At 46.5% G+C, this 44,100-nt stretch carries 19 protein-coding genes; 5 read left to right on the top strand and 14 right to left on the bottom strand.

The annotated features are described in order from the left end of the window. From QUB16_RS21570 to ppsA, 4 genes are all read right to left on the bottom strand, one after another. The coding region (locus tag QUB16_RS21570; RefSeq protein ID WP_333319242.1) for a DUF4347 domain-containing protein at window positions 1-7,124 on the bottom strand (7,124 nt) is incomplete at its 3' end. A gap of 710 nt (window positions 7,125-7,834) precedes the next feature. Then, on the bottom strand, window positions 7,835-8,203 hold the full coding sequence (locus QUB16_RS21565) for a hypothetical protein (RefSeq protein ID WP_333319240.1): 369 nt from the start codon (window positions 8,201-8,203) through the stop codon (window positions 7,835-7,837). A gap of 226 nt (window positions 8,204-8,429) precedes the next feature. Next, window positions 8,430-8,750: a DUF6464 family protein gene (locus QUB16_RS21560; RefSeq protein ID WP_333319239.1), complete on the bottom strand. Its 321-nt coding sequence runs from the start codon at window positions 8,748-8,750 to the stop codon at window positions 8,430-8,432. 281 nt (window positions 8,751-9,031) lie between these two features. Then, a complete protein-coding gene (ppsA, locus tag QUB16_RS21555; RefSeq protein WP_333319237.1) occupies window positions 9,032-11,509 on the bottom strand; it encodes a phosphoenolpyruvate synthase in 2,478 nt (825 codons plus the stop codon). A 274-nt stretch (window positions 11,510-11,783) separates the two neighbouring features. Between ppsA and QUB16_RS21550 the strand changes: the two genes are divergently transcribed. The 4 genes from QUB16_RS21550 to QUB16_RS21535 all read left to right on the top strand — a co-directional run bounded on the left by QUB16_RS21550 (window position 11,784) and on the right by QUB16_RS21535 (window position 26,336). Beyond that, window positions 11,784-11,915 carry a hypothetical protein gene (locus QUB16_RS21550; protein WP_333319235.1) on the top strand — a complete coding sequence of 44 codons (132 nt, stop codon included), beginning with the start codon at window positions 11,784-11,786 and terminating at the stop codon, window positions 11,913-11,915. 624 nt (window positions 11,916-12,539) lie between these two features. Next, window positions 12,540-19,031: a PAS domain S-box protein gene (locus QUB16_RS21545; RefSeq protein ID WP_333319233.1), complete on the top strand. Its 6,492-nt coding sequence runs from the start codon at window positions 12,540-12,542 to the stop codon at window positions 19,029-19,031. A 266-nt stretch (window positions 19,032-19,297) separates the two neighbouring features. Beyond that, window positions 19,298-20,503 carry a hybrid sensor histidine kinase/response regulator gene (locus QUB16_RS21540; RefSeq protein WP_333319231.1) on the top strand — a complete coding sequence of 402 codons (1,206 nt, stop codon included), beginning with the start codon at window positions 19,298-19,300 and terminating at the stop codon, window positions 20,501-20,503. 811 nt (window positions 20,504-21,314) lie between these two features. Beyond that, window positions 21,315-26,336 (top strand): PAS domain S-box protein, encoded by a 5,022-nt coding sequence (locus QUB16_RS21535; protein ID WP_333319229.1) that lies wholly within the window; start codon window positions 21,315-21,317, stop codon window positions 26,334-26,336. Between the two features lie 511 nt (window positions 26,337-26,847). On the opposite strand, the gene QUB16_RS21530 is transcribed toward QUB16_RS21535, so the two are convergent. The 9 genes from QUB16_RS21530 to QUB16_RS21490 form a co-directional block, all read right to left on the bottom strand. Continuing rightward, complete coding sequence (locus QUB16_RS21530) at window positions 26,848-28,509, bottom strand: diguanylate cyclase domain-containing protein (protein WP_333319227.1); 1,662 nt, start codon at window positions 28,507-28,509, stop codon at window positions 26,848-26,850. A gap of 128 nt (window positions 28,510-28,637) precedes the next feature. Continuing rightward, window positions 28,638-29,090, bottom strand: coding sequence for a response regulator (locus tag QUB16_RS21525; RefSeq protein ID WP_333319225.1), 453 nt, complete (start codon window positions 29,088-29,090; stop codon window positions 28,638-28,640). Beyond that, a complete protein-coding gene (locus QUB16_RS21520; protein ID WP_333319223.1) occupies window positions 29,087-29,257 on the bottom strand; it encodes a hypothetical protein in 171 nt (56 codons plus the stop codon). The genes QUB16_RS21525 and QUB16_RS21520 overlap by 4 nt, the downstream gene beginning before the upstream one ends. A gap of 413 nt (window positions 29,258-29,670) precedes the next feature. Continuing rightward, window positions 29,671-31,578: a PAS domain S-box protein gene (locus QUB16_RS21515; protein ID WP_333319222.1), complete on the bottom strand. Its 1,908-nt coding sequence runs from the start codon at window positions 31,576-31,578 to the stop codon at window positions 29,671-29,673. Further along, window positions 31,579-33,519 (bottom strand): response regulator, encoded by a 1,941-nt coding sequence (locus QUB16_RS21510; RefSeq protein WP_333319219.1) that lies wholly within the window; start codon window positions 33,517-33,519, stop codon window positions 31,579-31,581. Between the two features lie 339 nt (window positions 33,520-33,858). Beyond that, a complete protein-coding gene (locus tag QUB16_RS21505; protein WP_333319217.1) occupies window positions 33,859-37,017 on the bottom strand; it encodes a PAS domain S-box protein in 3,159 nt (1,052 codons plus the stop codon). Then, complete coding sequence (locus tag QUB16_RS21500; RefSeq protein ID WP_333071745.1) at window positions 37,014-37,412, bottom strand: response regulator; 399 nt, start codon at window positions 37,410-37,412, stop codon at window positions 37,014-37,016. The genes QUB16_RS21505 and QUB16_RS21500 overlap by 4 nt, the downstream gene beginning before the upstream one ends. A gap of 60 nt (window positions 37,413-37,472) precedes the next feature. Beyond that, window positions 37,473-40,013, bottom strand: a complete 2,541-nt coding sequence (locus tag QUB16_RS21495) for a CBS domain-containing protein (RefSeq protein WP_333319215.1) — start codon at window positions 40,011-40,013, stop codon at window positions 37,473-37,475. Between the two features lie 108 nt (window positions 40,014-40,121). Continuing rightward, window positions 40,122-40,460 (bottom strand): ATP-binding protein, encoded by a 339-nt coding sequence (locus QUB16_RS21490; protein ID WP_333319213.1) that lies wholly within the window; start codon window positions 40,458-40,460, stop codon window positions 40,122-40,124. Between the two features lie 1,679 nt (window positions 40,461-42,139). Between QUB16_RS21490 and sds the strand changes: the two genes are divergently transcribed. After that, window positions 42,140-43,111, top strand: coding sequence for a solanesyl diphosphate synthase (sds, locus tag QUB16_RS21485; protein ID WP_333056988.1), 972 nt, complete (start codon window positions 42,140-42,142; stop codon window positions 43,109-43,111). A 97-nt stretch (window positions 43,112-43,208) separates the two neighbouring features. Here sds and QUB16_RS21480 read toward each other — a convergent pair whose 3' ends face one another. Next, entirely contained in the window at window positions 43,209-43,673 is a 465-nt protein-coding gene (locus QUB16_RS21480) for a hypothetical protein (protein WP_333319211.1), read from the bottom strand. Window positions 43,674-44,100 lie beyond the last annotated feature (427 nt).

The raw sequence follows: 44,100 nt of genomic DNA, 5'->3' as shown, positions 1-44,100 counted from the left end.
AGGGAGTTGAGCACGCCACCAAACACAGAGTCGTCTCCGTTGTCGCCCCAAAGGGTGTCGGGGCCTTTGTCACCCCAAATCAGGTCGTTGTCGATGCCACCATAGGCGATGTCAGGGCCTTTGCCGGAGTAAATGGTGTCATTGCCTTGAGTGCCGGCAATGGCGTCGCCTGAAGAACCGCCAAAAATCAGGTCGCCGTCGTTGTCGGTTAAGTCGATGTTGTTGCCGTTGTCGCCGACTATGGTGTCGCCACCGCGATCGCCGTACAATGTGTCTCCATTGCGATCACCAAAAATGCGATCGTTGTCTTTGCCGCCAAATACGGCATCGGTTTCTTTGCCGGAGTAAACGATGTCGTTGTCCTTACCTGCTGCGATGAAGTCTCGCTGTTGTTCGCCGAAGATGATATCGCTGCCGCCTTCACCTAACACTGTGTCGTCGCCGCGGAGGGAGAGAAACAGTTGGTTAGTGTCGTTTCCTGTTAAGGAATCGTTTCCGGGAGTCCCGATGCTGGTGTTTTGGATGCCGATGAGTTGGGCGGCGTTTGAGTCGAAGTTAAGTATTTGCGAAGGCTGGGGTTGGATAAATGTTATCGGGGGCAGCAAGGGCAAGGGGTCGCAACCGCAACCGGTATCCGGTTCGGGTACTGGGTTGAATATAGGGGTTGGTTCCGCCGCGGGTGTTGGTGTGGGTGTTGGTTGCGGGGCTGGGGTTGGTGTTGGTGTTGGTGTTGGTGGTGTTGGTGTTGCAGTTGGAGTTGCAGTTGGTTCCGGTTCCGGCGTGGGTATGGGCGTCGGCGCGGGTATGGGCGTCGGGGCTGGTTCCGCTGCGGGTGTGGGTGTTGGTGCCGGTGTGGGTGTTGGTGTTGGAGTGGGTGCCGATGTTGGAGTTGGTTCCGCTGCGGGTGTTGGTGTTGGAGTGGGTGCCGATGTTGGTTCCGGCGCGGGTGTTGGTGTTGGAGTTGGTGCCGGAGTTGGTTCCGGTGCGAGTGTTGGAGTTGGTGCCGGTGTGGGTGTTGGTTCCGGCGCGGAAGTTGGAGTTGGCGTGGGTGTTGGTGGTGTGGGTGTTGGTTCCGGCGCAGGTGTTGGTTCCGGCGCGGGCGCGGGTGTTGGTATCGGCGCGGGTGTTGGTGGAGTTGGTATCGGCGCGGGTGTCGCCGTCGGTATCGGTTCCTTAAGGGGAAGGAGAGAGACCGTGGCGACTGCCGCACTGGTAGCGCCGAGGTTATCTGTAGCGCTGTAAGTGAAATTTGCCCCTATGAAATTGTCAGACGCCTGAAAGAACAACTGCGTAATTTGCTCCGGCGTCAGAGTTTGACCTGCCGTGACCCGCACCCCCTGGCTGGGATCGCCCAAGAACAGCGTACCTTCAGTGGCTGGCGGCAAAGTGTTGATAGTAAAGGAAACCACCGTGCCGTCGGCGTCAGTTCCTCCCAGTCCGGGAATCTTCGCAGTTCTTCCCAGCAACACAGCCAGAAGAGAGTTGTTAGCCACGGGTGGCTCGTCATTAGGAGGTAATAGTGCTAGGAGAGAAGCCGTAGCCGGGGCTCCACTAATCGCGCCGCGGCTGTCTGTCGCGCTGTAGGTAAAATTGGTTTCTGTGAAATTGCCAGAGGCTTGGAAGAATAACTGGCTGATTTGACTTGTGCTAAGTCTTTGGCCTGCCGTCACCCGGATTCCCTGGCTGGGGTCGCCCAAGAACAGGACGCCTTGATTTGCAGCAGGCAGGGTGTTGATAGTGAAGAATTCGATCGAGTCGTCGGGGTCTTTTGCCGTGAGCCCTGCGAGGTTGACGGTGTTGTGTGGCGCCAGTGTCTTGCTGAAGTTTGTGGGTACCGGCAGGTAGTTGAACGCCGGGGACACCAGAGAAACTGTGGCGGCAGGACTGCTGCCACCGAGATTGTCCTTGCTGCTGTAGGTAAAGTTAGCTCCTGTGAAATTGCCGACAGACTGGAAGAATAACTGCGTCATTTGCTCGGCCCTCAGGGTTTGACCTGCCGTGACGGCGACTCCCCCGGTTGCGCGGTCGCCCAAGAACAGGATGCCTTGATTTGCCGGCGGCAGGGTGCTGATAGTGAATGCAACCACCGTGCCGTCTGAGTCTCTGCCTCCGAGCCCGCCGAGTCGGACAACGCTGTTGGGCGCGATCGCCACATTGCTGCTGTCGGCTGAGGGAAGCTTGTTGGGTGAAGGCGGAGCGAGTAAAATGGCCGTGGTGACAGTGGCTCTGGACTCGGAACCGTTGTTATTGCTGGGGTCGGGGTCAAAAGTAGTCGATCGACTCCCGGAAGTATTGCTAATGGTGCCGGTCGCTGGAGCGACTACTGTTACCTCGCGGTTGACTTTGCTCCCCCTAGTCAAACTGCGAATTGTTGGGAAGGTGACAACCCCTGTCAGGGGGTCGTAAGTGCCGCCGTCCGATGCGGTGACTCCCGTTAAACCGGGAATGATGCTGTCTGTAATCACTACATTTTCAGCAGCATTCGGCCCATTGTTGGCGGTAGTTATAGTATAAGTCACGGAACTACCAGCAGGAGCAGATGTGAGACCGCTCTTGGACGTAACCAGGTCGGCGCGGGCTGCACCGATCGAAGTCACAACTCGCCCCCCAGGCTGACCGGGCACTGCGACTGTCGAGCCGTCGTTATTCGTCAAGTCCGGGTCACTCGTGGACGATCGACTCAATACAATATTCGTGATACTCGTCAGGCTAGCCGGCGGTACAAACATCAGGGTGCGGGTGACGCTGCTGCCGCTGGCTAAAGTCTCGATCGCTGGGAACTCGATCGCCCCTGTGGCAGCATTGTAGGTTCCGCCATCGGACACGCTGACATTAGTTAAGCCGGGAATCAGGCTGTCGGTGATGACTACGTTGGCTGCGGGACTCGGCCCGAAGTTGGTAGTAGTGATTGTATAAAGTAGCGTGTCACCCACCTTGATGGTGGCCGGAGCCGTTTTTTGCGTGACAACATCCGCCACAGCACCGATCGAAGTAATGACTCGCCCCCCCGCCTGACCGGGCACTGCCACTGTCGAGCCGTCGTTGTTGGTTAAGTCCGGGTCACTCGTGGACGATCGACTCAATACAATATTCGTGATACTCGTCAGAGTCGGCGGCGGTACAAACATCAGGGTGCGGGTGACGCTGCTGCCGCTGGGTAAAGTCTCGATCGCTGGGAACTCGATCGCCCCTGTGGCAGCATTGTAGGTGCCGCCATCGGACACGCTGACATTAGTTAAGCCGGGAATCAGGCTGTCGGTGATGACTACGTTGGCTGCGGGACTGGGCCCGAAGTTGGTAGTAGTGATTGTATAAAGTAGCGTGTCGCCCACCTTGATGGTGGCCGGAGCCGTTTTTTGCGTGACAACATCCGCCACAGCACCGATCGAAGTAACGACTCGCCCCCCAGGCTGACCGGGCACTGCGACTGTCGAGCCGTCGTTATTCGTCAAGTCCGGGTCACTCGTGGACGATCGACTCAATACAATATTCGTGATACTCGTCAGGCTAGCCGGCGGTACAAACATCAGGGTGCGGGTGACGCTGCTGCCGCTGGCTAAAGTCTCGATCGCTGGGAACTCGATCGCCCCTGTGGCAGCATTGTAGGTTCCGCCATCGGACACGCTGACATTAGTTAAGCCGGGAATCAGGCTGTCGGTGATGACTACGTTGGCTGCGGGACTGGGCCCGAAGTTGGTAGTAGTGATTGTATAAAGTAGCGTGTCACCCACCTTGATGGTGGCCGGAGCCGTTTTTTGGGTGACAACATCGGCCACAGCCTCGATCGAGGTAACAACTCGCCCCCCAGGCTGACCGGGCACTGCGACTGTCGAGCCGTCGTTATTCGTCAAGTCCGGGTCACTCGTGGACGATCGACTCAATACAATATTCGTGATACTCGTCAGAGTCGGCGGCGGTACAAAGCTGATGGTGCGGCTCTGGTTGCTGCCACTGGCTAAAGTTTCGATCGCTGGGAACTCGATCGCCCCTGTGGCAGCATTGTAGGTTCCGCCATCGGACACGCTGACATTAGTTAAGCCGGGAATCAGGCTGTCGGTGATGACTACGTTGGTCGCGGGACTCGGCCCGTTGTTGGTAGTAGTGATTGTATAAAGTAGCGTGTCACCCACCTTGATGGTGGCCGGAGCCGTTTTTTGCGTGACAACATCGGCCACACCATCGATCGAGGTAGTGACGGTGGCGTTGGGGTTTGTACCGTTGTTGTTGGCCGGAGTGGAGTCGGGAGTGATGGAGGTACTTCTTGCCGTGTTGCTGATGGAAGTTAGAGTCGGCGGTACTGTGAAGCCGATCGTCCGCGTGAGTGTCTCCCCATTGGCGATTGCCACGGGCCCGAAGGTGACAATGCCAGTCACCGGATCGTAAACCCCACCATTAGATGCCGTCACCCCCGTTAACCCCGGAACTATGCTGTCAGTGATGGTTACAGCTTCTGCAGGACTTGGGCCTAAGTTGACGGTGGCGATCGTATAGCTGACCGAACTACCAGCCGGAGCATCCGTAGATCCGGTTTTCGTGGTAACAAGATCGGCGTTGGGCGCAATACTTGTCGTAACCGTAGAGTTAGTGGGAGTGCCGTCTTTGTTGGTTGCCGAGCCGTTGTTGTTAGTAGCGATCGGATCGAAAGTCGCCGAGCTGCTCCGGGCCGTGTTGCTGATGTCGGTACGGGTGGCTGGGGCGATGAAACTGACGGTGTGGGTCGCAGTAGCCGCATTGGCCAGCACCGTCAGTGCTGGGAAGGTGACAATGCCCGAAACTGGGTCGTAACTCCCCCCGTCCGATAGGCTGACTCCTGTTAAACCCGGAATAATGCTGTCGGTGATGGTCACATCGGCAGCGGGGTCTGGCCCCATGTTAGTCGTAGTCAATGTGTAGGCGACGCTTGACCCGGCCAAAGTAGTCACAGGGCCACTTTTGGTAGTAACTAAATCCGCCACTGTACCGACAACTGTGGTATAGACTACACCCGGCCCCTCGATTTGACCGGGCGCGAGTACACCGCTGTTGTTGCTGAGGTCGGGGTCGAAAGTCGAGCTAGTGCTGAATGCAACGTTGGCAAAACTGCTACCGCTGGTTAAACCCGACGGCAGATTAATTGTCAGAGTGTAAGTCAGAGTCTCACCCGCATTGAGAACCGGAATTAACGGCCAAGTCACAGCCTTCGTGTGGTTCACGTAAGTGCCGTTGTTGGAGGCAGTGAGAACCGGCGACAATCCCCTCGGACCCAGCAGTTCAAAAGGTATTTCGTCTTGAATCAGGACATTTCTAGCGGGCGCTGGCCCCCTGTTTACAGTAGTAATCGTGTAGGTAATGCTGCTTCCGGGCTTGACGAACTGCGGGCCAGTCTTGATAGTGGCAACCTCAGCGGCGATACTGGGAGGATTGATAGTTTCAACTACCACGTTTTGAAGTTCGTGAATGTTGTTGGCGCCTCCTGTGGAACTGCCAAAACCAAATTTGAAAATTGGCGGTACTGGGCCGTTTGCGGTTGCCAAGTTGCGGATGTCGATCAATGTAGTTTCGTAGATGTCGTCGAAGTTTTTATCGAAGGCAACGGTGAGGCGAGAGGGATTCACCGGATCGTTAGATGGATTCAGCGTAATTTGAACGGATCTTTTGGCTAAATTGCGATCGCTCGTGAACGTATTGCTGAAGTTAAAACTGGTGCCGGGAGGGCCGATAAAGTTAATACTCGTAGGAATGTTATCGATGCCGAAGGGAACGATCGCATTTGTTAAAAACTGATAACCGTCTGCTTGATTTCCTCTAACAGTTACTGAATCAGGTCTGAAAGAACCAATAGAAGAGCCGGGAATCGGAGTTGGATCAGGGCCAGAGCGCCCTTCTGTGGATGTTGAAAAATTGCCAAACTCGTCAAGCCCAATGCCTAAATAACCTCCTTCAATACCGGGTATACCCGTTCGTGGAGCGTAAGCCAGAGAACCGCCATAACCCCCAGTCCTGGTTGGGCTGGCAGTGCCGTCAATCAAGAAGAAACCCAGCCCGTCCCCTGGCTGAGGGCTAATAAATGGGCCCTGAGCGTTATATTGCTGGCTTGAACCGTAAGAATAAAAATCAAACTGGACTCTGAGACCGTCGGTTGAAGGAATGGGGTTGTTGTAGATGACAAAGGCTTCCCTATCACCTGCTGCTGGAGTTAATCGCAGAGCGCCATCGCCGGGACTTGAACCGCCCAAAGCCGGAAGTACGCCGGATACTGTGCCTCCGGTAATGCCGGGGATACGTTGATTGGCTGCTGGAACCCCGCTGCTCGGATTGAACAGTGCCCCGCCATTTCCCCCGTAAATCCACGGCCCCCTAACTGTGGAGTTTTTGAAAGTTTCGTTAACCAACGTGCCGAGGGCGTAAGGGTAGGCTTCGAGCACTTCTTTTTCAATGGCGATACTCGCCTTTATTTCCCCGATCACAAATTTTAATTCCCAGTCGCCGCCGAGTGCCGCACTCCCCGTCAAGTTGTCGGAAGCTGCAATATCTGCACCCACCATCAAGTTAAGCCGCCGCACGAAGGCCTCGCCGCTTTCCCCCGCTGCGACGCTGCACCCGAATAACAAGATATTTCCTCTCTCGCTGAGGGCTTTTCCCCACTGCTGCAACAAATGGCTGTAGGTTTCTAAGTTGTCGTTGCAGAGTTCGATCGATCCTAGCTGCACGCCCCCTTCTCGACCGTGAGAAACTATCTGAAGGCTATCTAAATCGCTGCAAACCGCCAAAATTCTAGTAATTTGCTCGACTCCATCCCGCGTCGAGTCCAGTACAAATACTTCTGTATCGCCTGTTGCTCCTCTTGCCAAGCTGTCGCAGTTATCTACTCTGGCATCGAGGAACAGTACATTTTTTATAGTCCGAGAAGGCAACCACGGGAAGTTGGCCCCTACAGTCGATCGCAAAAATTCTCTGTGGGGATGCCCAATTATCGTGCCGCCACGAAGTTTCTGGGACAGGAAACACTCCTCTGGTTTTACTTGTTTTATTTGTTTTTTCTGATGATAAGTTGCTGTTGTTTGGGATTTTGCGCCCCCAATCCTTGCGGGGGAGTCACATATTTTTGGAGTGATAAAAATTGGTTTGTTGCAGATGCTTTGCATGGTCAAATTGGCTCACGGATTGTAGATGATGTACCCACTTCAAGATGATAATTATCACCTATTGACAAGGTTTAATTGCAGAGTAAGAGAAGCTGCCACTTGACTTGGAGCAATGGCAAAAAGCTAATTTTACTCAGCACAAAGCAGTGCTATATTGATATTTGATAGCATTGCAAATATCGCCGGCAGAAGCGCTGAGAATTGGGGGTTTAAATCCCAAGAACCTCTCTATCGGGTGATATTTGGCCTTCGGCTTTTTTCTTTTCTGTTAGCGAGTGTATCTGTTACACGAATATCTCTTACATGGCGCAGTAGATAATAACAGGAGTTCTCAAAAATTTACTTGATGAGGTTTTCTGCAGATCGTCTAATGCACTTTAATTTCCCGATAAAATTCACTATCTCTGGACGCATAAACCGGGTTTGATGAACCAAAAGACTGGGTTGCAGCCGTCGCTCACGGTAAAAAACTCGGTTACTTTGGTTTGGGTGTGCAAGCCCTATTCACAATAGCAACTAGACATTAATTAGGGAGTGATAGCCGTCACATAATTATGCTGACCGTGCCCGAAGTGTCATTCAACTGATATCTTTTACCATTCTCAATAATCCTTCTATGGGCGGACTCTCCTGCCCAGCCCATAAGAAAATGCACTTGTTGTGGAACAGGCCAGAAAGCCTATTCTTGAAAATGGTGCAACATATGAGATTCAATTGAAATTGGCATACCCTGTATCGACGAAGCGTCTTAAAAATTCATGACTTGGAGTCGGGAGATAGCAATCTAGGTTTGAGACTGTTTCGCTACGATCGCAAAAACAGATTAGTGCCCGCCACAAGCAACTTCTCAAACTGTCAACTAGCGAGTCTTCGAGCTGGTTGACAGTTTGAGATAAATGATCGGGACAATGTTTCGTGCAGAATTTTTCATGATGTTTTGGAGCAACTGATTGGGAGATTTGCCCATCAGCTACTTGGAATTTTTGTTCGCTAATTTTCTTAACTGCAGGAGTTAAGCCGAGGAGACTAGAAACCCAATTTCTGTCTAGATTTCTCGTCGCCCAACCAAAATTCATCATCTAAACCTGGTTTCTGATCGTAAGTCCTCAACTAGAAAAACACCGATCGCAATCCGCGTGTTATGGCAACTGTAACCAAGCAATAATGCTCGATTAGGTTTTAATTGCTGAGTTGGGGCGTGGGTCGTCCCAAACAAGCTTCACCAATAATCATTACACGTAAGTACATACTAACTCATTGATTACTACATCCGCAAATAGACGTAGATACAAGCACCAATATAAGCTATATCTTTTCACCGCGAGCGTCAAGAGTTCTGGCTTGGTAGTACCGACAATCTTGACAGGGCCCAGAAGGATTGACAGCGCAGCGAATGTAATTAGAGCGGGCGTTATACTCGCAAGTGATATCCCCGATCGAATAACCGAGGCTTTGTATGTAAGTGCGATCGGCAGTTGGTAGTTGAGTTCGCAGGGCTCTATTGGCTACCGCAAGTCTGGCCGCTGCAATTCTGTCGCGGGCTTGGCTCTGGGCAGAGCGCATCACCCACAAAGACAGCAGCGACGGAGCTAAACCTATGAAAATAATCAGGAGAGCGGTTAGCACATTTTCAGAGCTTATGTGGAGAATATGTTTTTTGATTTAGGCGAGGGCAACAGAAAATCCTCGTCGAAAAGACGGTTTTAAATAAGAAAAGTTCCCGCTCAAGTCTCAAACTAGGCCGCCCCTGTGTTAACCGTTAGCTGGGGAGTGAGGAGGGCGAATTAAATAACTTACAATTTCAATTGTTATTGTGGGATGGGCGTCCCGCCCGTCCAAAAAAGACGGGCGGGACGCCCATCCCACAAACTTTTTGAGAAATCGGTTGCTCTCCCAAACCAAAACGGTTAAACCTTAGCAACATCCCCCGCTAAATCCATCAACGAACCCGCACCTTCCACCTTAGCAACATCTAACAAAGTCTTCAAAACCGAATCGGGATTCAAACTAATCGAATCAATTCCCAACTCAACCAAGAAACGAGCAAACTCAGGATAATCGCTGGGCGCTTGGCCGCAAATCCCAATCTTGCGATCGTACTTCTTGGCGGCTTTAATGGCAATTGCTACCATGCGCTTGACAGCTTCATTCCGTTCGTCAAAAATGTGTGCGACTAAAGCAGAATCCCGGTCTAATCCTAATGTTAGCTGAGTTAAATCGTTAGAGCCGATCGAGAATCCGTCAAAAACTTGGGCAAATTCGTCAGCAAATATGACATTGCTCGGCAATTCGCACATCACATACACTTGCAAGCCGTTCTCGCCCTTAACTAAACCGTGTTTTGCCATTTCGGCTAACACTTTTCGACCTTCCTCTGGGGTGCGGCAAAATGGAATCATCGGAATCACATTTGTCAAGCCCATTTCGTCGCGAACTCGCTTTAATGCTTTGCATTCCAAAGCGTAAGCTTCGCGGTAATTCGGGTCGTAATAGCGAGAGGCGCCGCGCCACCCGATCATCGGGTTTTCTTCCTTGGGTTCAAACTGCCGCCCTCCCAAAAGGTTAGCATATTCGTTGCTCTTGAAATCGCTCATCCGCACGATAACTGGATTTGGATAAAATGCGGCGGCAATTGTGGCAATTCCGTGGGCTAGTTTGTCGGTGAAGAAATCGGGTTTGTTTGGGTAAAGTGCTGTCAGGTTGGCAATTTCTTCTTTGACTGATTCATCTACCAATTCGTCAAAGTGAATCAGTGCCAGCGGGTGTGCTTTAATGTGATTGGCAATGATGAATTCCAACCGCGCTAAGCCTACGCCGTCGCAAGGAATGGCTGATAAACCAAAGGCTTCTTCTGGGTTCCCGACATTCATTAAAATTTTAGTGCGGGTGCGGGGCAAATTCTCGATCGCAGTTTCTTGAATTTCAAAAGGAAGCAAACCGGAATAAACTTTGCCTTCCTCTCCTTCGGAACAAGAAACAGTGATTTCTTGCCCGTTTTTCAAGATTTGGGTGGCGTCGCCGGTGCCGACAATGGCGGGAATTCCCATTTCTCTGGCGATGATGGCGGCGTGACAAGTGCGGCCGCCGGAATTGGTGACGATCGCACTTGCTTTTTTCATAATCGGTTCCCAATCCGGGTCGGTTTTGTTGGTAACTAAAACTTCTCCTGATTGAAATTCAGCGATTCTGTGCACATCTAAAATCACGCGGGCTTTGCCTTGTCCGATTGATTCGCCAACGGCGCGTCCTTTTGCTAAAACTGCACTGCTGCCTTGCAATTTGTAGTTTCGCAAAACTTTAGCAGACTTTTGAGATTGTACTGTTTCGGGTCGCGCTTGGACAATAAACAATTCGCCCGTATTGCCGTCTTTTGCCCACTCAATGTCCATCGGGGTATAAGTCCCGCGCACTTTAGAGTAGTGTTCTTCGATGACTACTGCCCATTTTGCTAGTTGCAGAATTTCATCATCTTGGATGGCAAATTTATTTTTTTCGGCTGCGATGACGGAGACGTTTTTGGTGTATTTAGAACCGCCGATATCGTACACCATTTTCAGGGTTTTGCTGCCGAGTCGTTTCTCTAAAATTGGGCGAAAACCTTGTTTTAAGGTTGGTTTAAAGACGAAGTATTCGTCGGGGTTGACGGTTCCTTGGACGACGTTTTCGCCTAATCCGTAGGCGGCGGTGACTAATACGGCGTTTTTGAATCCGGTTTCGGTGTCGATGCTGAACATGACGCCGGAGGATGCTAAGTCCGATCGCACCATTTTTTGCACGCCGACTGATAGGGCGACTTCAAAGTGGTCGAAACCCCGCTGTTGGCGGTAGGAAATCGCGCGATCGGTGAATATGGAAGCAAAGCATTTGTGACAGCATTCGAGGACACCAGCGCAAGCTTGGACGTTGAGGTAGGTTTCTTGTTGTCCCGCGAAACTGGCGTCGGGTAAGTCTTCGGCGGTGGCGGAGGAACGCACTGCTACGTCTGTACTGTCGCCGTAGCGATCGCACAATTTTTCGTAAGCATCCGCGATCGCCGCTTGGAGTTCTCGCGGAAATGGTGTGTCGAGAATCAGTGCCCGCGCTTGCTTGCCTTTTTGTCGCAGGTTCTGCATATCTTCTACGTCTAAATCGGCAAAAATTTCGCGCAATTTAGCTTCTAAGCCCGCTGACTGGATGAAGTATCGGTAAGCGTATGCTGTAGTTGCAAATCCGTTGGGAACTCTGACTCCTTGGGCGGTTAACTGTTGAATCATTTCGCCCAAAGAAGCATTTTTACCGCCTACTAATGGGATGTCGGCGATGCCGACTTCATCAAACAACAATACTAAGGCTTTTTCTTTGGGAATTAAACCGGGTTTTTGTTCAATTGCTAAATTGTCGAGCATTGCTTTTTTCCTCTCAACTTCAGCTCATTTCGGTCAAAGTTTCGGTCAAAGTACAGTCAACAAAAGACAGTTTATTGGGAATTTTAATTTGGTTACAAAAATTCTCAATTTTTTTTCTAGGCTGTATCAACCGATTTTTCGATTGCCTCTATTTCAACATTATCACTTTTTTGCTAAATAGCAAGGCCTGTGGAGATATTTTATTTGATTGCAAAAAGTAAAGAAATCGCAGTAATGAGTTTATGTAAGGTATTATAAAAGAAGTGGTAAAAATATGAATAGCGAAGATAGTTCTCACCGCTTTTTTTGCGTTGAGCGCTTATTGGTGCGGGGATATGGCTCGGATTGTGTTGGTAGCGGAATCCAAGGGCAACAAAGGGTGGGGTTCGATCGCGCGATCGGCTGAACCCGCCCAAAAACGGATACTTACTTTCCGACAGGAGTCGTGAGTCGCCCAAAATTTGAGATTCTAGTTCAACCTGCGCGATTCATCTGTGGACTAAATCTAAAATCTAAAATCGGATCGCAGGGGCGATCGCCCAAACAAACAACAACACCCAGCAGCTTAGTTTCCTCCTGAAACCGATCTTCTAAAAACCTTAAAAAATTTTCCCTCTGATTGCGTTGACCTATTTAGAGCAAAAACACAGACGCATAGATATTAGATATTGCACCATCAATAAGCCTTTTACGGGGGGGGTTAAAAGAACCCATCCCAAGAAAAGTTACTCTTTGTGAAACTGGCAAAAAATCCCGTTTTTGAGAATAGTCCAACCTCTGAGATAGAGTGCATTGTAATTGGGAGGATCTCACTTTGGCAGCAAGCTAGAAATAGGAGTTATGAGGCAGGAGGCCGAAGGAAAGAGTCAGAAGGAAGGAGGGAAAAAAAGTGTTTTTACCAATATGAGATGCTCCCTTGTAATTGTGGAACCAAAGGGTTTTTAACGGCGAACGGCGGGATTTGTGGCTATACAATTCTTTATATGCTATAATAGTTTGCTACACTGCCTTATGACAAAAAACAAGGTATATGATATCAGTTTTGAGCCCACCCGCCAAGCGAAACGGCTTTAAAGTTCTTCTGGTCGAAGACAATCAAGCAGAAGCCGATCTGATCGAAGAATTATTATTAGAAACAAATGTCAGTAGAGCCGAACCCCAAAGGCTATCAGTAAGTTGTACAGACCGTCTCAGCAAAGCGCAGGAACTTTTGGTCGGCGAACATTTTGATGTGATTTTACTAGATCTTTCGCTGCCCGACAGCCAAGACTTAAATACAATTGTCAAAATACAAGAATATAGCCTAAATACTCCGATTGTCGTACTGACGGGCCGCAACGATGAAGAGCTTGCCGTGCAGTCAATCCAAGCCGGAGCTCAAGATTATCTAGTCAAGCGAAAAATCGACAGCGAAGTGTTGATTAGATCGCTTCGCTACGCAGTCGAGCGACAGCACAACCAAGAAGCTTTGCGAAAAAGCGAAGAAAAATATCGCTCGGTAGTCGAGAATTCTCTCGTCGGAATTGCCATTCTTGCTCCTGGGAGTTCCCCCTCAGCACCAGAAAAATGCGAGTGGTTGGAAGTAAACGATGCTTTGTGTGATTTGCTGGGATACGATCGCCAAGATTTTTTGCATGATAATTGGGAGAAGTGGGGTTTTCCTGAAGACTTGCAGGCCAGTATAGAGCAGTTAAAAAAAATTTTTGCAGGGGAGAGCGAAGGCTATGTTCTAGACAAAAGGTGGCGCCGAAAAGACGGAAAAACACTTTACACTAGAGTTTCCCTGCGCTGTATTCGCGCGCTAGACGGCTCGATCGACCACCTGATTAAAGTAGTCTTGGACGTGAGCGATCGCTACCGTTACGAAGCTCAATTAAAAGCATCAGAAGAGTTTTTAAATCACACGATTAATTCTACTCCTGACCCGATTTTTGTCAAAGATGAGCAGCACAAATGGATACTATTAAACGATGCTTTTTGCAATTTGATAGGAAAAAGGCGATCGGAACTGATTGGCAAGTCAGGATACGATTTTTTGCCCCCAGCACAAGCGGCTTTTTTTGGGCAACAAGACGAGGAAGTATTGCAAAGAAGTCTTTCTCAGGAAACAGAAGAAATTTTTACCGATGGCGGCGGTCAAGAACGCATTATCTCTACAAAAAAAACAGTTTTTAACAACGCCGATGGTCGTAAAATGTTGGTCGGAACAATGCGAGATGTGACCGAATACAAACGCCAGCAAGTTGCGTTGCAGGAAAGCGAAGCTCGATTTCAAATAATGACCGACAACGTGCCGGGAATGATTTATCAATATCGGCTTTATGTAGATGGTAAAACATCTTTTACTTACGTTTCTTCCGGCAGTTGGCAGATATACAATTTAAAGCCAGAACAAATAGAAGAAAATGCCACTTTGGCTTTTGCAACAGTTCACCCAGACGACATCTCAGACTTGCAGCGCTCGATGGCAACTTCAGCGGCGACTCAGCAAGCTTGGCAACACCAGTGGCGGCAAATTATGGGAGATCGAGTGAAATGGCTGCAAGGCGCGTCGAAGCCAGAAAAGCAAGCCAACGGCGATATAGTTTGGGACGGTTTGGTGATGGATGTTACCGAATTGAAACAAACCCAGCAAGACCGCGATCGATTTTTTAATCTGTCGCTGGATTTACTTTGCATTGCAGGTTTTGATGGCTATTTCAAACGCTTAAACCCCGCTTGGTCAAATGTATTGGGTTATAGCAGTGATGAAATCTTAGCCAAACCTTTGATAGAATTCGTCCATCCACAAGACCTAGAAATTACTGTAGCGGAATTAGAAAAACTTAAAAAAAGCCACCCCGTTATTAGCTTAGAAAACCGCTATCTTTGCCAAGATGGTTCTTATAAATGGCTGTCGTGGACAGCATCGCCGTTTGCAGAAGAAGGTTTGATTTATGCAGTGGCTCGCGACGTTACATTTAGCAAGCAAGCTGAAGCTGAATTGCGTAAGAGCGCAGCCACCAACCGCGCTCTTTTAAATGCGATACCAGACATGATATTTCGCTGTCGGGCAGACGGCACTTTTGTAGACTTCAAACCGGCCAAAGATTTCGAGAATATCCTACCACAAAAATCACTAATTGGCAAAAAAGCACAAGACATCTTGCCGGCTGCTTTTGCTGACACAATCTTGTCGGGCCATCAACAAGCGATCGACACTGGCGAGATTCAAGTCGTAGAATATCAAATGCCAGTTAATGGTGAACTCTACGATTTTGAAGCGAGAATTGTCTTCTGCACGGAGGACGAAATTATGGCGATCGTCCGCGACATCACCAATCGCAAACGTTTCGAGTCAAAACTCCACAGGCAAGCAGCAGCAATGGCGGCTGCTTCCGAAGGTATCGCCATATTCAGTGCCGACAAAGAGGTGATTTATTGCAACGCAGCACGACTCAATATCTACGGTTACAACTCTCTCGAAGAAATCTTAGGTAAAAGTTGGAAAATCTTCTACCAAGGTGCAGAACTGCAAAGGTTCGAGCAAGAAGTCCTGCCGACTTTAGTGCAGAAAGGTTCTTACAGCACCGAAGCAGTAGGATGCCGTCGCGACGGATCGGAAGTCCCTATAGATGTCTCGCTGACAATGCTAGCCGGCGGAGAAACTATTTGCGTTGTTCGCGATATTTCTCAAAGAAAACAAGCAGAAGCAGCACTGCGAGAGAGCCAGCGATTCGCTCAGCAAATTGCTGGGGCCAGTCCTAATATTTTGTATGTTTGCGACTTAATTGAAAAAAAAAATATCTATGCAAACGCTTCTATCTACCACATTCTTGGCTATACAGTAGAGGAGATTCAGGCAATGGGGCCGTGGATGATGTCAACTTTAATCCACCCCGAAAATTTAATCAAAATGCCTGATTATTTACAGCAAGTCGAAACAGGCAGCGAAGGGGATATCTTTGAAATTGAATACAGAATTAGGCACAAGGATGGTTCTTGGCGCTGGATGGTTAGCCGAGATACTGTATTTGCGAAAACGGCAGACGGTAAGTTAAAACAAATTCTCGGCACGGCAACTGATATTACAGAAAGCAAGCAAGCAGAAGATGAAATAAAGCTGTTGCTGGCAGCAACTCAAGCCATTAGTCAGTCGGCAGATTTTCACAGCGCCCTCCCAGAGATTCTGCGGTTGCTGTGCAATGCGATCGGCTGGGATTTTGCGGAAGCTTGGATACCGACTGCTAACGGTACTTTTTTGGAACACAGCGAAACTTGGTACGCTAGCGATCGCGATTTAGATACGTTCGGCCGCGAAAGTAAAAAAATTAGATTCGCCGCCGGAGTGGCAGTACCTGGACGGATTTGGTCAACCAGAAATGTAGAGTGGATTGAAGATATTTCTCTAGCCAAAAATCATCTTTTTGCCCGATCGCAAATGGCGGCATCAGTCGGATTGAAAGCTTGTTTCGGAGTGCCCATTCACGCTAGCTCAAAGGTGCTGGCAGTTTTAGTATTCTGCAAGCGCAATCGCTCGATTATGGAACCGCGTATAGTAGAGTTGGTCAAGGCTGTAGCGACTCAGTTGGGCGATCATATTCAGCGCAAACAAGCCGAAGAAGAATTGCGTAAAAGTGAAGAACGCTGGCAGTTAGTTCTCAAAGGCAATCAAGACGGAATTTGGGATCTGAATCTTCAAACAAATGAAGCTTTTCGATCGGCCCGCTGGCAAGAAATTATCGGTTACGCAGACGGCGAAATCGACAGCACCAACAGCGCATGGATCGATCGCATCCATCCAGACGATCGCTCACGAGTGCAAGCAGCGATCCAAGGTTATCTCGATCGGCAAACCCCCTATTACGCCGCCGAATACCGCTTGCAGTGCAAAGACGGCAGCTATAAGTGGGTGCTCGCCCGCGCTCAAGCAGTGTGGGACGAAGCCGGAAACCCTCTGCGGATGGTGGGTTCCATGACGGATATCAGCGATCGCAAAGCAGCAGAATTAGCTTTACTGCAGGTCACTCAAGCCGTCGAAAGTACCAGCGACGCGATCGCGATCGCCGACTTAAAAGGGCGGTCTATTTACCACAATCAAGCCTTCATTCAGCGTTACGGCTACACGGTGGAAGAACTCAACGATCTAGGCGATACGGCCGCGCTTTATGTCCGGCCGAAAAATTACAAACAAATCTATAAAAGCCTTCGCAAAGGTCGCTCTTGGTGTGGCGAACTTTCACTGCAAACTAAGAGCTGCGAAGCAGTAACTGCTCTGGTGCGAGCCGACAGTATTCAAGATATTAATGGGACTTACATCGGCTTAATGGCAGTAATTACCGACATCACAAAACGCAAAGAATCTGAAGTAATTTTGCGCCAAAAATTAAAGCGCGAACAGTTGGCAGTAGCCATGCTGGAACGCATTAGGTTTTCTCTAAATCTGGAAGAGATTCTTACCAAAACTGTCGAAGAAGTGCGGCATTTTTTGCAAGTAGACCGCACAGTTATTTACCAATTCAATCCAGATTGGAGCGGATTTATCGCTGTCGAGTCGGTTGCCGAAAATTTCCGACCAATTGTAGGAATGGATATTTATGACCCCTGTTTTGGGGAAGCCTACGTTACTCTTTACCGAGACGGCAGAATTAGAGCAACAGAAGATGTTTACAATGCCGGTCTGGCCGACTGCCACTTGGCTTTGTTGACTCGGTTCGATGTGAGAGCGAATCTGGTAGTGCCGATTTTGCAAGGCGAAAACTTGTGGGGGCTGTTAATTGCCCACCACTGCACGGGCCCGCGTCCCTGGCAGCAATTGGAGGCAGAGTGCCTGAAACAATTGGGTGTGCAGTTGGCGATCGCCATTCAGCAATCGACGCTATTTGAACAAGCACAAACCGAAATTGCCGATCGCAAACTTGCAGAAGCCGCCCTGCAATTAGCTAAAGAAGCCGCCGAATCCGCCAACCGCGCTAAAAGCGACTTTCTCGCCAACATGAGCCACGAATTGCGGACGCCTTTGAACGGGATTTTGGGATACATTCAACTGCTCAAAGTCGATAAAAATTTGACCGCCGATCAGCAGGAAAGTCTTAACAACATTCACCAGTGCGGCAACCACCTGCTGATGCTGATTAATGATGTTTTAGACCTCTCAAAAATCGAAGCTAGTAAAATGGAACTGTCACGGACAAAGGTGCCTTTTTCCAGTTTTGTTAAAAGTATTATTGATTTGTTCCAAATGCGCTCTGCTCAAAAAGGAATTGCCTTTAATTACGAGCAGGTTTCAGCGCTTCCAGACGGCATTTTGGCAGACGAAAAAAGGTTGCGTCAAGTTTTGATTAATTTGCTCAGCAATGCCGTTAAGTTTACGAACAGCGGCAGCGTTACATTCAAAGTCGGTTATGCAGAAAATTTCCCCGATAATTATCCTCAAACCAACTGCGAAAATTCTAGTTTGACAGCGGAAATTGCCACTCAAACAATCAATTTAGCCGGGAATATAGACGCGCAGCAAATGTCGATACCGCCGCAGGGAACAACAGAAGCGCGGGAGGTGATAACAGACTATATTGGCGATCGTGCCCCTACCCCTAAAATTCGCTTTCAAATCGAAGATACCGGCATTGGCATTTCTCAGAATAAATTAGAAGAAATATTTTTGCCTTTTCATCAAGTGGGCGATCAGAACAATTTCGTCGAAGGTACCGGCCTGGGACTTTCCATCAGCCAAAAATTAGCCAAAATGATGGGCAGCCAAATTCGCGTCCAAAGTACCTCCGGCAAAGGCAGCATATTTTGGTTGGATCTAGACTTGCCCGCAGTCGCCCAGTGTTCTGAACTCCCCTCCCGGCAAGAAAAAAGGCGGCTTGTCGGTTTTACCGGCCCCCAGCGGAAAGTGCTAATAGTGGACGATCACGAAGTAAATCGCGCCATGTTGCACAGGCTGCTTGTTCATTTAGGCTTTGAAATTGCAGAAGCTGCAGACGGCGAAGACTGCTTGCACAAAGCACAGGAATTTCTACCGGATCTAATTTTAATGGATTTGCTGATGCCGGTAATGGACGGTTGGGAAGCTACCAGGCGGCTGCGACAGTTGCCGGAATTAAAAGATACGGTTATCCTTGCTTTGTCCGCTAACGTTTACGAGACTAGCAGGCAACAGAGCATACTTGCAGGTTGCGATAATTTTCTCACCAAGCCGATTCAAACTAACGAGCTTTTAGAATTATTGCGCCTGCATTTGAGACTAGAATGGGTTTACGAAGAACGAGTGCAAACCAAAAAGCGGACAGATCAAACGACAAAAGCATCTTCTGAGATTGCTGCTGCTGACTCAACGATGGTGTCTCCTGCCTCAGAGTCAGTCTTGGCGTTGTTAAGATTGGCTGCAATGGGCGATATTGAAGCTATTCTGGAAGAAACTGCTAAACTCGAACATTCTGACCCGACATTAGTGCCTTTCGTTCATCACCTGCGCCCACTTGCTAAAGGATTTCAGCTCAAGCAAATTCGAGATTTTTTGAAGCAACATTTGTCCTAAAATTGACGGTAGCTAACAGACAACTCAAAATCAGTTAACTCTCGCGCCCTGAGTACCATTCTCAATCAGGGGTTCTGGCCTCCCGCGAAGGGACAACTTAATCTGCTGGGGCGGCCCGGACTCGCCACCGGTTCCTCAAAGGGTTATGGCAAATAGAAGCATCTAGGAAGCAACCGGGTTTCTAGATCCGCAGAAAATTCATTGAATCCGATTTTACGTCACAAACCACAACTCAAAACTCAAAAATTTGAATATTTCCCTTGAATATGAACGATAAGAATTCCGAAAGAAGCATCATACAAATTGTCGATGACAACCAAACAAATCTTGACGTACTTTTCGAGTTGTTAAGGAATTACGGGTTTAAAGTATTAGTGGCTCTAGACGGCGAAAGTGCGATCGAGCAAATTGACTACATCCATCCAGACTTGATTCTTTTGGATATCATGATGCCAGGAATTGACGGTTTTGAAACTTGCCGACGTTTGAAAGCAGACCCGTCAACGCAAGATATTCCCATCATCTTCATGAGCGCCCTTTCCGATACCCCTGATAAAGTAAAAGGCTTTCAGACAGGAGCCGTTGACTACATCACTAAGCCTTTCCAACACGAAGAAGTTTTGAGCCGGATTCAAACCCACTTGACAATCCGCAGCTTGCAAAAAAAACTCGAAGAAAAAAACCTCGAACTGGCCCACCTCAACCAAAACCTGGAAAAACTTGTTGAACAAAAAACCAAGCAATTAATAAACCAGGAAAAAACAGCCATCATCGGGCGTTTGACTCAGGGCATGGTTCACAACCTCAAAAGTCCGCTGCAAGTGATCCAGACTAGCGTCGATTTGATTGAAACAAAAGCCACACAAATTCAAGAAGATTCTCTGTTTAATTATACCAAGTATATTTTTCAAGCAGTCACAAAAATCAATCAGATCATGGATACTCTGATGATGAAAAGCCGAAACGAGCAAAAGCAAGATTTGCACCCGGTGAATATCAACGATTTAGTCCAGAGAGAAATTCAGCTATTGGAAGGCAACCTGTATTTTAAAAATAAGATTAGAAAAAAATACTTTTATGACGAAGAAATTCCCAGCATTCCCTTAATTTATTCCTATCTTTCTCAAGTATTTTATAATTTAATCAATAATGCAATGGATGCTATGTGGGCAAAGAAAAGCAGAGAAATAACTATCGTGACTCGGCAAGACGACTCCAACATATACATGGATATTGCAGATACGGGATGCGGCATATCATCTGAAGATGTGTCAAAACTTTTTGACCCTTTTTACACCTCAAAGCCACCTAAAGGCGAGGAAAAAACCGAAGGCGAACCGACAGGAACAGGTCTAGGACTTTATACTTGTATTGAACTTTTAAAACCTTTTAACGGTGAGATTGCTATTAGCAGCAATGTCGGTCAAGGCAGCGTGTTTACAGTTGTGCTGCCCAAACCGCAGAAAAATTGAGCGACTCAACTGAGTTAAATTGTGTCCGGTTAGACAACCATAATTAAGTTGGTAATTAGGTTTGTAGCAAGGAATGCAAGTCTTGGTTCCTCCATCGAGAGAGGGGGAGCATCTCAGTTTTGTAAAAAGCATTTTTTTTATTGTAGTGCGAGCGTCCCCGCTCGCGTATTGTACAATACGCGAGCGGGGACGCTCGCACTGTAAATGCAAAACTGAGATGCTCCCGAGAGAGGACTTGCATTGATCAATACAAACAGGCGCTAATTGCGGGCAATTAACCGGACACAATCTCAGATATTATCTTGTAAATCAACGGGAATTATCGTAGCTTAGTAGTAATACCATCTTGAAAAAATAATGCAACTTTAGGCAAGCTTTAAACGGCAATTTATAATCTCAAGTTTCACAGGCTATCAGCAATGCAAATCCTGATTACTCCGCGCTCTTTTGACTTGCCTCTTGCTATTCCCCTGCCAAAGGTTGTAAATTAAAATAGAGTTGAGTGGCAATATTGGTAAGAAAATGAGAGTTTTGGGCCACTAGGTTTGGGGCGAGGCGGAAAACTTGCAGCGAACAACTCAATTCTACAAATAGATATGCGCGGTCTGCAAGCACACAGCGCACTCTCAAGGGTGCGGTTCAAGTTCCCCCATCATCAGCTAGGTAGCTGCATCCGGTGCTGAGATTTTATAATTACTAAAAAATAGCAAAAGGATACCAGTAAAAAAAATGCCACTGTACGCAAGAACCAAACCGCGATAGTCATCAGTTATTCCCAATCTCCCATCTCAAATCTAAAATATAAAATGGTATGACATCTGTTTTTGAGTCAACTTTAACGCCTGGTTTAAAAATTCTTTTAGTAGAAGACTGTGCAGAAGATGCAGAACTCATTCAAGAACTGCTGTCTGAGGGCCAACTAGGACAATCAATTGATGTCACCAATGTAGTCCGCCTCCGGGAAGCGATAGAAATTTTAAGCGACAAAATTTTTGATGTAATTTTATTGGATCTTTCACTTCCTGACAGCCCAAAATTTAATACTTTTTTCCGACTTCAAGATGGCGGTATAAATACTCCGATCGTCATTCTGACAGCAGCCGATGACGAAGAACTGGCTGTCGAGTTAATTGCCGCCGGCGCCCAAGATTATCTGGTGAAAAGACAGGTAGACAGCCGGCTGCTGGTACGGACGCTCAGGTGCGCGATCGCCCGCCAGAAACGGCAAGCAGAATGGCAAAAAAGTCAAGAAAAATACCAGCAGGTTGTTGACAATATCAAAGAAGTAGTTTTTGAAACAAATACTGCAGGCAATTGGACTTTTCTCAATCCAGCTTGGACAGAAATTACCGGATTTACCGTTGATGAAAGCTTAGGGACTTCCTGTTTGACTTACATTCATTCTGAGGATCGATACCAATATTTAAATTCGTTGAGAGGTCTGAGCGAAAATCAAGAAAGATCCAGTTGCTATCAAATTCGATATCTTACCAAAACTGGCGAAATTCGCTGGGTGGAAGTGCAAGAATTTTTGATGTTTGGCTGGGACGGCGCGGCACAGGGGACGACAGGAACTATCCACGATATTACGGATAAAATTTTAGCACTCTCCGAACTGGAAGCTAGTAAAAAGTTCTTGAATTATACGATAGATGCACTGGCTGACCCCATTTTTGTCAAGGACGAACAGCACCGCTGGATACTGTTAAATGATGCTTTTTGCAAGCTGCTCGGCAAGCAGCGCGAGGAACTGCTGGGCAAGTCGGATTACGACTTTTTCCCAAAACAAGAAGCTGAGATTTTTTGGCAGAATGACGAACAAGTGTTTAGGACGGGGGAAGAAAACGAGAGCGAGGAAATATTTACGGACGGCAGGGGTGCAAAGCACATTTTGTCTACTAAAAAAACTGTCTTTGAAAATAGCGATGGCAGTAAAATTCTTGTCGGGATAATTCGAGATATCACTCAGGAGAGGCGCAAACAATTAGCGCTGCAAGAAAGCGAAGCTAGATTGCAGCAACTTGCTGCCAACTTGCCGGGAATAATTTATCAATTTAGGCTCTCAATCGGCGGCAAAATATCTTTTCCTTACATTTCTTCTGGCTGCCGGGATTTATATGAATTGGCACCAGAAAATATTCAGCAGAATCCCGAACTTATGTTCAGTTGTCTTCATCCAGACGACCGCCCAAAATTGGAAGAATCTATTGCTGTTTCTGCGGCAAATATGCAGCCCTGGCAGCAGGAATGGCGCGCGATTGTACCGTCGGGAAAACTTAAGTGGATGCAAGGGGTTTCGTCGAAACCGGAACGAGTTGATTGTCCGACTGAAATAGGGCAGGAAGGGGATATAGTTTGGGAAGGCATGGTGCTGGATATTACTGATTTAAAACAGGCAGAAGCAGCTTTGCGGGAGAGCGAAGCAAGATTTCGATCGCTCGTTGAGAATATCCCCGGCGCTATCTGCCGCAGCTTGTACGATGCTGATGGGACGATGGTATTTATTAGCGATGAAATTGAGGTAATTAGTGGGTATCCTGCTGGGGATTTTATTGGCAACAACCGCTTGAGTTTTGCGACAATTGTCCACGAGGCCGACAAGGAAATGGTCGATCGACAAATCAGCGCAGCCGTAGAGTCGAAACAGCCGTACAATCTAGAATACCGGATTGTCCGCGATGACGGGGCGGTGCGGTGGATGTCGGAAAGAGGTAGGCCAACTTACAATCTAGAAGGGCTGGTTTTGTGGCTCGACAGAGCGATTTTTGACATTACCGATCGCAAACAAGCCGAACTGACTCTGTGCCTGGTAACTCAAGCTGTAGACAGCGCTAGTGATGCGATCGCGATCGCAGATTTGGACGGTTATTCCGTTTATCACAATCAAGCATTTATTCAGCGCTACGGCTATACAGTTGAGGAACTAAATAATGCCGGGGGCCCAGCAGTAATGTACCCCAAATCTCAAGATTTGAGACAGTTATTTAGGGTGCTGCGGAAAGGTTTTTCCTGGGAAAGTGAAATTGAAATCAAGAGTAAAAAGGGCGATATTATAGAAACTTTCTTGCGCGCTAACTGCATTAAAGATAGCGCTAGTCAACCGATAGGAATGATAGCCATAATTGCCGACATCACAGAAATAAAACGCACCGAATCGGCATTAAAACTCAGTCAAGAGCGCTTGCAGTTGGCGGTTTCAGGCAGCTCTTTGGGGCTGTGGGATTGGAATATAGCTACTGGCGAAACTTATTTCGACTTTTATTGGAAATCAATGCTTGGCTATGCAGAAACCGAAATTGAAAACAACCTCAAAGGTTGGGAAAGTTTGCTGCATCCCGAAGACCGACGGAAGGTAATGGAATGTTTAAATTCCTATTTGGAAGGTGAGACAGATATCTATGAATTTGAATTTCGGATGCTCAACAAAGCGGGAAATTGGCAGTGGATTCTGGCGATGGGCAAGGTAGTCGAGTACGACGAATGGGGTGCGCCGTTGCGGATAACAGGCACTCACAAAGATATCAGCGCTCGCGTTGCAGCAGAAGCCGAAAAAACGCAGTTAATCGCATCTCTGCAACTACTTGCCGAACAGTTGCAAGCAGCGCAAAAAATAGCCCGCATCGGCAATTGGGAATTCGATAGGGAGGCAGGAGTTATTACTTGGTCGGAAGAACTGTTTCGAGTTTACGGTCGAGAATTGAATCTGCCACCGACAATGGAAGAACTTTTAGAGCAAATTCATCCCGATGACAAAGAAAGGTTCGCAGAAGTTGTACAAAAAGCAGTGACTGAAGGAACAGCTTACGATATCGACCACCGCATCTATTTCCCATCAGGAGAAATTAGGCACGTTAACGCTAAAGGACAAGCTGTTAAAAATGAGTTGGGTCAGGTGGTGCGGATGTTTGGCACGGCAATGGACATTACCCATCGCAAAAAAGCCGAAACTGCTTTGCAAGAAAGCGAACAGCGATTTCGAGCGGTATTTGAACAAGCGGCGATAGGCATTGTGAAAGTGTGGCCAGACGGTCAATTTTTGAATGCAAATCAAGGCTTTTGCAATATTGTGGGCTACTCAGAATTGGAACTGAAAGCGCGAAATGTTGGGGAGATTTCTCACCCCGAAGATGTAGCAGCAGATGTCGAGTCGCGCGACAGACTGTTAGCTGGGGAAATTTTTAATTATTCCCTTGAGAAACGCTTTATTCGCAAAGACGGTTCATTTGTTTGGACTAATATGACTGTATCTTTAGTGCGGGATGGGTTTGGGGAACCTAGCTATGTAATTGGTGTGATTGAAGATATTAGCTCTCGCAAACTTGCCGAGGCTATCTTGCGCCAGCAATTAAAGCGAGAACGGTTGGTGGTAGAGATGCTGGAACGCATTCGATCTTCTCTCAATTTAAAAGAAATCTTGACAAAAGCTGTTGCTGAAGTACGGCAATTTTTGCAAACAGACCGGACAATAATTTATCGCTTTAATCCCGATAGGAGCGGTTTTGTAACTGTCGAGTCGGTGGGCGAAAAGTGGCGATCGATTCAGGGACTAACTATTAACGATCCCTGCTTTGAATACAGCTATGCTTCTGCTTACGAACACGGTCGGGCTGTACCTGTAGATGATATTTACAAAGCTGGTCTTTCCCGGTGCTACATTAATTTATTAAGTCAATTTCAGGTGCGAGCTAATTTGGTAGTGCCGATTTTGCAAGGCGAGAAGTTGTGGGGGCTATTGATTGCCCACGAGTGCGCTGGCCCCCGCCACTGGCTGGAAATTGAGGTCGAGTGTCTCAAACAAATTAGCGTGCAGTTGGCGATCGCGATCCAGCAATCAATGCTGTTTGAGCAAGCACAAAGTGAAATTGCCGATCGCAAACAAGCCGAGTCAGCTTTGCAGGAATCGGAAGCGCGAGAACGTTCAAAAGCCCTAGAGTTAGAAGCAGCTATTAACAAACTCCGAACGACTCAAGCTCAGCTCGTTCAAAATGAAAAAATGGTGAGTTTGGGTCAGTTAGTTGCTGGTGTTGCTCACGAAATTAATAACCCCGTTAGCTTTATTCACGGCAATCTCAGTCCGGCTCGCAATTACACTTTAGATTTGCTGGAATTGATTAAAGTTTACCAGCATTACTGTCCTCATCCTCCGGCCCAAGTCTTGGATAAAATTGATGAAATAGACTTGGATTATATTGTTGAGGATTTCCCGAAATTGTTTAATTCGATGCAAGTAGGCACCGAGCGAATTGTCGAGATCGTGAAATCGTTGCGTAATTTTTCCCGATTGGACGAGTCCGCAGGGAAGTCGGTTAACATTCACGAGGGAATTGATAGCACTTTGATGATTTTGCAAAATCGGTTAAAATCTCACAGCAGCCCAGGAGAAATTCTGATAGTTAAAGATTACCAAATATTGCCACAAATTGAATGTTTTCCTGGTGAGTTGAATCAGGTATTTATGAATATTTTAATTAATGCGATCGATGCTTTGGAAGAACGGGACAAGCAGCGTTCGATCGAGGAGTGCGATCGACATCCCAGCACCATCACTATTCGCAGCTATCAGGCTGCTGCGGGCTTCGTAGCGGTATCTATTGCGGATAACGGGGGGGGGATACCGGAGTCAGTGCGATCGAGGCTGTTTGACCCGTTTTTCACGACTAAACCTGTGGGCAAGGGTACGGGTTTGGGACTGTCGATTTCTCACTCGATTATAGTCGATCGCCACGGCGGCCGATTGAGTTGTATTTCGACACCGGGTGAGGGAGCGGAGTTTTTGATTGAAATTCCCGTGCGGCCGAATTTAACTGGTAGGACTTCCAATTTGGGGCAATAAATTAGCAATTGGTAATTGGAAATTGGGAAGCGGCAATGGGGTAATATCTCACATTTTGCACCCTGATCAAGAACAGGCAAGATGCCTGTTCCACAAAGACTGAATTTTCTTGTGGAACAGGCATCTTGCCTGTTCCTAAACAAGTAATATCATGTCCGGTCGATTAGCCGAAATCAGGTAGGGGCGGGTTCACCAACAATATCTGCTAATAATTAACAATCTCAAAAACCCGCCCGGCCAGGATATTATGGTCAATCGATCGGACATGATATCAGAAAATTATTATCCTGATGCCAAGGTCATTCGATTTTAGATTTTAGATTTTAGATTTTGGATTGACCCCCCGGATAAATTCGGGGGCTTGAGGATTTTAGATTTTAGATTTTGGATTGATTCCACGGATAAATCACGTGGCGGGTACCATCAAGAAATTCTTGGTCAACAATATAAGTTTTGAGTCGTGAGTGACAAATCAAACACGGTATTACAAATTACAAATTACCTTCAACTTTTACATAAAAATCGGGGAAGATTCCGAGTTACTGCTAGCGTGACAAATGCGATTTTTGCCTTCGGTTTTGGCTTGAAAAAGGGCGCTGTCAGCGCGGAGAATTAGGGTGTCGGGAGATTCTTGGGCAGAAGGAATCGCTGTCGCAATGCCGCAACTGAGGGTAACGTAGGGGCCGATCGACGATCGCGCGTGGGGCAGTTTCAAGCTGGCGATGCCGTCGCAAATTTGTTGGGCGACAGCGTTTGCCCCTTCGGGGCTAGTGTTGGGCAGCACTACGGCAAATTCTTCGCCACCGTAGCGGGCGGCCAGATCCCCAGCCCGCTTGGTCGCTGTGGCGATCGCCCCCGCAACTTGGCGCAAACAATCGTCCCCGCCGAGGTGTCCATAAAACTCGTTGTAAAGTTTAAAAAAGTCGATGTCAAACATAATTAAAGACAGCGGCAGTTCCTCTCTTGCCAATCTGCGCCACTCTAATCTCAAAACGCGATCGAACTGGCGGCGATTGGCAATGCCACTCAGTCCGTCAGTAGTTGCCAGTTGCTGCAATTTTTGATTGGCTATTGCTAGCTTGCGGTAAAGTTGAGATTGTTCGATCGCGATCGCCACTTGATTTGCCAAGTGCTGTAAAAAATCTATTTCCCACTGCTGCCATTCCCTGACACCGCTGCAATTGTATGCTGTCAACATTCCCCACAAACTATTGCGATTTTCTGCGATCGAATCCGGCAAATTTTTACCCTGCGCCTGCGGTTTGCCACTCGCCTCGTGCCAGATATAATTTTCCGCTGCATCTTGATTGTTCTCGACTTCCCAAACAGTGGCTTCTTGTGTTTCTTTTGCCGTTTCCCAGTCGCCTGATTGCCAAATTGGTACGCTGATAACTGCTGCAATTTCACAATCTGTCAACAATTCTTTGCAACTGCCAGCCAAGGGGGCAGTGCTGACATCGGCTATTGCTTGTACCGACTGGGATTCGACTAAAACAAAGCATGACACCGCCAAAGCAGCACTAATATTTTGGTTTTCAATATAACCGAATGGCAAACCGTCACCTGCGACGATCGCACCTTTTTGCTCTTCCCCGTCCAATTGAGACACCCAATCCTGACAGCGATAAATTAAAACGCGGTCTGTTTGGAGAAATTGGCGCACTTCTGCGACTGTACTTTGGAGAATGCTTGCCGGATCTATTGACGATCGAATATGTTCGATCATTTTGCCCAACAGGCGCTGTCGGAGAGCCTGCTGCCGCAATTGTTCTTCGATTTGCTGGCGTTCGATCGCGTAATGGATTGCCCGCACCAGCAGAGTTCTCTGAAATCTTCCCTTTACCAAACAATCTTGAGCGCCCCAGCGCAATACTGACCGGGCAATATTTTCATCGCTGATATCTGTCAGCACCACAATTGGCAATGTGGGCCATCGCCCTTTCAAAACTGCGAGATCCTCGCTTCCCCTCAAGCTGTCTGACACTGACAAATCTAATAGTACGGCGTCAAACTTTTCTACTTCCAGACACCCAACTCCTATCTCCAGAGACTTAACAGTTTGGAGAAGAAATAGAGACTCGCTGAATGACCCTAGAAGGTCTTCGATCATTGTCGGAGATCCGAGGTCATCCTCAACCAACAAAATTTTCAGACATTGGTTACGTGTTAACACAACTATAGCGTTCGGAGCGAGTCGAAGGCAACTTTTTTGTTTTGATAGCGATACTTGCGATCGGCAAATATTTCGGCTTATCAAATTCACTATACACTCAAACTATGGATTTAGCTTTCCATTAAAGCTTACATATCAGGCGGAAGTGAAACGATTTCAAACCAATACTCACATAAAGTCTTCATTACTTCCAGCAAGCCTTCAAAAGTGACTGGTTTGGATATGAAAGAATTGGCTCCCAAGCGGTAGCAAAGCAAGATATCTCCTCTGCGGTGGGAAGTTGTAAGGATTACAACCGGAATTTGTTGCAAATGGGGGTCTGATCTGATCGAAGTTAGTGTTTCTCGTCCGTCCAGCCTCGGCATATTCAGATCCAAAAGTATCAAGTCGGGCTGGTGCCAATTGCTGCTATCAAGATATTGACCGCGACGGTACAAGTAGTCTAGCACTTGTTCTCCATTTTCCACAAATTCGCTCGTAATTGCTAATCGAACTTCTCCCAGTGCTTCCTTCACCAAAAAGCGCGTGTCCTCGTCATCGTTTGCTATTAAAAGAGTAAATTTTTTCTTTTTATAATTCACCGCTTTGCCTCACTACGATCGTCTTTTGTGAGGTTGCGGGACTTTGAGCCGTGTCTGAGTACCTGCAAAGCATCTCTTGCCATCATCCGGTAAATCTGGCTGAGAACACTGAAATTGTGTTGCAGCAATTTACCGTTTTTCTCCATTTGCAAAGGTTTGCGAATCATGCTTGTTTCACTTGGCAGTCTGTCCGAGAAGCGGCCAACTGCAAACACATCACAAATCCTTCTCCGCGAACTACTAGGGAAACTACTGCATCCCAAAGCAAGATGCTCTGGATACAGTTGAAAAAAATTAACAAGTCTTGCGCGCACCGCTGATTTATAAGTTGTATAAGGATAGAGCTAATAGATTTATATTGATAGATTTTTAGCTCGATGTCATCAGTGAATATGCTACACTTTATAAGCATTTTTGTAAAGAACAGATAAAGATATTTAAAGCTTAAGTAAAGGACGGGTGACAATCAAGCAATTTGCTGACAAGCCCCCGGATTCATCCGTGGGGTCGCTTTCTTAAATTCTAAAATCGAAAATCGAAAATCGAAAATCGATTGACTGCTTCAGGCGGGCTGCTGACTTCACTTTGGTAGAGGAATTGAAAAATAAAAAGTCGAGCCTCGATTGGGTTCTGATTCTACCCAAAGGCTGCCCCCGTGCCGCTCGACAATTCTTTGACAAATCGCTAAACCGATACCAGTTCCCGAATACTGTTGTTGGGTGTGCAAGCGCTGAAAAATCTGAAAAATTCGCGGATGGTACTGTGAGGCAATCCCAATACCGTTATCCTGGACTGAAAACACCCAGCTATCCCCCTGACGCGAAGCGTCCACCTGCACCACCGGCGCCTCACTGCTGCGGTACTTAATGGCGTTACCAATTAAATTTTGAAACAGTTGCAGCAGTTGAAAACAGTCACCTTTTACCCTTGGCAAATCCCCCCTAGTAACTGAAGCTTGATTCTCGCGGATGGCCAAATGCAAATTAGCACAAACATCCTCAAAAACCCGATTGCAATCTATCATCTCAAAAGGTTTCTGACTGCGACCTACCCGCGAATACTCCAGCAAGTCATCAATCAGCGCCTGCATCCGATCGCAAGAATTAACAATATTGCGGAGAAATTTATTCCCTTGGGCCTCAAGTTGGTTGGTAAAGCGTTTTTCTAATAGTTGAGCGTAGCCGGCAATCGTGCTCAAAGGCGCTTGCAAATCGTGAGAAGCCACGTAAGCAAACTGTTCTAGTTCGGCATTAGAACGAGCTAATTCTTGAGCGTAGCGGGTTTGAGTGTCTAAACTCTCTTGCAGCAGTTCTTGTACCAGCTTGCGTTCGGAAATATCCTCGATCGCACAAATCAAATACTGCAGCGTCCCCTTGACATCGCGCATTGCCGAAACAGTAACATTTGCCCAGCGCACGGCCTCATCTTTGCATAGCAAACGCTTTTCCACAGAAAAAGTTTGAATCTTCCCGGATAACAGCGAGCGCAGGTATTCTCTGTCCGTTTCTCTGTCATCTGGGTGAGTAATTGCCTCCCAATTTTGCTGTAACAATTCCGATTCTGCATAGCGGACAATTTGACAAAAGCCGGGATTTACCCGCAGAAATTTACCGCAAAGCGCGGTTTTAGCTATGCCGACCGCTGCTTGCTCGAATATCGCGCGGAAGCGTTCTTCGCTGTCTCGCAGGGCAATTTCTGCTCGTTTGCGCTCGGTGATGTTGCGAAATGTTACTGCCAGACCATCGTTTAATTTGACCGCCACAATGTGCAGCCAAACAATTGTATCTCGCTCCTGTTCGTAATAAAATTCTTGGTCTACAGTTTCTCCTGTTTCTACTACAGAAACATACAAATCAAATAACCCGTTATTGCTAACTTGGGAAACTTCGGCTAACAAATTCTTGCCAACAATCTCATTTAATAGCAAACCATAAAATTTTTCGGCGGCAGGGTTGATCGAGAGCCACTGGAAATCTACAATATTTCCCTCACTGTTGCGGACAGCAGAATAAGCCACCACACAGTCTAAGGAACTATTTAATATGCTAGCAAGCAGCGACTGCGACTGTTGCAGTTGATAATTTTGCTCTTTTAATTGCTGTTGCAGTTTTTGCAAGCGGACTTGCTTGTCGATGCGCGCTAAAACTTCTTCTACTTGAAATGGTTTAGTAATATAGTCGGCGCCTCCTACTCGAAAAGCTTGTAATTTATCGTTCATTTCATCTAAGACGCTTAAAAAAATTACCGGAATTTGTTCGGTTTCCGGTGTCGCTTTCAGTCTCCGACAAACTTCATAACCGTTCATTTCCGGCATTCTAATGTCGAGCAAAATTAAATCCGGGCAATGGGCGATCGCAACATTCAACGCCAGTGGCCCGCAAATAGCTCGGTAAACTTGATACCCCTGGGATGTTAGCAGTTTGGATAAGAACCGCAGATTGCTCGGTTGGTCATCAACCACCAATACTTTAATTTCGCTATTATCCATTTATTTTAAACTCGATTGAGTTAAATCCATTATCTTGTCGAGTCGGTAATCGGCAAGCAAATCTTTTAAAGCCTCAGCTAAAATTGGATGACTTTCCCAGATGCGATCGACAAGTTGAATCGCTAGCTCTTCATTAACATCATTAGCTGCATCGTAGAGTTCCTGCAGCCAGCTTTGAGGCATCTGAGCCAGCAGCCCTCCGAAAAATGAATCGGGTTTTTCCTTCACACAATAACGCCGTAAAGCCCCGACTGGGAGCTGGGGCAACTCTTGATAAAGATAGCGCACTCCCAAATAGCAAGCCATCTTATCAAAGAGGATTTGTTCTTGAAAAGGTTTTCGCACAAAATCGTCGCAACCTGCGGCGATAATTTCGTCTTTTCTTTCCTCAAAAGTGCTAGCAGTCAGAGCAATAATTACAGTTTGCCACTGAGTTTGTTTCTCTTTATATCTAATTTGTTGGACAGCTTCAAAACCGTCCATTACTGGCATTCGCGTATCCAGCCAAATTAAATGAGGCTGCCAACTTTCCCAAAGTTCAACAGCTTGGTAGCCATTTTCCGCTTCTCGGACTTCAAAACCAATTGGTTGTAACATTTTAAGCAGCAGCAGCCGATTGTCTGGATTGTCGTCTACTGCTAAAATCCGATAAATTGGTTGATCTGCTTCTAGTCCGATCACCCGCTGCAATGTCGCCACTGTTATTTCAGACGAAATAGCGGCAAATACTCGGATATTAAATTTAAAACTGCTTCCCTCACCTACAACACTTTTTGCCCTAATATTCCCGCCCATTATCTGCACGTATTTTTTAGTAATTGTCAAACCCAATCCCGTACCATCAGCCGCTTTTCTCCCGGATTGTGTTTGCACGAAAGCATCAAATAAAGTATCAATTTCTGCTGTTGCAATGCCAATTCCCGTGTCTTCAACTTCAAACAAAATTAACAATGGTTCGAGCGACGTATAGTTAGGATAACTTTCCGATTCTGCCGACTGCTTCTGGTTGCTTTCCACGCTCACGCGCAGCCAAATACTGCCCCCATCGGGAGTAAATTTTAGGGCATTTCCCAGCAGGTTAATTAAGCAGACGCGCAGCTTTTTTTCGTCAGTTTTTATATATTGGGGCACATTAGCCTCGACGGAAAATCTCAGTTGCATTTTTTTTGTCTCAGCTTTGATTTGAAACATTTCTTCGAGAGTGTCGAGGAGTTGATAAAGGTCAAAGCTGCGTTCATCTAAGGCAATTATCCCTGCTTCTATTTTCGACAAGTCTAAAACATCGTTAATTAGTTCCAGCAAATGTTGACCGCTGCGGTTAATGATTCGGAGATTTTCGAGATTTTCGTGGCCCAGGGAAGAGTCGCGGCTCATGACTTGGGTAAAACCCAGGATGGCGTTAAGGGGAGTCCGCAATTCGTGGCTCATGTTGGCAACGAATTGACTTTTTGCGAGGGATGCAGCGGCCGCTGCTTCTTCGGCTTTTTTGCGTTCTATTATTTCTTCTTGCAGTTCTTTATTGCGATCGATTAATTGTTTTTTCAGTCTTTGGATAGTCAGTTGGTGTTCGATTCGCGCTAAAACTTCTGCTACATGAAACGGTTTTGTGACATAATCTACCGCTCCCACTTGAAATGCGGTTAATTTGTCCAATACTTCATCTAAAGCGCTGATAAAAATCACGGGAATTTCTGATGTCTTCGGATCGGCCTTGAGCTGCCAGCAGACTTCGTAGCCGTCCATTTCCGGCATTTTGATGTCGAGCAAAATCAAATCTGGAGAACCAGAGCGCGCGGCTCTGATTGCCATTTGGCCGCTAATTACGCCGCGGACTTTGTAGCCCCGATCGCACAGCGTTGCTGATAAAACTTGCAAATTTTCTGGAGTATCGTCAACAATTAATATGTTGCCTTTATTTTCTTCTCTGTGATTGTTGGTCATCGCTGGTTATTTTTGGTTAATTTAAGAATTGTTGAAATGCTGAAAACTGGTTAAAAAGTCATTATAGCACTCCCTCCTCAATCAACTCCTTTTATATTTACAGAACTTATCCAAGTTAAGATTTGAGATGTGAGATTAAAGGGGCTCATCTCATTTTGGCAGCTAAGCTAGAAATTGGAGTTTTGAGGCCCGAAGCTGCGGGGCAGGAGGCAGGAGGAAAGAGGCAGAAGGAAGGAGCCAGAAGAAGTTTTTTTACAAATATGAGATGCTCCCTAGGCGATCGACCTACATCATCAATAATCCTAAACCAGCCCCTATTATCCCTTCTTCTTTCATCCTTCAACAATTTCTAAACTCCTCAATCAAATCGATAATCCGATCGCACCGGAAGTTATTCGCCCAATCGGCGATCGCGCTGCCGAAACTAGCATTAATAGGAGGGATCGACAACAACAGCCGAAAAATCTCCTCGTTATCAACCGCATCGGCCGCAGAATACAATTCATCAACCCATTCAGCAGGCATCGCTTCCAAAAATGAAGTATTGAGCGTAAAAGGCAAATCAGCCGTTTCAGTTGCCGTGGAAACCTCGGCGGACACCGCAGCATCATAACTTAGCGAAGCTTCTCGATCGTAAACATAGCGGACTCCCAGATACTTAGCCATCTTTTCCAGAATCACTTGCTCCCGAAAAGGCTTCGCTACAAAATCATCGCAACCAGCAGACAAAATCACCGATCGCTCTTCATCAAAAGCACTTGCAGTCAGAGCAATAATCACCGTTACTTGACCTTTCAAATGCGCTTTAATCTGTTTAGTAGCTTCGTAACCGTCCATCACCGGCATCCGCATATCCATCCAAATCAAATGAGGTTCCCAACTCGACCACATTTCCACAGCTTGAACGCCATTTTCAGCTTCCTGCACCGCAAAGCCGAGGGATGCCAGCATTCTGACCAAAAGCAAGCGGCTTTCCAGGCGATCGTCAACAACTAAAATCCGGTATTCTGGCTGTCCTGGCTCGAGACCAACCACTCGGCTAGCTGTTTGAGCCACCTGAATTTCCATTTCATTAGGGAGCGAAACTTTAACATCAAATCTAAAAATGCTGCCGCGACCGAGGGTGCTTGTTACCGTCATCTTCCCTCCCATTAACTGAACGAACTGCTTGCTGATTGGCAAGCCCAAACCTGTTCCTTCTTGAGCTTTTTTCCCGCTTTCTGTTTGCGCGAAAGGTTTAAATAAATTGTCCATTTCTTCCGCAGAAATTCCTGCACCAGTGTCTGCCACTTCAAATAGCAAAGAGCAATTCTCACTTGGCGAAATCTCTGGGGTATTTTTGTTTTTTAGCCTCTCTTGTTTGACTCTTAAATTAACACCACCTTCGGCAGTAAATTTAATAGCATTTCCCACGACATTTATCAATACTTGTCGCAACTTGCTTTCGTCGGTTTCTATATATTGAGGTAGGTCGGGTGGGCAATCAAAAATTAACTGCAACCTTTTTTTTTCGGCTGGCAGCTTCAGCATACTTTCAGTATTTTTTAGCAGTTTGTGCAAGTCGAAGGTGCTGTTATTAAGTGTCACCAGCCCGACTTCAATTTTTGACATTTGCAAAATATTGTTGATCAGAACGAGCAAATGTTCCCCGCTCTGGGTAATAATTCCTAAGTATTGCTGTTGGTCGGCACCGAGGTCTGGGTCGCGGGCTAGCAGTTGGCTGAAACCGAGAATTGCGTTGAGGGGAGTTCGCAATTCGTGGCTCATATTGGAGAGAAATTCGCTTTTTGCTCTGTTCGCTCTGTCGGCTTCTTCTTTGGCTTTTTGCAGGACTATTTCAGCTTGTTTGCGTTCGGTAATATCGCTAGCAGTGCCTGTTGTGCCGATGATATTTCCTTCAGCGTCCATGCGCGCGATCGCCTTGGTAGTTACATCAATCTTTCTGCCGTCTTTTCCTAATACTATATTTTCGTACTGAAACACAGTTTTTCCTGTCAGTAAGCGCTGCTGAAGTTCCCATTTCCAGTCTATCTCTCCTGGGGCTAAGAAATCGCTAAAAGAACAGCCGAGCATTTCTTCAGGCTCGTAACCGTAGATTTGTTTAACTGCTTGGTTGACAAAAGTAAGGTGTCCTTCTGCATCGCAAGACCAGATAATATCTTGGGAAGTTTCAACTAAATGACGGTATTTTTCTTCGCTCTCTGCTAGGGCTATTTCTGCCCGCTTGCGTGGGGTAATGTCCATCAAAGTTGTGAATAGTTTTGTCACTTGCCCTTGTTGGTTGACAACTACTTCTCCTCTGGCTTCGATGTAGCGGAGGAAGCCGGATTCACTTATTTGTGACGGATAATTATCCGCAGCAATTTTCGGTTCCGGCCGCAGAATTCGATATTCCAAACTGTAAGATTGCTGGCTAGCAATAGCAGTGTCGATCGTTGTTTGCCACTTTTGTCGATCGTCGGGATGCACGTATTGCGAAAACTCAGTCAGTGTGGGCGCAGGCTGGGTTGGATCGAGCCCAAAAATCCGAGATAACTCTTCCGACCAAGTAGTTGTGTTGGCCGATAAATCGCATTCCCAATTACCGACACTGGCGATTCTTTGCGCGGCTGCTAAAGAAGCCGCTATAGCTCGGAGTTTTTCTTCCGCTAATTTGCGATCGCTAATATCTTGAATCACAGAAATCACGCAGGTTTCGCCATGAATGTCAATGATTTCTGCTGACAGCAGCCCGGTTCGGACTTCCCCTGTTTTAGTGCGAAAATCAAATTCGTAGTTGAGAATAATTTCTTTTTCATCTAACATTTTAAACAACTCGGCGCGCGCTTGTATATTTTCCCAAAGATTCAAATCAAGCGCCGTGCGATCGAGAATTTCGGCCGCCGAATAACCGATTGTCTGGCAAAAAGCCTCATTAATTTCTAAATAACGACCGTCATTAAATCGGGTAATAGTAATTGGGTTGGGAGAAGAACGAAAAGCTTTAGCAAACTTTTCCTCAGACAAGCGCAGTTGTGCAGTCCGCTCCTCGACTAAAGTTTCCAATTCTTGATTCAGCTTTTGGAGTTGAGCATTTTGTTCCGCTAATTGCTTCTCCCTAACATAGCTGTTAATCGCTTCTCTTACCGTCAACCTCAAATCTTCGGACTGCCAAGGCTTCGATATGTATCGGTACAATTTAGCATATTTAATAGTATTCGCCACTGCTTCGAGGTCTGCTTGCCCCGTCAGCATAATTTTGATAGTCTTTGGGGAAATTCTGTGAATCTGCTTCAGCAATTCGTCCCCTTTGATATTCGGCATCAGATAGTCGGAAATCACTGCTACGATTTCGCAGCCCTCTGCCAGTAATTCCTCGATTAACTCTAAAGCATCTTCGCCGCCTTCAGCGGTTTCTAATAAGTGTTCTTCCCCCAGGGTTTTTTTTAACTCAATTTTCAAACTTTCCAGAATTATCGGTTCGTCATCCACGCAAATAATCACAGGTTTATTGTTCATATTTTTGTCAAACCAGATTTTATAGTTTCTACTAATTCTTTGCGCTCCCACGGCTTGTACAAACAACGGTGCAAGTTTGCTTGCTCTTTCACCCGTGCTATTGCTACTTCGTCGGCTTGCCCGGTCAGCATGACTTTCACAATTTTAGGATATTTTTGGTGAACCATAATCAAAAAATCATCTCCTTTAATCCCTGGCATTAACCAGTCAGATACTATGACCAAAATATCACTTTCATCTTCTTTTTGAATTTCCTCCATAATTTCCAGAGCTTCATCTGCATTTTCTGCTACTTCATAGAGGTAAGCATCCCCAAATTCTTTTTTAAGTTGAATTTTTAAACTATTTAAGACCACAACTTCATCGTCAACGCACAAAATTACTGGTTTCGGCATAAAATTTTACTTCTCTTAAATTTAAAACCTGGGTGCATTTACCTATTTGTTTAATTGCTATCAAGGAATTCCGACGGGCAAGGATATAGTAAATTTTGTTTGACCAGGCACGCTTTCTACTTGCAGTTCACCTTGGTGTTTTTCCAGAATTTTTTGAACTATATCTAATCCCAAACCACTGCCTTCCCCTGGAGGTTTAGTTGTAAAAAAAGGCTCAAAAATTCTCGGCATAATCTCTGGAGGAATGCCAGGACCACTGTCGGTAATACTGACTGATATTGCGTTCGCTTCGTGTTTGACATCAATTTTCAACACTCCTTTGTTGCCCATCGCTTGTAAAGCATTGTGAACCAAATTTGTCCAAACTTGACTGAGTTCATCAGGATAGCATAGCACAGAGGGCAAATTAGTACCATAGTTTCTGACTACTTCCACACCGTGTTTGATTTGGTAGTGGTAAAGGGTTAAAACAGTATCAATACCGTCGGTAATATTAGCGATAACCTTGGAGCCCGACTGGTCGTAACGAGAGTAGCTTTTCAAAGCAAAAACGATTTTGGCTGCCCTATCTGTGGCAGTAGCAATATTTTTAGTGCTTTTTTGTACCGTAGCAAATTGGTAGGCTGTTTGTACAATATTTCGACTTTGGCTGTCTTTCAACAAAGGTAAAAAAGGTTCCACATTATTGCCGATGCCGATATCTAATAAAGTACAGGCAAGACTGGCTGCCTCGTCAATGTTTTCTGATTCTAATTGGCCCTGCAAAAGTTTTTTTAACTGACGTTTTTCTTTACTAGATAATGTATCTGTTTCTTGGCAGGCGTTGTGTAGCAAAGCAAAGAAATCCTGCCGCCGTTCCGGGGATAGTTGTTGAAAAAATATCGGCAACTGCTGCAATTGTTCCGTCCAGAAGTCGGCGATGTTCTGCACAGAAGAGCGAATCGCCCCTAAAGGAGAATTGATTTCATGAGCAACTCCGGCAATTAACTGTCCGAGGGCGGCCATTTTTTCTGATTGAATCAGTTCTTTTTGAGTCAGCTTCAGTTCTTCTAAGGTATGAGATAATTCGGCATTTTTTTGGCACAGCGCTGACTCGGCTATTTTGCGGGCGTTGATGTTGCGGGCAACCCAAATGACTGCATCTTTGGAGAACAGAGAAATGCACGCGGAAAACCAAATTTCGCGACCACAAACTGTTAAGCTGTAGTCAAAATTGAGAGTTTGTTGTGTTTCTAACACTTGCTGAACTAACACCCACCAATCATCCGGGTTGTCGTCGTCAAAAAAATGTTCTATGGTCAAGCTGACTATATCGCAATCAGGCTCAGGAGCCGCTGCCACATTCGTTGGTAAAACTTCTATGTTCCGCTGACTGTCTAGCACTAGAACGATGTCTGTCATCGCTTCAAAAACGGCGCGGACTTTCCTTTCAGAAAAGTGAAGTTTTTCTTCGAGCAATTTTCGACTGCTAATTTGTTGCTGCAATTCTTCGTTACTGGCTGCTAGTTGAACCGTGCGGTCTAGCACTCGCTGTTCGAGTTCGGTGTTGAGGCGGCGAACTTCAGCTTCAGCGGTGGTTCGGTCTTCTATTTCCTTTTTTAACTGACGGTTGGCATTAACTAATTCTAAAGTTCGCTGTTTGATTTGTTCTTCCAAATTATCATTTAAAAGTCGCAATTTTTCCTCGACTTCTGTTCTCCGCAACGCTTCTTTTTGCAATTCTTCGTTCATTTTGTTCAACTCCTGAATTTTGTCGGCAACTGTTTCCTGCAAAAGCTCGATATTTGCGTGCATTTCTACCGGCTCTAAGGCTTGCAGCAGGCTAATTTCAGTCACAATTCCGGCTAAATATCCTTCGTCGTCCACCACCACCAAGCGCCGGATGCCGTGCTGCTGCATTAACTGGTGAGCCTGCCACAAGGTGGCTTTTACCTGCAACGGTATCAGGGGAAAACTCATCGCGGCGGTGACTGGAGTGCTGGCGAAATCGAGCCCAGAAGCTTGGAATTTAACAATGTTGCGTTCTGTAATTATGCCCACAGGTTTCTGATTTTGGTTGTCGCTGTCAGTAATGACTATGCAGCTTTTCCGGTGGGTTCTCATCTGTTTTGCAACTTCTAAAACTGAGGCGCTGCTTGAGGTAACTATTACTTGTGTAGTCATAATTTCTTCGGCGCGCCACATTTTCAGCAAGTCGGCCGGTTTGAGGATTTGACGGATGCTTTCGCAAGTGATAGCGCCTAACAAGTTGCCACCTTCGTCTGTGAGGGGTAAATGACGGATTCTTTTCGATCGCAATATGCTCAATACCTTGAAGATATTCCCCGCTTGATCGAGGTTCAGGGCGATCGGGTTTTCAGTCATTACCTCAGAAATTGCCACCCCTGCTAGCGGTATTTCGCTAGCAGTTATTTTCACAACATCGCGCTCAGTAAAAATTCCGAGCAATTGCTGCTCAAACGCGATTAAAATGCAACTGGCATTCGCCTGAGTCATGGCAGCAATTGCGACTTTCAAGGGTGTGTCTGGAGGCAGCACCGGCGGTTTGGGGTCGATCGCCTGTTCTAGCAAGCTTTGGGTATCAGAAACTGTTGTTGACATGGGCAAATCAAGGGGGATAGATGCAGGCGGAACCGGCACTTAATACCATTTTAGATTTCAGATTTTACAGTCGCGGTACCCTGACCGCAATCCAGGTTTGACATCGGTCTAAAGTTGCATTTTTAGTCGCGCATTGATATGATTTTTAGTGCGATCGCGCTCAACGGCGATCGGAATTGACACAATACACGTCCTTTGACCGATAACTGATGTTACTTCTATTTTACCCGAATGTTTTTCCACACTTTTTTTAACAATCTCCAGTCCCAACCCGCTGCCTTCGTCGGCGGGTTTTGTGGTAAACAACGGATAAAATATTCGTGGCCAAATTCCCCGGTAATTCAGTTGCCACTGACGAGCAGGCTCTGATTTTCTGCTCTCACCTCTACTTTTAAAACTCGGTAATTCTCTATCGCTTGTAAAGCATTGTGCATCAGATTTACCCAAACTTGTTTGAGTTCGTCTGCCTCAGACAACAATTTAGGCAGTGGAGCTTGATAATTTCTGACAACTTCTACTCTGTGTTTTAGTTCTTTTAATCAAAAGTTAATAGAGTTTTAAGGCTGTCAGTAATATTGGCAATTACTTTTCTTCCCTACAGTTAGAGCGAAAATATTTATTATTCATCAAAAATAACTTTTGCGGCTCTATGTGTAGCAGATGCTCTTTTTGGCAAGCTGTGAATAAATGGCAGAGACTATCTGCCTGACCTAAAGCATCCAGGATACCCGCCACGTGATTCATTCCGAAAGCAGACTCAGGACAGGTGAAATAAAAAACCTGTATCCCATGAAACTTGCCGAACGTATTTATCCGTGGGGTCAAGGCTTCAATCTAAAATCTAAAATCTAAAATCTAAAATCGATTGACTCAGCAAGTTAAGCACCCTTTGATGAAATATTTGATTGCAGTGCAAGTTTATGGATTCCTTCAGTTGATCGAGCAGGTTGCTAGATTCAGAAAAATCGCGTTTTATTTCTGTAACTTCTTGACCTACCAAATAGGAATATTGAGATTTTTGGTACAATAACCGACAACTTCAAACTCAGCGTTTTTGAGAGCACTTTAATAGCTTTCTCGGAACATAGGCCGGGTTTCCCTGACATGAAACTTGCTGCGATCGATACAAGCTGGTACTAAATATAATATCCTGCCTCAGAGGCTGTTGGCATTGAACATCGATAACTGTAGCTACCGGTTGCAGTAACTAGCAGCCCAGAAAATCACGGTGCCCGCAATTGTAAATAATAACCCTGCCTTTGCGCGCAAGCATTCAAGGCAGGGTTATTATTGAGTATTCCGAATTCTCAAGGGTGAAGCGAGGACGCTGCAGCCGACTTCGGCTGCCCAGCAGTGCACTACTCGCCCAATCGAGTTATTTTAGCGCTGCGTTCGGCCAACATCAGCAGTACATAAATAGTCATTACATAGCCGGCGGCCAGAATGGGAATAATTAGAGGAATATCGCGATAAATCATAATTAGAACCAAAAGTCAAGGACGAGGAGGAGCAGGACAACTTCAAGACCTACTACATTAAGTCAGCACGCAAGACCATGCCTTGGTTCTGAAGGCTGTTTTTCCATATCAAGCCTGCGGGAACATTTAGCCGTTCCCGGTCATCAATAATGATTTACTGCTTTACAGATGCTTAAACAGCCGAAAACCATCCACTTTAGCTGCTTTGAGCTACCGTGCACATAAGATGCGCTACTCTTAACTTCTGAAAGCTTTTAGCCGCGAGGAACTAAAAATCTGTCCCAGAAATTTTGGCTGCGATCGACTAACAAGGCTGGCTCTACGAAACTTTTACAGGCACCTAAAAGCTACCTGCCAGTCTGGCTGTACTTAATGTATAGAATTGTTTAAATCCTTAATACCCATAGTAACACAGGGTTTCTGGGATTTAGAGATTTTTTGGCAGTGTCCTTAACAATTCGATACAATAGGGGCAACCCCTCTGGCAGCCGGCTACTCGCCTCTGGCAGGCGGGTGACTCCCATCGGGCGGCAGATGACAAATAACTGCCGATCTCCTAGATTTTTCTTTTCTATTGCAGAGAATTACCTTAAAATAAAGATATGATTTGTAAAATTTTGTTACTTTACGGCTTGAGTCGGCGTATCCATGATCTCTAGCACTCTCCTATTTTCCTCGGTTGAAGAAGACCTGCGACTGTTGACAGAAAACTTAAAACAGTTAGTGGGTGCCCGTCATCCCATCTTGTACGCGGCTGCAGAATACTTATTCGGCACAAAGGGAAAACGAGTGAGACCCGCAATCGTTCTGTTGATGGCCAAGGCGACTATGCCCGATCGGGAAATCACGGAAAAACACCGCCGCCTCGCTGAAATCACGGAAATGATCCACACAGCTAGTCTCGTGCACGACGACGTGGTGGACGAGTCGGATCTGCGGCGGGGAGTGCCGACGGTTCACAGTCGGTTTAACAACCGAGTGGCAGTATTGGCGGGAGACTTTCTGTTTGCTCAATCTTCCTGGCATTTGGCAAATCTCGACAACCTGCCAGTAGTCAAACTGCTTTCAGAAGTGATTATGGATTTAGCTGAGGGGGAAATTCAACAGGGACTCAATGGATTTGACACGAGCTTGTCGATCGAAGCGTACCTGGAAAAAAGTTATTACAAAACAGCGTCTTTAATTGCCAACAGTTCCAAAGCAGCGGGCTGTTTGAGCGAGGTTTCAGCGGAAATAGCAGACGATTTGTACAACTACGGTCGGAACATTGGTTTGGCCTTCCAAATAGTAGATGATATATTAGATTTCACCGCTTCCACGGAAACTTTGGGGAAACCAGCAGGCTCGGATCTCAGAAGCGGTAATCTGACAGCACCCGCACTATTCGCCCTAGAAGAAAAACCTTACTTGGAAGTTCTCATAGAACGCGAATTTGCCCAAGAAGGAGATCTAGAGCAGGCCCTGGCACTGGTAGAAGATTCTAGAGGCATAGAGCGATCGCGAGAACTAGCCACAAATCACGCACAGAAAGCCGTCGAATACTTAGCTGCGTTGCCCCATTCAGAGTCCCGTCAAGCTTTGATTGATTTGGCGGAATACGTTTTGAGTAGGCTTTATTAGAGGTTAAAAAGTTACACTTTATTGGTAATGGGGAATTGGTAATGGGGAATTCCCAATGCCTAATGCCCTGTTACCAATTAATAAAAAATTGAGTTGTTTAGGCAATATCCGGCGGTGGAGCCGATCGATACTGTTGCAAGTAAACGTTAATTAAACTCTGTACTTGCTCGCGAGGGATTTCCGTCCCGACTTCCTGATTTCCGGGACTTTCAAAAAAAACAATGCTGTCAAGACCTTCCAGAGCTATCATCTGAAATAAAAGGTGAGTGACAGGCAAAAGTACCGGTCTGAGGCGATCGCCCCCAGCAGCCGCAGCCTGCGACGCATCTTTAATACTGCTCCAAGCATAAATCACCCTCTTCTCCCGTCCCGGTTGCTTGAGATTGCTCAAAACCACGATCGCCCAACTTTGGTCTACCGCTTGCAGGATCGAGTATTCGAGGTGCTGTAGCTGTTGGGCAATTAACACCAGGGCCGGGGCGATCGCCTTTAAGATTTGTGGCGTCGAACCGTCGGGCGGAGCTTTTTCGATCAATGCTTGAATCTGTTGGTCTAAATCCATCAGTCAGTTCTTTGATATCTAAAATTAAAAATTTCAGGTTAGCAAGTCCGCCTCCAAGTATATATTACCCAGCACTGCCCTATTAAAGATAAGCTGACACCCCTCTAAATTTAATATTTAGCAGCCTAGAGCCCTTGTAGCGAGCATTTGGGCAAAAAAATTAAGTGCGTAACAGCTTACACAATGTCATTTAAAAAGTCTAACCCTAGGGTGCTGAGCGCTAGCGCTGTCAAGGTGTGTTAAATCTGAGCCGGATAAAAAGCCGAAAACGGCTATTTCACGTTCGGATTTTCAAACTTAAAGCAATAAAAAGTGCTTGGGGAACCTGGGTTTCAAAATCAAAACGCCCAAAGTTAGGATCGCGAATTAAATAACTTACAATTTTAATTGTTATTGTGGGATGGGCGTCCCGCCCGTCCAAAAAGGA

It is taken from the genome of Microcoleus sp. D3_18a_C4, from assembly GCF_036702415.1.
GTDB lineage: Bacteria > Cyanobacteriota > Cyanobacteriia > Cyanobacteriales > Microcoleaceae > Microcoleus.
This window is presented reverse-complemented; position numbering and strand designations above follow the sequence as displayed.

Coding starts and splice junctions, on each gene's coding strand:
- QUB16_RS21565 (WP_333319240.1), bottom strand. CDS start 8,203: ATGATGAATTTTGGTTGGGCGACGAGAAATCTAGACAGAAATTGGGTT.
- ppsA (WP_333319237.1), bottom strand. CDS start 11,509: ATGCTCGACAATTTAGCAATTGAACAAAAACCCGGTTTAATTCCCAAA.
- QUB16_RS21550 (WP_333319235.1), top strand. CDS start 11,784: ATGAATAGCGAAGATAGTTCTCACCGCTTTTTTTGCGTTGAGCGCTTA.
- QUB16_RS21545 (WP_333319233.1), top strand. CDS start 12,540: ATGATATCAGTTTTGAGCCCACCCGCCAAGCGAAACGGCTTTAAAGTT.
- QUB16_RS21540 (WP_333319231.1), top strand. CDS start 19,298: ATGAACGATAAGAATTCCGAAAGAAGCATCATACAAATTGTCGATGAC.
- QUB16_RS21535 (WP_333319229.1), top strand. CDS start 21,315: ATGACATCTGTTTTTGAGTCAACTTTAACGCCTGGTTTAAAAATTCTT.
- QUB16_RS21520 (WP_333319223.1), bottom strand. CDS start 29,257: ATGATTCGCAAACCTTTGCAAATGGAGAAAAACGGTAAATTGCTGCAA.
- QUB16_RS21515 (WP_333319222.1), bottom strand. CDS start 31,578: ATGGATAATAGCGAAATTAAAGTATTGGTGGTTGATGACCAACCGAGC.
- QUB16_RS21510 (WP_333319219.1), bottom strand. CDS start 33,519: ATGACCAACAATCACAGAGAAGAAAATAAAGGCAACATATTAATTGTT.
- QUB16_RS21505 (WP_333319217.1), bottom strand. CDS start 37,017: ATGAACAATAAACCTGTGATTATTTGCGTGGATGACGAACCGATAATT.
- QUB16_RS21500 (WP_333071745.1), bottom strand. CDS start 37,412: ATGCCGAAACCAGTAATTTTGTGCGTTGACGATGAAGTTGTGGTCTTA.
- QUB16_RS21495 (WP_333319215.1), bottom strand. CDS start 40,013: ATGTCAACAACAGTTTCTGATACCCAAAGCTTGCTAGAACAGGCGATC.
- sds (WP_333056988.1), top strand. CDS start 42,140: ATGATCTCTAGCACTCTCCTATTTTCCTCGGTTGAAGAAGACCTGCGA.
- QUB16_RS21480 (WP_333319211.1), bottom strand. CDS start 43,673: ATGGATTTAGACCAACAGATTCAAGCATTGATCGAAAAAGCTCCGCCC.